The 57,671-nt window shown below is 57.8% G+C and carries 42 protein-coding genes and 4 pseudogenes (1 of these 46 running past the window's edge); 25 read left to right on the forward strand and 21 right to left on the reverse strand.

The genetic code is table 11. The annotated features are described in order from the left end of the window. The first annotated feature begins 196 nt into the window (after positions 1–196). Positions 197–1,975 carry an ABC transporter transmembrane domain-containing protein gene (locus AWT75_RS01830; protein ID WP_045848415.1) on the forward strand — a complete coding sequence of 593 codons (1,779 nt, stop codon included), beginning with the start codon at positions 197–199 and terminating at the stop codon, positions 1,973–1,975. On the opposite strand, the pseudogene AWT75_RS23755 reads toward AWT75_RS01830, so the two are convergent. Next, positions 1,961–3,354, reverse strand: a pseudogene (locus AWT75_RS23755) (D-serine ammonia-lyase). The gene AWT75_RS01830 and the pseudogene AWT75_RS23755 sit on opposite strands and share 15 nt — an antisense overlap. Before the next feature lie 17 nt (positions 3,355–3,371). Between AWT75_RS23755 and AWT75_RS01840 the strand changes: the two are divergent. The 6 genes from AWT75_RS01840 (at position 3,372) to AWT75_RS01860 (ending at position 8,410) form a co-directional block, all read left to right on the forward strand. Then, the gene (locus AWT75_RS01840; protein WP_153013206.1) at positions 3,372–4,307 is read left to right on the forward strand and encodes a LysR family transcriptional regulator; all 936 of its coding nucleotides are present in this window, start codon (positions 3,372–3,374) and stop codon (positions 4,305–4,307) included. Between the two features lie 82 nt (positions 4,308–4,389). After that, a complete protein-coding gene (locus AWT75_RS01845; RefSeq protein WP_062786646.1) occupies positions 4,390–5,217 on the forward strand; it encodes an AraC family transcriptional regulator in 828 nt (275 codons plus the stop codon). Positions 5,218–5,249: 32 nt separating this feature from the next. Then, positions 5,250–6,428 carry an NAD(P)/FAD-dependent oxidoreductase gene (locus tag AWT75_RS01850; protein ID WP_204376849.1) on the forward strand — a complete coding sequence of 393 codons (1,179 nt, stop codon included), beginning with the start codon at positions 5,250–5,252 and terminating at the stop codon, positions 6,426–6,428. Then, on the forward strand, positions 6,428–6,646 hold the full coding sequence (locus tag AWT75_RS22010; protein WP_204376850.1) for a hypothetical protein: 219 nt from the start codon (positions 6,428–6,430) through the stop codon (positions 6,644–6,646). The genes AWT75_RS01850 and AWT75_RS22010 overlap by 1 nt, the downstream gene beginning before the upstream one ends. 81 nt (positions 6,647–6,727) lie before the next feature. Further along, positions 6,728–7,072, forward strand: a complete 345-nt coding sequence (locus AWT75_RS01855; protein WP_062786649.1) for a cupin domain-containing protein — start codon at positions 6,728–6,730, stop codon at positions 7,070–7,072. Between the two features lie 117 nt (positions 7,073–7,189). Beyond that, positions 7,190–8,410: a GGDEF domain-containing protein gene (locus tag AWT75_RS01860; RefSeq protein ID WP_062786918.1), complete on the forward strand. Its 1,221-nt coding sequence runs from the start codon at positions 7,190–7,192 to the stop codon at positions 8,408–8,410. Here AWT75_RS01860 and AWT75_RS01865 read toward each other — a convergent pair. After that, positions 8,396–9,616 (reverse strand): Zn-dependent hydrolase, encoded by a 1,221-nt coding sequence (locus tag AWT75_RS01865; RefSeq protein ID WP_062786652.1) that lies wholly within the window; start codon positions 9,614–9,616, stop codon positions 8,396–8,398. The genes AWT75_RS01860 and AWT75_RS01865 overlap by 15 nt on opposite strands. Before the next feature lie 420 nt (positions 9,617–10,036). On the opposite strand from AWT75_RS01865, the gene AWT75_RS21620 reads away from it, so the two are divergent. Beyond that, on the forward strand, positions 10,037–10,204 hold the full coding sequence (locus AWT75_RS21620) for a hypothetical protein (RefSeq protein WP_156157039.1): 168 nt from the start codon (positions 10,037–10,039) through the stop codon (positions 10,202–10,204). A 32-nt stretch (positions 10,205–10,236) separates the two neighbouring features. Here the strand turns inward: AWT75_RS21620 and AWT75_RS01870 are convergent, their stop codons facing one another. Both AWT75_RS01870 and AWT75_RS01875 read right to left on the reverse strand, forming a co-directional pair. Continuing rightward, positions 10,237–11,853, reverse strand: coding sequence for a methyl-accepting chemotaxis protein (locus tag AWT75_RS01870; RefSeq protein WP_062786655.1), 1,617 nt, complete (start codon positions 11,851–11,853; stop codon positions 10,237–10,239). A gap of 466 nt (positions 11,854–12,319) precedes the next feature. Further along, positions 12,320–13,321, reverse strand: a complete 1,002-nt coding sequence (locus AWT75_RS01875) for a cytochrome-c peroxidase (RefSeq protein ID WP_204376851.1) — start codon at positions 13,319–13,321, stop codon at positions 12,320–12,322. 480 nt (positions 13,322–13,801) lie between these two features. Between AWT75_RS01875 and AWT75_RS22015 the strand changes: the two genes are divergently transcribed. Next, positions 13,802–13,996 (forward strand): hypothetical protein, encoded by a 195-nt coding sequence (locus AWT75_RS22015; protein WP_204376852.1) that lies wholly within the window; start codon positions 13,802–13,804, stop codon positions 13,994–13,996. A gap of 321 nt (positions 13,997–14,317) precedes the next feature. On the opposite strand, the gene AWT75_RS01885 is transcribed toward AWT75_RS22015, so the two are convergent. Next, entirely contained in the window at positions 14,318–15,232 is a 915-nt protein-coding gene (locus AWT75_RS01885) for a glutaminase (protein WP_062786658.1), read from the reverse strand. Between the two features lie 282 nt (positions 15,233–15,514). After that, positions 15,515–17,161, reverse strand: coding sequence for an autotransporter outer membrane beta-barrel domain-containing protein (locus AWT75_RS01890; protein ID WP_161937713.1), 1,647 nt, complete (start codon positions 17,159–17,161; stop codon positions 15,515–15,517). 194 nt (positions 17,162–17,355) lie between these two features. Here AWT75_RS01890 and AWT75_RS21170 point away from each other — a divergent pair, with 194 nt between their 5' ends. Together AWT75_RS21170 and AWT75_RS01900 are read left to right on the forward strand one after the other, a co-directional pair. Further along, complete coding sequence (locus AWT75_RS21170) at positions 17,356–18,198, forward strand: alpha/beta fold hydrolase (protein ID WP_161937714.1); 843 nt, start codon at positions 17,356–17,358, stop codon at positions 18,196–18,198. A 623-nt stretch (positions 18,199–18,821) separates the two neighbouring features. Then, positions 18,822–20,468: a methyl-accepting chemotaxis protein gene (locus tag AWT75_RS01900; RefSeq protein WP_161937715.1), complete on the forward strand. Its 1,647-nt coding sequence runs from the start codon at positions 18,822–18,824 to the stop codon at positions 20,466–20,468. Positions 20,469–20,509: 41 nt separating this feature from the next. On the opposite strand, the gene AWT75_RS01905 is transcribed toward AWT75_RS01900, so the two are convergent. Beyond that, on the reverse strand, positions 20,510–20,908 hold the full coding sequence (locus AWT75_RS01905; protein ID WP_062786672.1) for a hypothetical protein: 399 nt from the start codon (positions 20,906–20,908) through the stop codon (positions 20,510–20,512). Positions 20,909–21,448: 540 nt separating this feature from the next. Further along, positions 21,449–22,348: a DUF5655 domain-containing protein gene (locus AWT75_RS01910; RefSeq protein ID WP_062786677.1), complete on the reverse strand. Its 900-nt coding sequence runs from the start codon at positions 22,346–22,348 to the stop codon at positions 21,449–21,451. 91 nt (positions 22,349–22,439) lie between these two features. Between AWT75_RS01910 and AWT75_RS01915 the strand changes: the two genes are divergently transcribed. From AWT75_RS01915 to AWT75_RS01935, 5 genes are all read left to right on the forward strand, one after another. Continuing rightward, positions 22,440–25,493, forward strand: a complete 3,054-nt coding sequence (locus tag AWT75_RS01915) for a type I restriction endonuclease subunit R (RefSeq protein ID WP_062786682.1) — start codon at positions 22,440–22,442, stop codon at positions 25,491–25,493. Further along, the gene (locus tag AWT75_RS01920) at positions 25,483–26,802 is read left to right on the forward strand and encodes a restriction endonuclease subunit S (protein ID WP_062786686.1); all 1,320 of its coding nucleotides are present in this window, start codon (positions 25,483–25,485) and stop codon (positions 26,800–26,802) included. Before AWT75_RS01915 ends, AWT75_RS01920 begins: the two co-directional genes overlap by 11 nt. Continuing rightward, positions 26,799–28,004 (forward strand): hypothetical protein, encoded by a 1,206-nt coding sequence (locus AWT75_RS01925; RefSeq protein WP_062786690.1) that lies wholly within the window; start codon positions 26,799–26,801, stop codon positions 28,002–28,004. Before AWT75_RS01920 ends, AWT75_RS01925 begins: the two co-directional genes overlap by 4 nt. Next, entirely contained in the window at positions 28,001–29,011 is a 1,011-nt protein-coding gene (locus tag AWT75_RS01930; protein WP_062786694.1) for a virulence RhuM family protein, read from the forward strand. The genes AWT75_RS01925 and AWT75_RS01930 overlap by 4 nt, the downstream gene beginning before the upstream one ends. Before the next feature lie 97 nt (positions 29,012–29,108). Further along, on the forward strand, positions 29,109–30,749 hold the full coding sequence (locus tag AWT75_RS01935) for a type I restriction-modification system subunit M (RefSeq protein WP_062786698.1): 1,641 nt from the start codon (positions 29,109–29,111) through the stop codon (positions 30,747–30,749). Positions 30,750–30,829: 80 nt separating this feature from the next. On the opposite strand, the gene AWT75_RS01940 is transcribed toward AWT75_RS01935, so the two are convergent. The 5 genes and pseudogenes from AWT75_RS01940 to dnaA form a co-directional block, all read right to left on the reverse strand. After that, complete coding sequence (locus AWT75_RS01940) at positions 30,830–31,147, reverse strand: type II toxin-antitoxin system RelE/ParE family toxin (RefSeq protein WP_062786701.1); 318 nt, start codon at positions 31,145–31,147, stop codon at positions 30,830–30,832. Next, positions 31,144–31,413: a ribbon-helix-helix domain-containing protein gene (locus AWT75_RS01945; protein ID WP_062786704.1), complete on the reverse strand. Its 270-nt coding sequence runs from the start codon at positions 31,411–31,413 to the stop codon at positions 31,144–31,146. Before AWT75_RS01945 ends, AWT75_RS01940 begins: the two co-directional genes overlap by 4 nt. A gap of 170 nt (positions 31,414–31,583) precedes the next feature. Next, a complete protein-coding gene (gyrB, locus tag AWT75_RS01950; protein WP_062786708.1) occupies positions 31,584–33,974 on the reverse strand; it encodes a DNA topoisomerase (ATP-hydrolyzing) subunit B in 2,391 nt (796 codons plus the stop codon). A gap of 135 nt (positions 33,975–34,109) precedes the next feature. After that, complete coding sequence (gene dnaN / locus AWT75_RS01955; protein WP_045848141.1) at positions 34,110–35,216, reverse strand: DNA polymerase III subunit beta; 1,107 nt, start codon at positions 35,214–35,216, stop codon at positions 34,110–34,112. Between the two features lie 52 nt (positions 35,217–35,268). Further along, positions 35,269–36,667 (reverse strand): annotated as a pseudogene (dnaA, locus tag AWT75_RS01960) (chromosomal replication initiator protein DnaA). A gap of 354 nt (positions 36,668–37,021) precedes the next feature. Between dnaA and rpmH the strand changes: the two are divergent. The 7 genes from rpmH (at position 37,022) to AWT75_RS01990 (ending at position 43,973) form a co-directional block, all read left to right on the forward strand. Further along, a complete protein-coding gene (gene rpmH, locus AWT75_RS20685) occupies positions 37,022–37,156 on the forward strand; it encodes a 50S ribosomal protein L34 (protein ID WP_011137953.1) in 135 nt (44 codons plus the stop codon). 8 nt (positions 37,157–37,164) lie between these two features. Further along, complete coding sequence (rnpA, locus tag AWT75_RS01965) at positions 37,165–37,527, forward strand: ribonuclease P protein component (RefSeq protein ID WP_045848139.1); 363 nt, start codon at positions 37,165–37,167, stop codon at positions 37,525–37,527. Then, complete coding sequence (gene yidD, locus AWT75_RS01970) at positions 37,503–37,712, forward strand: membrane protein insertion efficiency factor YidD (protein WP_045848138.1); 210 nt, start codon at positions 37,503–37,505, stop codon at positions 37,710–37,712. Before rnpA ends, yidD begins: the two co-directional genes overlap by 25 nt. 19 nt (positions 37,713–37,731) lie before the next feature. Next, positions 37,732–39,381, forward strand: coding sequence for a membrane protein insertase YidC (yidC, locus tag AWT75_RS01975; protein ID WP_062786711.1), 1,650 nt, complete (start codon positions 37,732–37,734; stop codon positions 39,379–39,381). A 151-nt stretch (positions 39,382–39,532) separates the two neighbouring features. Next, positions 39,533–40,885 carry a tRNA uridine-5-carboxymethylaminomethyl(34) synthesis GTPase MnmE gene (gene mnmE / locus AWT75_RS01980; protein ID WP_062786715.1) on the forward strand — a complete coding sequence of 451 codons (1,353 nt, stop codon included), beginning with the start codon at positions 39,533–39,535 and terminating at the stop codon, positions 40,883–40,885. Positions 40,886–41,032: 147 nt separating this feature from the next. After that, complete coding sequence (locus AWT75_RS01985) at positions 41,033–42,157, forward strand: sterol desaturase family protein (RefSeq protein ID WP_062786718.1); 1,125 nt, start codon at positions 41,033–41,035, stop codon at positions 42,155–42,157. Positions 42,158–42,851: 694 nt separating this feature from the next. Then, positions 42,852–43,973, forward strand: coding sequence for a Re/Si-specific NAD(P)(+) transhydrogenase subunit alpha (locus tag AWT75_RS01990; protein ID WP_062786722.1), 1,122 nt, complete (start codon positions 42,852–42,854; stop codon positions 43,971–43,973). A 1,419-nt stretch (positions 43,974–45,392) separates the two neighbouring features. Here AWT75_RS01990 and AWT75_RS02000 read toward each other — a convergent pair. The 7 genes and pseudogenes from AWT75_RS02000 to rluD all read right to left on the reverse strand — a co-directional run bounded on the left by AWT75_RS02000 (position 45,393) and on the right by rluD (position 54,305). Then, complete coding sequence (locus AWT75_RS02000; RefSeq protein ID WP_161937716.1) at positions 45,393–46,982, reverse strand: DUF6119 family protein; 1,590 nt, start codon at positions 46,980–46,982, stop codon at positions 45,393–45,395. 89 nt (positions 46,983–47,071) lie between these two features. Beyond that, a complete protein-coding gene (locus tag AWT75_RS02005; protein WP_045847002.1) occupies positions 47,072–48,151 on the reverse strand; it encodes a ribonucleotide-diphosphate reductase subunit beta in 1,080 nt (359 codons plus the stop codon). 18 nt (positions 48,152–48,169) lie between these two features. After that, complete coding sequence (locus AWT75_RS02010) at positions 48,170–48,442, reverse strand: hypothetical protein (RefSeq protein WP_062786734.1); 273 nt, start codon at positions 48,440–48,442, stop codon at positions 48,170–48,172. Positions 48,443–48,519: 77 nt separating this feature from the next. Further along, positions 48,520–48,912: a hypothetical protein gene (locus tag AWT75_RS02015; RefSeq protein ID WP_045847000.1), complete on the reverse strand. Its 393-nt coding sequence runs from the start codon at positions 48,910–48,912 to the stop codon at positions 48,520–48,522. A 199-nt stretch (positions 48,913–49,111) separates the two neighbouring features. Further along, on the reverse strand, positions 49,112–51,985 hold the full coding sequence (locus AWT75_RS02020; protein WP_062786737.1) for a ribonucleoside-diphosphate reductase subunit alpha: 2,874 nt from the start codon (positions 51,983–51,985) through the stop codon (positions 49,112–49,114). 473 nt (positions 51,986–52,458) lie between these two features. Continuing rightward, a pseudogene (pgeF, locus tag AWT75_RS02025) lies at positions 52,459–53,215 on the reverse strand (peptidoglycan editing factor PgeF). After that, positions 53,202–54,305 carry a 23S rRNA pseudouridine(1911/1915/1917) synthase RluD gene (rluD, locus tag AWT75_RS02030; RefSeq protein WP_045846997.1) on the reverse strand — a complete coding sequence of 368 codons (1,104 nt, stop codon included), beginning with the start codon at positions 54,303–54,305 and terminating at the stop codon, positions 53,202–53,204. Before rluD ends, pgeF begins: the two are co-directional and overlap by 14 nt. Here rluD and AWT75_RS02035 point away from each other — a divergent pair. Continuing rightward, the gene (locus AWT75_RS02035) at positions 54,304–55,095 is read left to right on the forward strand and encodes an outer membrane protein assembly factor BamD (protein WP_062786740.1); all 792 of its coding nucleotides are present in this window, start codon (positions 54,304–54,306) and stop codon (positions 55,093–55,095) included. The genes rluD and AWT75_RS02035 overlap by 2 nt on opposite strands. Before the next feature lie 87 nt (positions 55,096–55,182). Here the strand turns inward: AWT75_RS02035 and AWT75_RS02040 are convergent, their stop codons facing one another. After that, positions 55,183–55,521 carry a P-II family nitrogen regulator gene (locus tag AWT75_RS02040; protein WP_045846995.1) on the reverse strand — a complete coding sequence of 113 codons (339 nt, stop codon included), beginning with the start codon at positions 55,519–55,521 and terminating at the stop codon, positions 55,183–55,185. A 147-nt stretch (positions 55,522–55,668) separates the two neighbouring features. Here AWT75_RS02040 and purL point away from each other — a divergent pair. After that, a pseudogene (gene purL / locus AWT75_RS02045) lies at positions 55,669–57,671 on the forward strand (phosphoribosylformylglycinamidine synthase) (it continues 1,956 nt past the right edge of the window).

A 57,671-nucleotide genomic window follows, 5' to 3' on the forward strand; every position in this document is an offset into this window, starting at 1 on the left:
TCTGAAGTAAGCGGCGGCTGACAAAATCCCTGCTGCTGCGTTGCGCCTCCTTCGCCGTACCCTTGTACTGTCTGCGTCGGCGCGCCTTCGCCCCAGGGGTGCTGCGCCATTGTCAGCAGCAGGTGCAGACCTGCCCGAATGGCCGTAGCCGGTGGCATGGTGTAGCCTGACAGCCTTGTTTTCACCGGGTCTGCCCATGTCTGCCACACCACCTGCCCGTCCGCTATTGCAACGCATCAGCCCCTTGCTGGGGCTGCTGCCCTTTCTGCGTCCCTACCGCCATCGCGCCTGGCTGGCCCTGCTGGCGCTCACCGTGGCCGCCGTTTCCACGCTGGTGTTGCCGATGGCCTTCCGCGTGCTGATCGACCAGGGTTTTTCCAGCCGCAATGCCGGTCACATCAACCAGTATTTCCTGATGCTGTTTGGCGTGGCGGTGGTGCTGGCGCTGGCCACCGCCGGGCGTTTTTACCTGGTGTCCTGGCTGGGCGAGCGGGTGACGGCGGACGTGCGCAGCGCGGTGTACCGCCACGTCATCAGCATGAGCCCGCAGTATTTCGAAACCACCCAGACCGGCGAAGTGCTGTCGCGCCTCACCACCGACACCACGCTGGTGCAGACGGTAATCGGCACCAGCCTGTCCATGGGCCTGCGCAATGTGCTGCTGATGCTGGGCGGGCTGGTGATGCTGGCCATGACCAGCCCCAGCCTCACCGGCTACATTCTGGTGACGCTGTTGCTGGTGGTGCTGCCCATCGTGCTGTTTGGCCGCCGCGTGCGGGCGCTGTCCAAGTCCAGTCAGGACCGCATTGCCGATTCCAGCGCCATGGCTGGCGAGGTGCTGAACGCCATTCCCACCGTGCAGGCCTTCAACCAGCAGGCGGCGGAAGCCAGCCGCTTTGTCGGCTCGGTGGAGCTGAGCTTTGCCACCGCGCTGGCGCGCATCCGCGCCCGTTCGCTGCTGACGGTGGCGGTGATCATGCTGATCTTCGGTGCCATCGTGTTCGTGCTGTGGCTGGGTGCGCAGCAAGTGCTGGCCGGGCAGATGAGCGGCGGCCTGCTGGCGCAGTTCATCCTGTACGCGGTGGTGACGGCCGGGGCAATTGGCGCGGTGGCCGAGGTATGGGGCGATGTGCAACGCGCCGCCGGGGCTACCGAGCGGCTGATGGAGCTGCTGCAACTGGCCTCGCCGGTAACCGAGCCACAGCACCCGCACGCCTTGCCGACGGCAGGGCGGCTGCGTTTGCAGCAGGTCAGCTTTGCCTACCCCTCACGGCCGGAGCAGCCCTCGCTCAGCCAGATTGATCTGGAACTGGCTCCCGGCGAGCACGTGGCGCTGGTAGGGCCGTCCGGTGCGGGCAAGTCCACGCTGTTCCAGCTCTTGCTGCGTTTTTACGACCCGCAACAGGGGCAGATTTCCCTGGGCGGCATCGACATCCGCCAACTGGCGCTGGCCGATTTGCGCCAGCACATTGGTGTGGTGCTGCAGGATTCGGTGATTTTTGGCAGCAGCGCGCTGGAGAACATCCGCTACGGCAGGCCGGATGCCACGGATGAAGAAGTCTACGCTGCCGCCCGCGCGGCGGCGGCGCACGACTTCATCCAGGCCCTGCCGCAAGGCTATGCCACTTATCTGGGCGAGCGCGGCGTGCGCCTGTCCGGTGGCCAGCGCCAGCGCATTGCCATTGCCCGCGCCATCCTGAAAAACCCGCCCATCCTGCTGCTGGACGAAGCCACCAGCGCGCTGGATGCCGAATCCGAACAGCTGGTGCAAGGCGCGCTGGAGCGTGCCGCTGCCAACCGCACCACGCTGGTGATTGCCCACCGGCTGGCCACGGTGAAAGAGGCCGACCGCATCGTGGTGCTGGAAGGCGGGCGCATCGTGGCGCAGGGGCGGCATGAGGAACTGCTGCACAGCTCGCCCTTGTATGCGCGGCTGGCGGCCCTGCAGTTTGCTGCCGCTTCAGCCGGCGAGTGACAGGCCGCGCTGGCGGAAGCGCTGGTGTTCCTCTGGCGGAACCAGCGCGCCGCCAGTGGTCCACACCACATGATGGGCATCCGCCAGCTGCTGTTGCAGGCCGTGCGCTGCCAGATAAGCCTGCCCGGCCGTGCTATTGCATAGCCAGTCGGGGCCACGCACCGCCGCTGCAGCGGATGGCTCCAGCGCCAGCTGGCAGTTGTCCTCCACCTGCAAGCGCAGGCGGAACAGATCGTCATCACCAACGGTAAACACCCCGCTCAATTCGGCCCGCATCAGGGGTGCCACCAAGGGCGAAGCCAGGCCTACCGCCAGCCCATCGGCCTCGGTGCGGTTATCCAGGCCGATGTCGTACACCGAAAGCGGCGCATCGCCACCACTGGCCAGCTGCACCAGCATGCAGGGCGAGGCCACCGGTTCGGCAAAAAAACAATGTACATGCGGGCCGAACAACAGCTTCAGGCCATGGGCGATGCCGCCCGGCGCGCCACCCACCCCGCAAGGCAGGTAGACAAACAGGGGGTGGGCCGCATCCACCACTACGCCCTGCGCCGCCAGCTGTGCGGCCAGTGGAGCCGCCGCGGCGGCATAACCCAGCAGCAGCGGCAGCGAGTGTTCGTCATCAACAAAATAACTGTTGGGGTCGCCTCGGCAGTGGCACGGCCCGCCGCCACGGCGGCGGCATAGTCACCGGCATGTTCCACCACCGTCACGCCGCGCTGGCGCAGCCGCGCCTTTTTCCACTCCTTGGCCTCCACCGACATATGCACCACGGCCTGAAAGCCCAGCACCGCTGCCATGATGCCGATGCTCAGGCCCAGATTGCCGGTGCTGCCCACCACCACCCGGTGGCTGGCAAACAAGCTGCGTGCCGCCGCACCTGCCAGCAGGCGGCGGTCGTCCTCCGGCTGTATTACGCCGTGCTGCAAGGCCAGCGCCTCGGCATGGGCCAGCACCTCGTGAAAACCGCCACGCGCCTTGATGGAACCGGCCACCGGCAGCGCATGGTCACCCTTCAGCCAGCACCGCCCCTGCACGCCGCGGTATTCCGGCAGGGCGTACAGCGCGCTGGCATCGTGCAAGGCGGATTCGATCTTCCCCTGCGTGGCGGCCAGCTCGGGAAACAGCATGGCCAGCAGACCGGCACAGCGCTGCAACCGCGCCGCCGCCGCGCCCACCTGTTCCGCCGTGGGGGCGTTGGCAGGCAGGGTGCTGCCCAAGCGGGGGTTCAGCCACAGCAGGGCTTGCTTTGACTGTAGGACAGCTAATAGGCTGGCAGGCAGGGTGGCGGGCATGGCGTGTCTTCCGGGTGAATGTATAGCAGGCATTCTAGAGCGCCACTGCTGCCAAAAAACAGCGATACTTGCTGCTGAATCCATTAGTGGAGCTTATGCCAATGCTGGATGCTTCCATCCTGGCCCACCTGCGTTGTTTTGACGTGGCTGCGCGCCTGCTCAGCTTCACCGCCGCTGCCGGTCAGCTGCACCTGACCCAGAGCGCGGTCAGCCAGCAAATCCGCCAGCTGGAACAACGGCTGGGCTACCCGCTGTTCGTGCGTCAGCACCGCCGCCTGCAACTCACCGCCCAGGGCCAGACGCTCCACCGCACGGTCAGCACTGCCTTGCAAGACATCGACACCACTTTGCAGCAGCTGGCCCAGCAGGACAGCGTAGTGCAAATCAGCTGTGCACCGTCCTTTGCGCTGGACTGGCTGATGCCACGCCTGAGCGCCTTCCAGCAGCAATACCCGGCCATCCAGGTTAGGCTGCGTGCCGAATTCCAGCGCATGAGCCGGCAGGACATGCTGGCTGGCGGAGTGGATATCAGCATCCGCTACGACCCGGACGAGATGGCCGATCTGCCCGGTATTCCCCTGCTGGATGAAGTGCTGCTGCCGGTGGCCAGCCCGGACTGGCTCTCTGCCCATCCCGACCCGGCCCACACCGGCAGCTCACTGACGCGCCTGCATGACAGCGCCGCCTGGGACGGTGCACCGCCATTTGCCGAGTGGGACTGCTGGCAGCAAGGCGCGGCAGAGGAATTCCGCTTTGCCCCCGCGCCATGGCAGGAGCGGGAATACAATCTGGCCAGCCTGTCGCTGGCGGCAGCCTGTCAGGGGCAGGGCGTGGCCATGGCGCGTGCTGCCCAGGTGCTGGAACTGCTGCAGCAAGGGCGCTTGCAACAGGTGTTTCCTGCCACGGTGGCCGCACCCGCCCGTTATGTGTTGCGCTGCCTGCACCCGGAAGACCGCCGGGTACAGCTGTTCAGCCAGTGGCTGCAGCAGGCCTGCCAGCAGTTTGTGCGCCAGCGCCAGCGGCTGCTGGGGGTGTGAACGGGGAGACGGGCAGGGTAAAACTGGCCCGTCATCGTGCTTTGCACTACATTGATTTTTCCTGTTTTCACCGCCCGCCATCATGAAGCAGCCATCAACACCGGACAGCCAGGGTTTTCTGCCCGCCACCCATCAGGTGGTGCTGCGCTATCACCTGGCGTGGAAGCAGCGGCAGCTGGAGGACATCCTGGCGCTGTACCACCCCGACATTGCCTATCACGACTTCCTGCAAAACCGGGTATTCCACCACGGCCAGCTGCGCGATTACGTGCTGTCCTCCCTGCCGCAGGGCGAGGCGGAGCGGCTGGAACACATCGACCGCATCCGGGTGGATGGCGATACCGCCTTCATCCAGTACCAGCTGGTATTGCAAGGCGGCAAGGGGCTGGTGTGCTTTCACAGCAGCGAGGCCATCACCGTGCGCGACGGGCTGATCTGGCAGGTACGCGAATACGCCACCCTGCAACAAGGGCCGCAGGGACAAGGCCGCCCGGCCAGCCAGCAGCCCTTGCAAAAGCTGGGCCTGTCGGCACGGCAACTGGGACGCATGGCGGATGAACTGCACGGCTATTTCCGGCAGGCCCGGCCCTATCTGCAGGCCGACTGCAATCTGGCCGCCGTGGCGGCGGCCACCGGTTACAGCCGCAACCAGCTGTCCTACCTGCTCAACCAGGTGCTGGGGCAAAGCTTTTACGGCTATGTGAACCAGGCGCGGCTACAGCATGTGCTGGACCACCTGCCCGCCAGCGGCAAGATACGCATGGACGAACTGGCCTTTGCCGCCGGTTTCAACTCGCTGTCGGTGTTCTACCGCTGCTTCCGCCAGCATACCGGCCTGTCTCCCGCGGCCTGGCTGCGCCGTTTTCCGCGCGGGCACGCAGCGACGACAGGGGCCGACCCAGCTGCATAAGCTTGGGGCCATCAATAACGGGAGAACCGACGATGGCCGCCAGCCCCCCTATCAGCCTGTGGATGGAACAACTGGGTGACAGCCTGTCACCGCGCCCGCCGCTTGCTGGCGATATCGAAGCCGATGTGGCCATTGTCGGGGCCGGTTATACCGGGCTGTGGACCGCCTATTACCTGAAGCAGCAACTGCCGGCGCTGCGCGTGGTGGTGCTGGAAGCCGAGATTGCCGGCTTTGGCGCCTCCGGCCGCAATGGTGGCTGGGTGATTGGCGAAGTGCTGGGCGAGGACCGCTTGCTGGCCGGGCTGAACCCGGAAGCACGCGCCCACAGCCGTGCCCTGCTGCACGACATTCCGGATGAAGTGGGCCGGGTGATCGCCCGCGAAGGCATTGATTGCCACTACCGCAAGGGCGGCGTGCTGTATTGCGCCGCGCGCTACCCGGAGCAGGAAGCCCGGCTGCGCCAGCAACTGGCAGACTGGCGCGCCCACGGCCATGGCGAGGACGATTACCGCTGGCTGGATGTCGCCCAACTGAACCAGCAACTGCGGCTGGCCACCCCGTATGGTGCTGTGTATTCGCCGCATGTGGCCACCATTCAGCCCGCCCGGCTGGTACGCGGCCTGGCGGACTGTGTCGCGCGGCTGGGCGTGCAGATTTACGAGCAATCCCGCGTCAACCACTGGCAGCCCGGCGTGCTGCACACCGCGCAAGGCCGGGTGCAGGCGCGCTGGCTGGTACCGGCGGTGGAAGGCTATGCCGCCACCCTGCCACCTTTCGGCCAATACCAGCTGCCGGTACAAAGCCTGATCATCGCCACCGAACCCTTGTCCGACGCGCTGTGGGAGGAAATTGGCCTGCGTCACGGCGAAGCCTTTAGCGAAAACAGCCGCCAGGTCAGCTATGGCCAGCGCACCCGCGACAACCGGCTGGTATTCGGTGCCCGTGGTGGTTACCGCTTTGGTGGCAAGCTGCGCCAGGACTTTACCCTGACTGCAGACGAAATCGCCCTGCGCCGCCAGCTGATGGTGGAGCTGTTCCCCATGCTGGACAAGGTGGGCATCAGCCATGGCTGGGGTGGCAATCTGGGCGTGGCGCGGCGCTTTCAGCCGCATATGGTGTGCGATGCCAGCCAGGGCCTGGCCTGGGCCGGTGGCTATGGTGGCGAGGGCGTGGGGGCAGCAATCTGGCGGGCCGCACCCTGGCCGACCTGATGCTGGGGCGCGACAGCCTGCTCACCCGCCAGCCCTGGGTGCGCCAGCCCGGCAGCCTTAGCCGCTGGGAGCCGGAACCACTGCGCTGGCTGGGCTACAACGCCATCATCAACAGCTTTGTGCGTGAAGACCGCACGCTGAACAATCCGTCCAGTGCACCGTGGCGACGCCGCCTGGCCATGCGCGTGGCCAGCTGTATGGAAGGGCTGATGCAGTAAGCGCCGCAGGGACGCCAGGCTATTTTGTCAGCCGCGCTAAGCCTGTTTTATCGATTTCCCTATCCATCACCGGAGCACACCATGTCGATCACCCATTTGCCGGACAGCCAGCACACCATTTTATCCACCCCCACCCCGGTGGCCGTACCGCTGGGCGAGCCGCTGTCCACCGTGGCGGTGCATGCCGTGGAACGGCCGGACGGGGTGGAAACAGGGGTGTGGGAGTGCACGCCGGGGCGCTGGCGGCGGCAGATCATGCAGGCCGAGTTCTGCCATTTTGTGCAGGGGCGCTGCCGCTTCATTCCGGATGAGGGCAGCCCGATTGACATTGCCGCTGGCGATGCCCTGTACTTCCCGGCCAATAGCAGCGGGGTGTGGGAAGTCAGCGAAACGGTGCGCAAAACCTATGTACTGTTACCGGACTGACGGCTAGGGCTGCGCACCTTTCAGCCGTCATGACGACTGCCTAGACGGGGCAGGAGGCTTGTCCTAAACTGGGTGCTGTCTTTTGCTGGCTGCCGCCTGGCAGCACAAGTTGCCGCCATGAGTGTCGTTGCCAACCTGCTTGCCGCCATGCGCATCCGCTGGCGGGTGCGTATTCCCGCCGCCCTGTGGCCGGAGTTCGAGCATTACATCCAGCGTCAGCACCGCCCCTTTTTGCTGCTGACCAATATTGTTGCGGCCTTCGCTTTCTTTTCCTATGTGCTGGCCGATGCGCTGCTGATTCCGGACATGGCGTCCGCGTCCCTGCTGGTGCGCAGCGTGCTGCTGCTGATTGCGCTGTTCAATATCTGGCTGGTGTTCGGCCGTAGCCGCAATGTGCTGCTGATGGACCAGCTGATGCCGGTGCACGACCTGATTGCCACCCTGGCCTGGTTCGAGCTGCTCAAGCGCAGCCACTCGCCGGATGTGCCCACCTTTCTGTATGCCTCGCTCATTTTCATCGTGTTTGCCAACCTGGGCGTACGGGTGTCGTTCAAGGGCGCGGTGGTCAGCTCGCTGGCCATTTCGCTGGCCATCATCAGTAATGTGGCGCTGATGAATCCACACAACAGCAAGCCGCTGCTGGTGTTCTCGCTGGTGTATCTGCCGGTGCTGCTGTTTTGCCTGTTCATGAGCTGGAACACCACCACCAGCGTGCGGCTGGCGTTTTATGCCGCGCAGGAACAGCGGCGGCGCAAGCACGAACTGTCCTTGCTCAACCAGCGCTTGCACACGCTGGCCTCCACCGATGCGCTCACCCGGGTGGGCAATCGCCGTGCCTTTGATGTGCAGCTGGAGGAGTTCTGGCTGCAAATGCGCCAGCATGGCCGCCCCTTTGCCCTGCTGCTGGTGGATATTGATTATTTCAAACCGTATAACGACCACTACGGCCACCAGGCGGGCGACCATATCCTGGCCGATGTCGCCAGCGCCATGGTCAGCTGCCTGCGTAGCGGTCAGGCCCGCGCCTTCCGCTATGGCGGCGAGGAGTTTGCCATCCTGCTGCAAAGCGGTAGCCAGGAAGAGCTACAGCACATTGCCCAGCGTCTGCTGCAACAGGTCGCGGCACTGGAAGTGACCCACCAGTACCGCCCGGATGGTATGCAGCATCTCACCATCAGCCTGGGCGCGGCCTTGTCCAGCATTGCCGGCTTGCAACAGGCGAGCGACCTGCTGGCCTGCTGCGACCGCATGCTGTACCGCGCCAAGCAGCTGGGGCGCAATCAGGCCCAACTGGCCGACACCTCCGTGGCCTGGCAGGCCGAATCAATCCCGGTTTGAACGCTGCAACACGGCGTGCAGCAGCACATTGGCCCCCTTGTTGACTGCTTCCGGGCTGACGTTTTCCGCTTCGTGATGGCTGATGCCCTGATGGCAGGGAATGAACAGCATGGCGCTGGGACATTGCGCAGCCAGATGAATGGCATCGTGACCGGCACCGCTCACCATGTCCTGCTGGCGGTAGCCCCACTGCCTGCCAGCCTCACGCAAGGCTGCCACACAGCTGTCATCAAAATGCACCGCCGGGCTGTACCAGCGCTGGCGCAGGGTAAGCCCGATACCGCGCGCCCGGGCAATGGCATGCAGGCTGTCGCTACAGCAGCTGCGCAGCGCATGCATGCTGTCTTCGTCCGGGTGACGCAGGTCGATGCTGAAGCTTAACTGGCCGGGTACGCTGTTGCGCGCCGCCCGCGCAATCTGCAATTGCCCCACCGTCACCATGCCGCCGGGTTGAAAGTCGGCCGCCAGCCGCTCCAGCTGGCACACCATGGACGCCGCGGCAAACAGGGCATCCTTGCGCAAGGCCATGGGGGTGGTGCCCGCGTGGGCGGCCTGCCCCTCCAGCGTGGCATCCAGCCAGCAAATGGCCTGGCTGCCGGTGACCACGCCAATGTCCAGCCCGGCTCGTTCCAGAATGGGCCCTTGCTCGATATGCAGTTCGAAATAGGCATCCAGCGCCCGCCCCAGCGGCAGGCTGCCACTGTGGCCGGACAGGGCGGTACCCAGGCTGACGCCGTACATGTCCTCCACCACCTGGGCGCTGGCCAGTGGCAGCAGACCGGCAAACACGGCGGAACCCAGCATGGCCGGTGCAAAGCGGCTGCCTTGCTGATTGGTCCACACCACAATCTCCAGCGGCCTGGCGGTGGTGATGCCGGCATCGTTCAGGCTGCGGACCACCTCCAGCGCGGCCAGTACGCCCACGCTGCCATCAAACCGCCCACCATCAGGCGGGCTGTCCAGATGGCTGCCCATCACCACCGATGCCGCCTGCGGATTCCGCCCCTCGCGGCGGGCAAACAGATTGCCGATGGCATCGCTATCCACGCTCATTCCCGCCTGATGACACCAGTCGGCAAGCTGGGCACGCGCGGCAAAGTCCTCTGCCGACAAGGCCAGCCGCTGCACACCGCCATTGGCAGTGGCACCTATCGTTGCCATGGTCATCAGGCTGTCCCATAAGCGCGGGCCGTTGACATGCAGCATGACGGATCTCCTGTGGAAAGCGGGCAAGGTTCTGTGCGCGTCTTGCCACTGCGGCCGTTGGCGTGCTGCCGATGGACAGCGGCTAACTAACTACAGCAACAGGCAGGACGCGCTTCAGGGTAGAGCCTGCTATCACAGCAGGGTGGCAGGGACAGTTCCATCACTGATGCTGGAATGTATTGCGGACTTGTCTGGTTATGCTGCCGGAAGCTTGCGGCGGACGCAGGCCTGCTGCGTGCTCGGCACTGGTTTGGCAAGGACATGCCGCCGGGCGGCAAAGATTGCCAGCAGGCGGAAAAAATGGGCGTAAAGAAATGTAAAGAACTGATTATAAAGAACAAATTTGCATAAATAGCGCTGGCATCAAAATTGCAAAGGCAGCAGCCATCGCCACCATTTACCGTTCATCAGGAGCACACCATGGCCATGCCGATTTCCCCGGTCAGCAATTACAACAGCTATGCCCCCAAAACCAATAGCACCAATCGCCAGACCCCGCCTGCCACTCCGGCCGCCACCAGCCCGGAAACCGACCCGCCGGTCAACCAGGGCGGCACCCTGGGTTCGATGATCAATACCAAGGCCTGACTCCCTGCGGTGCCAGGCCTGCGTCAGGCACCCTATACCTGATAACGCGCCAGGATATCCGCCTGCATGCGGGCCAGCTGGTCCAGCTGTGCCGCACTTTGCGCGGTGTTCTGCGCGGCGGCGCTGGCCTCTTCCGATGCCTGGGCTGTGCGCTCCACCATGGCGGCAATATTATTGCTGGCCTCGCCCTGCTGCTGAATGGCAGCGGCTACTGCATCGCTGCCCTGCACGGCGGACCCTGCCAGCTGGCCGATACGGCGCATCGCATCCGCTGCCTGGTCGGCACGGGTGACGCCCACCTTCACCAGCTCCTCTGCCTTTTGCATTTGCATGGTGGCATGGCTGGCATTACCCAGCATGGCTTCAATTGTCGAGGAAATTTCCTGGGTGGATTTGGTGGTGCGCTCCGCCAGCTTGCGCACTTCGTCGGCCACCACGGCAAAGCCACGCCCCTGTTCGCCAGCGCGTGCGGCCTCGATGGCGGCGTTGAGCGCCAGCAGATTGGTCTGGTCGGCGATGTCGCGAATCACGTTGATGACCGTGGCCACCTCGCCGCTATGGGTTTCCATTTCATGAATGCTGCCGGCGGACACCGTCACCACCTGCGAAATCTGGTGAATGTCGCGGATGGTCTGTTCGATGATGCCGCTGCTTTCCAATACCAGCGACTGGGCCGACTTGGCACCGTCGCTTTGCTCCACCGACTGCGCGGCAACGTGGTTGATGCTGACTGTCATCTGCTCGATGGTGGCGGCAATATTGGCCGATGCCTCGCTTTGCGCACCGGCAGCCATGGACACCTCACCCGCAGTTTGTGACAGCTCCTGCGCCGCATGCTTTACCTGGCGCGAACCATCACCCAGCTGGCGCATGGCCCCTTGCAGGCTTTCCAGCAGACGGTTGAAGGCACTGGCGGCACGGCCGATTTCATCCTGGCTGTCCGCCTTGGCGCGCAGGCGGAAATCCTGCTGGCGACTGACCTGCTCGATGGTGTTTTCAATATTGCTCAGCCCGTTGCGGATATTGCGGTACAGCAAGGTGGCCAGCACGCTGGTGAGCACCACGGCCAGCACCATCAGGGTGATGGCCACGGTCAGCACCTGATTGAAGGTGTGGTCGTTGTCCGCCGCCAGCTGGTCCGCCTGCTGGTAATTGAACCTGGAATGGGCTTGCACCGCTTCCATCAGCTGCACGGCGGTGCGGGAAAAATCACCGTTGATGAGGGCGGAAGCCTGCTCGGTCTGGTTGCTGCGCGACAGCGCCAGGATGCGGCTGCGCCCCTCGCGGTACTGCGTCATCATGGCTTTTTCCGCCTCCAGCAACTGGCGGTCTTCGGCGCTGGCCCTGTCATTGATGTGGTAATCGTCCATCTGCTTGTCAAAGCGCTGGTCGGCATCTGCCAGGTTCTTTTCCGCCGTTGCCTTCTGTTCGGCGTTATTGGCCAGCACATGGCGCAGGGTATTGGCCCGGATGTCGGCCACGGCACGCAAGGTGCTTTGCATCACGCGCAGATTGGGCAGCGTTTCGCTCTGTACATAGGCAAAGCGCTGCTGGGCGGCATGCAGTTCCTTGATGGCATAGCCCCCCACCAGCAACATGCAGGCCAGGGCAATGGCCAAGGTCAGCAACAATTTTTTGGTAATCGTCATGGTGAACCCCGAAAAGAATGATGTTTCACTGCCGCTTCAGATAGTGCACAGCTCGACACGCAATACTAAAAGGTTTTAGCGTCGTTACTTGTAGCCAGAAAATCTTACTTTATGCCATGTGCGTTGCAGATAAAATTAATGCAAGCAGCATGGCAGGCAGCTGTGGCATGCATGCCAAAGCGGTAGAACTGTCCGCCGTGACTATAACAGAACGCTTATTCTGCACAGCCGGTTTACTACTGCAATTGTTTAATATCAGGTTTATTAAATATTTACCTGCCGCAGCCGGTACGGCTACCACCTCATGTCTTGGGAAGGCCTGCTTGCTGCATGAACAGGATGTGCTGACGTGGAAGACAGCAAGCCACTGGCATCACCAGCCTATGCACGCTGCAACTGGCAGACAGCGCCAATGAACAAGCCCGCATCAAGCGGGCTTTTTTCACTACTACAGCAACAAGCGGCTTCAGTTGAAGGGCGTGGGGCGCGGCGTGTTATTGCTGGAAGCGGGCAGGATGGGTAGCACAAGCTGCGGCTGCTTGCCGGTCAGCGTATGCAGGAAGGCCACGATATCGCTGACTTCCTGCGGGCTGAACTGCCGCCCCAGTTGCAGCTGGCCCATGGTGGACACCGCCGCCTCCAGCGTGGGCGCACCGGCATCGTGGAAGTAAGGTGCGCGCAAGGCCACGTTACGCAGCGAGGGCACCTTGAACAGCATGCGGTCGGCATCCTTGCCGGTTACCCCGGCCCGGCCCTGCGCCGGGTTGCTGGTTTGGTACGGCGACACCAGGCCCATCTTCTGGAAGGAATTGCCGCCCACTGCCGGGCCGTTGTGGCAGGCCACGCAGCCAGCGGTCTTGAAGGTTTGATAGCCGCGCAGCTCCTGCGAGTTCAGCGCCTTCTTGTTGCCCTTCAGCCACTGGTCAAAGCGCGAATCCGGCGTCACCAGGGTTTCTTCAAATGCGGCAATCGCCTGCGTCACCTCCTGCATGGTGATTTGCTTGCGGCCAAACACCTGCTTGAACTCATTCACATAAGCCGGCATGGAACGCAGCACATCCAGCGCCAGCACATGGTTGGAGGCCATTTCCTTGGGGTTGGCAATCGGGCCGCTGGCCTGCTCCTGCAAGGACTTGGCGCGGCCATCCCAGAACTGCGCCACATTCATGCTGGAATTCAGCACCGAAGGGGAACGGATAGGCCCTTGCTGCCAATGGTCGCCAATCGACGAACTAAGATTGTCACTGCCGCCGGTGGACAGGTTGTGACAGGAATTACAAGAAATAAAACCAGACTTGGACAGGCGCGGTTCAAAAAACAGTTTCTTTCCCAATTCCACCATGGCCGGGTTTTTAATCACGGCTTTGGGAATGGCTTGAATCGGCTCGCTTTGAATTGCTGCAGCGGCATGAACTGCTGTGGCGGTGAATAGCGGCAGCAGCATGCTGAAATAACGGAGAGATTTCATGGTTTGCTCCATCTGCGTTAAAAATGCTTTTTTAATCAGCCCTGAATGGCGTTAAACCTGAATGCAAGCCAGCGCCACTGCGCAAAGCCTTTTCTGGCAAGGGATTTTTACTGAATAAAATGCCTGCGCAAAATAACAGGCAATATTTCCCCCTGGCTGCGTGGCCATAAAAATTCAATAAACAAAAGGTGGAATTAAAACCTTGTAATGAATAATGTTTTTAATGGCAGATACAATGCGGTAGATTGAAACCGGCAGATTTGTCGCAGATCAAACAGCGCAATTGAAAACCATGCTGAACGAATTGATATTTTAAATGCCCTTGATAGCCAAAAAATATCAGTAGGCGAATGGGAGATTAAGACGCAGGGAAAAAGACAATGCACAAACCGCAGCTGGCTTGCTGTGTAGCGTTGTCGCGGGCAGGTCTGGCGCTGGTGGAGGGCCAGCAGGGCGGATGCATGACGGAGTGTTTGAGGTGTGGCCCAGAGTGGCCGCGTGTGCAGGGCTGGTCAGCCTTTATTTCGCAAAGAAGATAAAACCCAGCGCCAGGCCAATCAGCAGGCACAAACCGCTGATGCAGCAGATTTTTTCGATGATGGCATCAAGGCAATGCAAGACGTACTGGCCAGCTTTTTTCAGCATGGTTTCCCCAACCATAGAACGTGGCAGTAATTTGGACATGGCACCTTGCCTGGAAAAATACATGGTTTGACAACTCTTGACATAAATTGCCAGCAGACAATAAATGTTAAATCCGGCCACTACAAGCTATTGAACGGGGGAATGGCTGTTAAATTATGAAAATAATCGTATGGCATCGTTGGTGAAGTCTGAATCGCTCAATTGAGATAGCTGCCGGGTCAAGGCCATTTGACCAAGCCATCCGCGGGCAGGTGCTCATGGCAGATTAAACCCGGCGGAAGTGTAGTGGCATGAGCCAGAAAACAGTGCAATGCGGCCAGGTGAGTCCGCGCAAGATGGCAAGTGCTTGCGCTAAAACAACGATCGCCCGGTATAAGTGGTAAACAACTCCAGCGCCTGCACCCCGGCCAGCGAGTTGCCGTTGGCATCCAGCCCCGGCGACCACACGCACAGCGCCAGCTCGCCCGGCAGCACCGCCACAATGCCGCCGCCCACCCCGCTTTTGGCGGGCAGGCCCACGCGGAAGACAAAATCCCCGGCGGCATCGTAAGTGCCGCAGGTCAGCATCAGCGCGGACAGCCGCTTGTTGGCGCTGACATCCAGAATGCGCTCGCCGGTCAGCGGGGCCACCCCGCCATTGGCCAGAAACAAGGCCGCCTGCGCCAGTTCCACACAGCTCATGGTGATGGCGCACTGGCGGCAATAGGCTTCCACCACCTGTTCCGGGTTCATCTGCATATTGCCGAAGCTGGCCATGAAATGGGCTATCGCCCGGTTGCGGTTGGCATGCGCCATTTCCGACTGCGCCACCCGCGAGTCGTAGTTGAGGTCCGCCTGGCCGATCAGCCGCCGGATAAACTCCAGCACCGCCGTGTCGGCCCGCACAAAACGCTGCGCCAGCACGTCGGTTACCACCAGCGCCCCGGCATTGATAAACGGGTTACGCGGCTTGCCCTGTTCGGTTTCCAGCTGCACCAGCGAATTGAACGCCGTGCCGGACGGCTCGCGCCCCACCCGTTGCCACAAATCATCGCCCAGCAGGCGAAACGCCATCACGCAGGCAAACAGCTTGGAAATGCTTTGAATGGAAAAGCGCTCCCCGGCGTCGCCCACGGTAAAGCAGCGGCCATCCACCGTCACCACCGCCATGCCGAACTTGTCCACCGGCACCCGCGCCAGCTCCGGAATATAGCCCGCCACCGTACCGCTCCCGCGCCAGGGGGTAATGTCGCGGTAAATATCATCCAGAACTGTTTGGTAATCCATCCGGCAGCATCCTGTGTGGGGTCAAAGCAGGGGCAGTTAATGTACTGGAAAGCCAGCTGTCAGCTCCAGTATTTTGAATGCTGCGCTGCGGCGGTGGGGAGGCAGAATGGCTGTGCGCGTACAGGCTGCCGTAGGCAAGGAAAAGGGCTGTGTGGCAGGCGGAATGGTGGACGACTACATAAACAAAGCCAGCCTTGGCGGCTGGCTTTTCATGCGGGGGTATATCAGCGCACTATGGGGATGCGTTCCCCAGAGCAGTGTTCACCCCCTGCAGCAGACAAATCAGAACGGCATATTGAGTTTGACAGATGCCGTCTGGCTGAAATAGGTACGACGTACTTCAGCATCATAACGACCGGTAATTTCCATGCCATTGCGCAGCTTGTAACTTACACCCAATGCGCCACGACCCAGCCATGGGCCTTGATTGATACCCTTGGTCACAAAAGAAGCCGAGGGTGCACCAGCAAAAGAGGAGTTAACCGCATCTTGCTTGTTCATTGCATCGTAACCGGCACCGATATTGGCAAACAGATTGACATGGTCGTTCAGTTGATATGCCACTTTCTGGTCCAGGCCAAATACGAGCGATTCAGCATTGTGGCGGTTCACATTCAGATTGAGCAGCCCGGCACCGGATTCGCTGTATCCGCTTTCACTGATACGGGTGTAGTCCACACGTGCAGACGGTGTCATGGTGATACGCTCACCCACATTGTAGCTGTGGCTAAAGCTGGTACCGAAATGGGCGGACCAGGAGTTGAAGCTGGAATCAGCCACGCTATTGGTTGTAATGATCTCGCGCGTGCCGGTGTTGTTGTTCAGGCCGGCATCAACCTGGAAATTGATGCTGTCCTTGGCATTCAGGTCGTAAGAGCCATATCCGATCAGCTGATAGGATTTGACATTCATGCCCTGCACACCACCACCGCTGATGTCGCTATGGACATTACTATTAGAGAAGGCGGTCGCAACACCCAGGGTCAATGCCGGGCTGATTTTTCTGTCCGCACCAATGGCCACGCCAGCAGTATTCACCTTGTAACCATTCACGCCATCGGAATCGGCCTGGTTGGCAATGGTGCCAAAAGGTTTCATCCAGAACTCATTGCTTACCTGGAAATCGTCACCGGAAGAACCACCATGGTTGGCATACTGGCGGGAGTCGACAATATTGTTCACCGAGGTCAGTACGGTTTTTGCCGTATTGGTAGTGGACCCCGTGAGCAGCGGCAGTGTTTGGCTTGCCGCATTGGAGCGCTGCTGATCAGTGGTCAGACCGGAAAACAGATTGGACAGCGCGCTGTTGTTATCAATGACTTTGGCGGCAGACAATGCCGGGCTATTGCGTTCACCATAGGCAGAGTCATAAATATTGCCAGAATTGAACAGGCTGGCGCTCAGTGTCACGGTGCTGGACAGAATGACTGAGTTGGTAGGTTGCCAAGTAGAAGTCGGGTTTGCAATCGGAAGATAAGTAAAGGTATAGGTGCCGGTAGTCAGGCCGGTAAAAGTTGCACCTTGCCAGTAGCGAATGGTGGTATTCGGCGTTCCGACAAGCGACGTGCCGTTGGAGTAGAAGTTGTTGGTGCCATCTACCAGGCCGGTGGGACGGGTGCTCACCAGCAGGTTGAAGGCGGAAGTCGTTGTGGTCGAATTCGAGCTCACGACTTGCATGCTGCCTTCGGTGTAGTTAACACCGCTATGATATGTACCAAACCAGAAGGTAACAGAGCCATTACCGGTATTGGTAAAACCGATGGACGAGGTATGGGCCAATGCCGGGGTGGCGAGTGCAGCCAGGACAAAGGCGGCAATTGGTGCCAACAACGGTTTTACCGATTTGTTTGCAATCGATTTCATGACGGAAACTCCCTGAAGTTTTTGTAAATTCTTGTTTGTTTTGATGGTGTTGCCATTACATTTCATGACAGATGCTAACACCTGCATAGCTCAAAATCATTAATTTCGGGTAAGGAAAGCAAATAAATTACAACTATTTTAAATCATCTTTTAATAAAGAATTTACTTAACAATGCAACGTAAAGATTTGGTTTAAAAAAAATTACAAATTGCAAACATTAATTTACTAACAAAAATTCCATATGGTTATGAACCACTTCTTGCAACACGTATCTGCACTATTGCGCCTTCTCTGCGTTAGCTCGCTGCTGGTCGCGTGCACAAATATTCCGTCTTTTAATACGCGCGTAGAGAGTGCAAACGCATTGGCCGGCACCCATGGCTGGGTACCTACCGTGTTGGAAACAAAGACATTTACTTTAGCCTCGTTTTCCTCTTCAGTGAAGCAGCCTACGGAAGTCATCACTATCTATCTGGAAGGTGATGGTATGGCCTGGATCGGCCCTGATACTCCTTCTTTTGATCCAACCCCATTGAATGCAGTAGGACTGAAACTGGCGCTGGCACAACCGGAAGGCACCGCTATTTATTTGGCCAGACCATGTCAGTTCATTAATACGGAAATAAACCGGTGTGACAATCGCTACTGGTTAAATCAAAGATTCTCATTGCCAGTGATAAATGCAATGAATAATGCAATTGACCAGATCAAAAAAATGCATGGGGCCACCCATATTCAGTTAGTGGGATATTCTGGTGGTGGCGCACTCGCGATGTTGCTTGCGGTAAAACGCAACGACGTTAAAAAGATAGCCACCGTTGCCGGTAATGTAGACCCGGATGCCTGGACCAAGCTGCATGGCTACTCTGCGCTGGAAGAGTCATTGAACCCAATTGAATACATCAAGGAATTGGCTGGCCTGAAAATAATATTATTTGCCGGAGAAAAAGACAGAAATATCCCTCCGGAAATTAGCCGTCATTTCATTTCCTACTTTCCCGGGGAGAAAGCGCCGATACTGCACGTCATACCAGACCTCGATCATAGCTGTTGCTGGGATAAGTTATGGCCGTCGCTTTGGAAGCAGTTTGCCGCATATTGAATGGTTAACCAGATTTGTCCGTTAAACCAGCAGGTGGATCATGTAGCGTGCCACTCACAATGTTCACCGTGGACAGGCACATGGCAGCATTGAGAGGCCACACTTCCGTACCTGAGATGGAGGAGAATCACCTGCCATGCCAGCCGTCAAATTTCACTCTGCTCAGGAAGTGCTTGCACGCACTCCCTGCAAGCCAAAAGACAGCATACTGGCTAGCGCTACATGGCGATTGGCAGCGACACCGGGCTGAGTCCTACGCTGATGTAGCATAAGGCCTGACCATGGGCAGAATGCACCTGGCCGGCCGCTTTACCCTCAGCCCGTGGTCCTTGTTTGATAAAACACCTTGTATTGCCACAATGGCGTGATAGTCTTCAAAGGATGCATTTCGGGTATTAATGCGGGTGGCAAGGCTCTGACATGTATTTACACATGTTATTGCCGCGTATGCCGTTTGGGGCGGCATGTATTGATATCTGTCAGGCATTCAATTTACAGAAAATGCCAAAATAAATTTTCTGTCATAAACAACCATAAAAATAATCCGGGACAGCCGCAGCATGCATCACCAGTTGATGGACTGCCGCCTGCACCTGGCATTGATTCCACCGTTTGGAGGCACCATGTCAATTTCTCAGCGTATATCGCTTCTGCTGGCTGTATTGTTCGCGGCCATTGTTTCTCTCAGTTTTGTTGGCATTTATGGCTTGAATGGTGCGCAAGACCGCTTTGAGTACTATCAGGACAACACCGCACCCAGCGTAAAGGCGCTGAGTGAGGTCAATATCCTGACCCAGAAAATCCGCGTGCAGGCACGTGACTACCTGATTTTCACCACCCCGGAAGGCCGGGCGCAGGCAGAAAGCAAGCTGAACGACGATGTGACACGGGTGACATCGCTGTTGAATGACTACGAAAAAAACGACATTTCCGACGACACCGACCTGGCCATGGTGAAGCAGGACCGGCAAATGTTTGAGACCTACATCAGCAGCACCCGCAAGCTGCTGAGCGCTGCCGCCGCCGGCAATAACGCCGCCGTACAAGCCAGCTTTGCCGATGGCGGCGATTTCCGCCAAAGCGCTACCACGCTGGAAAACCAGTTGCTAAAGCATCTGGACTACAACTGGAAGCTGGGCGATGGGCTGCGTGAAAAAAACAAGCAAGCCTACCAGAGCCTGCTGATCGTCCTGATTGCCATCAGCGCGCTGGCCATTGTGTTCAGCCTGGTGTTTGGCAGCATCACCATCCGCAACCTGCGTAACCGTCTGAACCGGCTGGGCGACTTTATCGACCACGTCACTGGCAAGCTGGACTTCACCCCGCGCATCAAGGTCACCCGCGATGACGAGCTGGGCAAGGTGGCCGACGCCATGAACAAACTGCTGACCCGCCTGCAAGACAGCCTGAACGAAATCAACCGTGGCGCACTGTCCATTGCCAGCGTGTCCGACTCCCTGTCGCAAAACGCCAGCCAGGTAGCCAGCGCCGCCAGCCAGCAAAGCAGCGCCTCGGCCAATGTCGCTGCCACGGTAGAGCAGATGACCGTCAGCGTGAATCACGTGGCCGACCGCGCCTCCGAAGCCAACAGCATGACCGTGGAATCCGGCAAGCTGGCCAGCGACGGCGTTACCGTCATCAACGACGCCGCCACTGGCATCCGCAATATCGCCGCCAACATCCACAATGCCGAAACCCTGATCCACGACCTGGAAACCAGAACGCAAGACATCGAAAGCGTGATTCAGGTGATCAAGGACGTGGCCGACCAGACCAACCTGCTGGCGCTCAACGCCGCTATCGAAGCCGCCCGCGCCGGCGAACAAGGCCGCGGCTTTGCCGTGGTGGCCGACGAAGTACGCAAGCTGGCAGAACGCACCGCCAGCTCCACCCAGGAAATCACCTCCACCATCGTCAACATGCGGCAAAGCGCCGAATCCGCCGTGCGCGGCATGCAGGACGTAGTAGGCCTGGTGGAACACAGCGTCAGCAACACCACCACCGCCAACGACGCCATCAACCGCATCCAGCACAGCAGCCAGCAAGCCAGCCATGTGGTGGGCGAAATCACCAGCGCCATCCAGGAACAAAGCGTCGCCACCAACAATATTGCCCAGCAAGTGGAAAGCATTGCGCAAATGGCCGAGCGCAGCAGCATCTCCGCCACCGACACCGCCAAGCTGGCGCAAGACCTGGACCAGCTCTCCCGCGCGCTCAAGGGCATTGTCGATACCTACACCCTAAGCTCCGCCCACACCACGCTGATGTAAGGCAAGGGCAGCCAGGGCACCCCGCCTTGGCTGCCTGGGCGCTAGCGCATGTACAAATCGGTACTGGCGCGGCGCAGCTGCTGATGGGTGAGCGACAGAATGCGGTACATATCCTCGCGCGACAGGTCGTCGCCGCGCTCATCTCCCAGCATTTCCAGCAAGTACGTCAATGGCTTCAGGCTGCCGTTAAGGTCGGCTTCCACCTTGTCTAGCCGCGCCTGCAACTGCAGGCACACCCGCCACACCCGCTGCATGCAGGCATCGGCCAAGGGGTCCGGCTCTGGCCCCAGCGCCTGCTGCAAGCTTTCCAGACATGCATGCAAACGGCCCAGCGGCAGGCTGATCTGGCTCATGAAAGAAGCAAACTGCGGGTCGGACTGGGACGGGAAATCAGCAGGCAGGGACGACGGGAACGGCGGTGGTTGCGGAGTACGGCTCATGGCAAATCCTCCAAGGTGATGACCATCATCGCCACCTCCGACGCCAATCGGGGGTGGCAGGCACATGGCAGGATTGGCGTTACCGGTCACCTTGAACCCGGCGCTCGTAAGAGCTCCCACCAAGGCCTGCCATGGAAAAAGGCAAAGCAATGGTGCGAGGACTGGTACGTGTGCACGTAGCAGTCCGCCAAAGTGGGGTCGGGACGCCAATCCCGGTGCCGCTATTGAACGGCACCGGGCGATTATCAGCCGGGAAGGGGGCCAGAAGCAAGGCAGGCAGCCAGCCAGACGCGAACACCCGACCAGACGACACGGCGTGAATGAGCAAGGCGATGGATTCGCGGATTAATGCCCCGCGCAGTCTGGCAAGGCAGAGAAAGAATGTGACGTAAAAGCGGCTGACAAACCCATACCAGCCACCCAAGATGGCAAAGGCGTTACCAACAACAGGAAACCGGTGCCAAAGCGGCTCCCACCAAGGACTGCAAAAGTATGAACAAGCCCACCATGTGCAGACGTGGTGGGCTTTTTTGCGGTCGCTTACCGCTCGTAGGCTTTGATAATCAGCGCCTTGGCCAAATCAAATTCGGACTGATTGCTGATGCTCAGCTCGATGTCACCGGTTCCCCAGTGCCCCACTTGCGATACATCACGGCCATTGGCAGGCAGCACCTCGCTGGCTGGTGACAGGTGCAAATACAGCAACAGGCGGCTTTTCTGCAGTACCAGCGTGGCAAAGTTCTTCAGGCGACGGTAGGCGTAATACAGCTTCAGTTCCTTGCGCTGTACGTCATCACCCAAAGACAGGATGTAAGCCTCCACGGTTTCCAGTAGTGCCAGCATGGCTGGGTTCAGCTCGGCATAAATCTCCGCCACGCTTTTGTCGCCACTGCGGGTTTTACCGTTTTGCGGGCCAGGTGCCGCAGTAGAATTTGGCGAGGTGTTGGGTGTATTCGCCGCCTCCAATAACAGCAGTTCCTCGCCAAACAAGCGGTAGCGCACCAACTCGATTTGGCGGTTGATCTGCTGCACGGCATGCGCGTCGTACTTGGTGAAGTTGGCCGCAATGCAAATCAGCCGTGGGCCGCTCCAGTCGATGGCATCTGCCGTGGTTTTATCAAAGCGCTCCAGCACCAGTAGCTTGAACTCGGCTTGATGGTCCATCAGCCAATCCAGATAAAACAGCCCCTGATTGATGACGTTTTCCGACTGCGAACGCTTGTACTCGATGATGACCGGGCAGTGGTTTTCGTCCAGCCCCAGGGTATCGATACGCCCGCCGTGGGTTTTACCGGTGGTGTACTCCGACGCCACAAAACGGATGCCCAGCAGCGTGTCGAGATTCCGCTCAATCAGCGTTTGCAGCGGCTTTTCCAGGTCGGAAGCGGTGCCAGGTAGCTCGGTAGCTTGGGCGTACTGAAAAAGACGTAAATCGGCCATATTGAGATGCCTGTATCGATATGCCCATTAGCACGCAAGCGCGTGCTTAGGTTGTATCATTCCGGGATTGTGAGTAAACAGAGTCAGACCAATGATAATCAATGAACGCCAGATCGAAGACGATCTTATCGCGAAGCTGACCGACCTCAAGTATACCTGCCCTGACATTCGCGACCGCGCTGCGCTGGAAAAGAACTTTCGCGAGAAGTTCGAGGCCCTCAACCGGGTCAAGCTGACAGACACCGAATTTGCCAGGTTGTTGGATGAAATTGTCACCCCGGATGTCTTCGCCGCGGCCAAAACCTTACGCGGCATCAATGCCTTCACCCGCGACGACGGCACTCCGCTGAATTACACGCTGGTGAACATCAAGGACTGGTGCAAAAACGACTTCGAAGTCATTCGCCAGCTCAGTATCAACACCGACAACAGTCACCATCGCTACGACGTTATCCTGCTCATCAACGGTGTACCCGTGGTGCAGATCGAACTGAAAACCCTGGGCGTGAATCCACGCCGTGCCATGGAGCAGATCGTCGAGTACAAGGCCGACCCCGGCAACGGCTATGGCAAGACGCTGCTGTGCTTCATGCAGCTGTTCATTGTCAGCAACCGTGACCGGACTTATTACTTTGCCAACAACAACGCGCGCCACTTTGCATTTAATGCCGACGAGCGTTTTCTGCCCATTTATGAGTTTGCTGATGCAAACAACCGCAAAATCAGCCAACTCGATGAGTTTGCCGAGCACTTCCTGAAAAAATGCGACCTGGGCCGTACCATCAGCCGTTATATGGTGCTGCTGGCCAGCGAACAAAAACTGATGGTGATGCGACCGTATCAGGTGTATGCCGTGCAGAAAATCATCCAGTGCATTGATGAAAATAATGGCAATGGCTACATCTGGCACACCACGGGCAGTGGCAAGACACTCACCTCCTTCAAGGCTTCAACCCTGCTGAAGGAAAACGAGCATATCTATAAGTGTGTGTTCGTGGTGGACCGCAAAGACCTCGACCGCCAGACGCGGGAGGAATTCAACCGCTTCCAGGAAGGCTGCGTCGAAGAAAACACCAACACCGCAGCCCTGGTGCGTCGCCTGCTGTCAGACGACTATGCTGACAAGGTTATCGTTACCACCATCCAGAAGCTGGGCCTGGCACTGGATGAAAACAGCAAGCGCAACAAGCAGCGCAGCAAAAAAGGGCAGGCCACCTACAAGGAACAGCTAGAAGTACTGCAAGACAAACGTATCGTCTTCATCTTTGACGAATGCCACCGCTCACAGTTTGGTGATAACCACAAAGCCATTAAAACGTTTTTCCCCAAGGCGCAGCTGTTTGGCTTCACCGGCACGCCCATTTTCAAGGACAACGCGACAGTCCCCAGAATTAGCTCCAAAGATGGTATGCAGGATGCGGAAAAAACGCTGGTCACCACCGAGGACCTGTTTCAGAAAGAGCTGCACGCTTACACCATCACCCACGCTATTGAAGACGGTAATGTGCTGCGCTTTCACATCGATTACTACAAGCCCGAAGGCAAAAAGCCGCCCAAACCCGGCGAGCCCATTGCCAAGAAAGCTGTTGTCGATGCCATTCTGGCCAAACATGATGCCGCCACCGGCGGACGGCGCTTTAACGCCATCCTGGCTACCGCGTCCATCAACGACGCCATCGAATACCATGCGTTGTTCAAGACCATGCAGGCAGAAAAGCGCGAGGCCGACCCTGATTTTCAGCCACTAAACATTGCCTGTGTCTTTTCCCCGCCCGCTGAGGGCAACCCGGATGTGAAGCAGATTCAGGAAGACCTGCCGCAAGAACAGGCGGATAACGAAGAAGACCCGGAAGGCAAGAAAGCCGCGCTCAAGAGCATTCTGGAAGACTACAACGCGCGCTACGGCACCAACCACCGTTTGAGTGAGTTCGACCTTTACTATCAGGACGTGCAAAAGCGCATCAAAGACCAGCAGTGGCCAAATAGCGACTATCCGGCCAAGCAGAAGATAGACATCACCATTGTGGTGGACATGCTGCTGACAGGCTTTGATTCCAAATTCCTGAACACGCTATATGTGGACAAGAACCTTAAATATCACGGTTTGATTCAGGCTTTTTCGCGTACCAATCGGGTGTTGACCAGTATCCAAGCCGATGACAAAAAGCCCAATGGCAGCAAACCATTCGGCAATATCCTGGATTTCCGCCAGCAATTGGATTCCGTCAATGCTGCCATTGCGCTTTTCAGCGGCGAAAAAACCGCTGAGCAGGCGCGGGAAATCTGGCTGGTGGACAAGGCACCGGCAGTGATTCAGCGGCTGGAAACAGCAGTGCAAAAGCTGGACGATTTCATGAAAGCGCAAGGCTTGGCCTGCACACCTTCCGAGGTGGCCAACCTGAAAGGAGACACCGCCCGTGCCGCCTTCATCACTCACTTCAAGGAAGTACAGCGCCTCAAAACACAGCTGGACCAATACACCGACCTCACCGACGAGCACAAAGCGGCTATCGAGCAGCTGTTACCTAATGAGGCTCTGCGTGGCTTTAAAGGCCAGTACCTGGCAACTGCCAAGGAACTTAGAGAGAGACAAGGCAAGACCGGCAGCAAGAATGATACCGGCGCTGCCGACCAACTCGATTTCGAGTTCGTACTCTTCGCCTCTGCGGTGATCGACTACGACTACATCATGGGGCTACTCGCCAAGTATTCAGCCAGAGCACCGGGCAAGGCCACCATGAGCCGCGATGAACTGATCAGCCTGATCAGCGCCGATGCCAAGTTCATCAACGAGCGCGAAGACATTGCCGCTTACATCGCTACGCTCAAGGCCGGCGAAGGCTTGTCGGAGGATGCTATCCGTGAGGGCTATGTCCGCTTCAAGGCCGAGCAGAACGCCAAAGAGCTTTCTGCTATTGCCGCCAAGCACGGCCTGGCTACTGCTGCGCTGCAAGCCTTTGTCGACAACATTCTGGACCGCATGATTTTTGATGGCGAGCTGTTGGGCGACCTGATGGCCCCGCTGGAGCTGGGCTGGAAAGCCCGCACCCAAGCCGAACTGGCACTAATGGAAGACCTGTACCCTCTTCTCACCCAACGCGCCGCTGGCCGCGATATTTCAGGACTGAGTGCGTATGAGCAGTAAGAACAAAACCACCGCTACAACGGATGAAGCAAAGCATACGCTGGTGCCGAAGCTGCGGTTTCCGGAGTTTCGGGGGGGCGAGGGATGGGAATATGCGCCTCTTGGCAAACTACTGATGAAAAGCCCTGACTACGGCGTGAACGCTGCCGCAGTGCCCTTTACTGAACGGCTACCACAATACTTGCGAATCACCGACATCTCGGAAGATGGCACATATCTCAGCGCCAAAAAGGTTTCAGTTGATCTCGAACCGAAAGATGAAATCTATTTGGAAGAAGGGGATATCGTTCTGGCGCGCACAGGAGCAAGCGTCGGAAAGTCATACAGATACCGCAAAGCGGACGGTCGATTGGTCTTCGCGGGCTTTTTAATTCGAGTTAAGCCGAATCCAAAACGGTTGGTTTCCACGTACCTCGCCAACTTTTTGACGACAGAGCAGTATTGGAAATGGGTCGCTGCTACTTCTGCGCGAAGTGGGCAACCCGGCATCAATAGCGTCGAATACAGTGCGCTACCTATTCCTTTGCCAACCGAGTTCCCCGAACAACAAAAAATCGCCGACTGTCTGAGTTCAGTAGATGAGCTGATCGCCGTGCAAGCGCAGAAAGTGGACGCGCTTAAGACCCATAAGAAAGGGCTGATGCAGCAGCTTTTCCCCCGCGAAGGTGAGACCCAGCCTCGTCTCCGCTTCCCCGAATTTCAAAATGCCGGGAAGTGGGAAGAGCAGCATCTTGGCGATTATTTCGATCCTATTCGGAATGGCTTTGTCGGCACGGCAACACCCTATTACACAACGAGCGATGGTATTCGATACCTTCAGGGCCGAAACATTAAGCAAGGACGTATCGAAGCCGACAACCTAATTTTCATTACTAGTGAATTTCATAATAGGCAGCGCAAATCTCACCTCAAGACAGGTGACATTTTGATGGTCCAATCAGGGCATGTAGGAGAGTGTGCAGTTATTGGCCCCGATTTCGTTGGGGCCAATTGTCACGCGTTAGTCATTCTCACCCCAAAGCGGAAGCTCAGCTCTGACTTCTTTGCTCACTACTTCTATTCGCCAATCGGTAAACTTGCAATCTTCCAGATTACGACTGGCAATACAATCAAACACATTTTAGCTAGCGAGTTAAAGACGTTGCCGGTACTTGTTCCTGACTTGTCTGAACAACAACGCATAGCCTCGTGCCTGAGCAGTCTTGATACCCTGATCACCGCCGAGGACCAAAAGCTCGAAGCCCTCAAGACCCACAAAAAGGGCCTGATGCAGCAGTTATTCCCCTCAACAGACGAGGTGAGGGCATGAGCGACCAACCCACGATCAGGCACTATGCCAACTTGCAAACGATGGCGCGCAAACTGCGCTCAGACCTGCCCGACATTGATCTCATCCTGCTCTACGCCTACAACCGTACCGGAAAGACGCGGTTGTCGATGGCGTTCAAGGATGAGAAAAAGCGTAAGATCGGCGTCGCGGACACGCTTTATTTCAATGCCTACACCGAGGATTTGTTCACCTGGGATAATGATCTGGACGGTGATGAGGTCCGGCAATTGCAGCTTAATCAGCGCTCTACCTTCTTCAATGGGCTGAGAGACCTGGCGCTGGACGAAACCATTGCGGGCTATCTCAATCGCTACGCAGACTTTGATTTTGATATTGATTACACCAACTGGAAGATCAGTTTTTCCAAAGAAGTTTTTCGGCAAAGGCGGGGTGCAGAGCCTGAGCGAATCACCGAGACGAATATCAAGATTTCCCGTGGAGAGCAGAACATTTTCATCTGGTGCCTGTTTATGGCCATTTGCGAACGGATGCTAGACGGTCATGAATCTTATCAATGGGTGAAATATCTTTACATTGACGACCCTATCTCCTCACTGGACGATAACAACGCGATTGCTGTGGCCTGCGACCTGGCCAAGTTGTTGCGCAGGGCGGCCAGCCGCCAAGACGAGAATGGTGCACCGGCACCCATCAAGGTGGTGTTTTCTTCGCATCACTCCCTGTTCTTCAATGTGATGTGCAATGAGCTTGGCCGGACAAAAGAAGGCGAGCCGAAAGTCAGCCACAAGCGTTACTTTCTGCACCGCCCGAATGGCGATGGCAAATATACTTTGCGGGCCACTGAGGACACACCGTTTTTCCATCACGTCGCATCCCTCGCCGAACTGCAATTGGCGGCCGCTCCCGACACGGGCAAGCTCTATACCTTTCATTTCAACGCGCTGCGCAGCATCATGGAAAAAACCGCGTCTTTCTTCGGCCATGCAGATATTTCCTTCTGTCTCAAAGCGCTGAATCAGGAAGATGTGGCACTCTACAACCGTGCCTTGAACCTGCTCAGCCATGGCAAATACGCCATCCACGAACCCACTGAAATGGGCGAAGATAACCAAAACCTCTTCCGGCGTATTTTTAGAGACTTCACCACGCAGTTTCAGTTTGACCTGCCACAAATCTTGGCGGCAGAGCCGGCTGGGGCTGAGCGGAACCCAGCTGCATGAGCGACCTCATTCTTTACACCACCGAAGATGGCCGCAGCCAGATCAAGCTGCGGGCAAAAGACCAGACGGTCTGGCTGACGCAGCGTGAAATGGCTCAGCTGTTTGATGTGAGCACGGACAATGTGGGGCTGCATCTCAAGAACATCTTTGAGGATGGCGAGTTGCTGCGGGAGGCAACTACCGAGGAATCCTCGGTAGTTCAAACCGAAGGGGAGCGGGAAGTAAACCGTCCCGTCACACTGTACAAGCTCGATGCCATCCTGGCCGTCGGCTACCGCGTGCGCTCGCCGCGCGGCGTCCAGTTTCGCCGCTGGGCCTCCACCGTGCTGAAAGAGTACCTGGTCAAGGGCTTTGTCATGGATGACGAGCGGCTGAAAAACCCGGATGGTCGCCCGGATTACTTCGATGAGATGCTGGCACGCATCCGCGACATCCGGGCCTCGGAAAAGCGCTTTTATCAGAAGGTGCGCGACCTGTTTGCCCTCTGCAGCGACTACGACAAGACCGACAAGGCCACCCAGCTTTTCTTTGCCACGGTGCAGAACCTGTTGATCTATGCCGTGACGCAAAAGACCGCAGCCGAACTGATTACCGCCCGTGCCAACCCAGCCGACCTAAATTTCGGTCTACTGTCCTGGAAGGGAAATAAAGTGCGTAAGGCCGATATTTTGGTGGCCAAAAACTACCTGACTGAGGATGAGGTCGACACCCTGAACCGGCTGGTGGTGATCTTTCTGGAAACCGCCGAATTGCGGGCCAAGAGCAAGCAAGAAACGCGCATGGCTTTCTGGAAGCAGAATGTGGACCAGATCATCACTCTCAACGGTTTCCCGCTGCTGAGCCACGCTGGCAGCATCAGCCACGCGCAAATGGAAATGAACATGGGCGAGCTGTACGTGCAATTTGATCAGGACCGCAAACGACAGGAAGCCATAGCCGCTGACTTGCAGGATGAGGCCGAGTTGCAGGCGCTGGAGAACACCCTGAAACAGCGGGCAAAGAAATGAGCAAATCGTTTTATTGCCACACGGCAATCAATACCATCCGGGAATAGGTACGCAGCCAAGTTGCGCGCCTGTCCAACACACCCGACAGAAACACACCATGACCGAACAAAATCAAAAACAACTGGGTAATACCCTGTGGAGCATCGCCGACCAACTGCGTGGGGCGATGGATGCAGACGATTTCCGCGATTACATGCTGTCCTTCCTCTTCCTGCGCTATCTGTCTGACAACTACGAGACAGCAGCCAAAAAGGAACTGGGGCGTGACTACCCGGAAGTGGAAGCAGATGCACGCGAGGTGCCTCTCGCGCTTTGGTATGCTGCTAACGAGAGCGATGTGCCCGAGTTTGAGAAGCAGATGCGGCGCAAGGTGCATTACGTTATCAAGCCTGGACATTTGTGGAGCAGTATCGCCAATCAGGCCCGTACTCAGGACGCGTTTTTGTTGAGTACGCTGCAACTGGGTTTCAAATACATCGAGACTGAGTCATTCGAAAGTACTTTTCAGGGCCTGTTCTCCGAAATCGACCTGAGTTCTCCCAAGTTGGGCAAGAGCTATCCCGACCGCAACGCCAAGCTTTGCACCATCATCCAGAAAATTGCCGAAGGGCTGGCAGAGTTTTCCACCAGTATTGATGCGCTCGGGGATGCATATGAATACCTGATTGGCCAGTTTGCTGCTGGGTCTGGCAAGAAAGCGGGTGAGTTTTATACCCCGCAGCAGGTTTCCGACATCCTCTCCGCCATCGTCTCGCTGGACAGCCAAGAGCCGAAAACCGGCATCAAAAAGCGGCTGGAAAGTGTGATGGACTTTGCCTGTGGTTCTGGCTCGCTGCTGCTTAATGTGCGCAAGCAGGTGGCCAACGCAGGTGGAACCATTGGCAAAATTTACGGCCAGGAAAAAAACATCACCACCTATAACCTGGCGCGCATGAATATGCTGCTGCATGGGGTAAAAGATACTGAGTTCGAGATTTTCCACGGCGACACCCTGCTCAACGAATGGGACATGATGCGCGAGCAGAACCCGGCCAAGCGGCCTAGTTTTGATGCCATTGTGGCCAACCCGCCCTTTAGCTATCGCTGGGAGCCGACCGACGCGCTGGCCGACGATGTGCGATTCAAAAGTCATGGCCTTGCGCCAAAGTCTGCTGCCGACTTTGCCTTCCTGCTGCATGGCTTCCACTACCTCAAAGACGATGGCGTGATGGCCATCATCCTGCCGCACGGTGTGCTATTCCGTGGTGGCGCGGAAGAACGCATCCGTACCAAATTGCTGAAAGATGGGCACATCGACACGGTGATTGGCCTGCCTGCCAATCTGTTCTATTCCACCGGTATTCCCGTGTGCATTCTGGTGCTGAAAAAGTGTAAAAAGCCTGACGATGTATTGTTTATCAATGCAGCTGAGCATTTCGTGAAAGGAAAGCGACAAAACCAACTGTTGCATACCAAAGATATGCCCGGCGATGAAATCGGGCACATTGAAAAGATCATCGATACCTACCAGTATCGCAAGGAAGAGCCGCGCTACTCACGGCGCGTGAGTATGGCGGAGATTGAGAAGAATGATTTCAATCTGAACATCTCGCGCTATGTCAGTACGATAGTGGCTGAGGAGGAAATTGATATTGCCAAAGTACATGAGGATTTGATTGGTTTAGAAAAGAAAATCCAAGAAGCTAAAGACAAGCACAATGGTTTCCTGAAAGAGCTAGGCCTTCCACTACTACCTTGATAAGTAAGCGCAAGCCCCCGTTTTCGGGGGCTTGGCGTTTTGGACTAACGGCGGGCTGGACAATTCGCCTGCCGTTAGGCTTACGTATCGGTGTCGATGTCCTGCAAACTGGCCGCGTAGTCTTGCCCGCCGTAGAAAATGCCAATGATGGATACCGTGTCGGCGTCCACGGTGAAGGCAATGACAGTTCGTTTCTTGTAATGGGTAATGCGGAGTCCTGGCCGCACCTCGTCGCGGTTGGTCCCGCGCAGTGGAAAAGTGTGCAGGTTTTCGCAGTAGCTTACGATTGCCTCGGTGTATTGCGCTGCGGTATGTGGCGATGCTGCCTCTGCAATATAGCGGTAAAGCTCGGCAAGCTGCTCCATGGCTTCCGGGCTGAACACTACCTGATGGCTCATGCTTTCTTGGCGTGTTCGGCGGCCAGACGGGCGCGCACCTGGTCTATGGTGACGGCGCGGGACGGGTCGGCCTTCAGGGCATCATAGGCTGGGCCTACCTGATTGAGCAGCCAGCTTTCCACGGCACGGTCCCGTGCCATCAGTGCGCGTAGTCCATCTCGGATGACTTCGCTTTCACTGGCGTATTCTCCAGAGCGTACTTTTGCCTTCACCTCCTCTGCCATGTCATTGGGCAGGGTGATGCTCATTTGCTGGGTGGTCCGCATGGCAATCTCTTTTTAAATCAATAGGATTCAATCCTACTCACGACAATGCCCACTGTCCACCAAGCAATATGGCCGTGGTGAGCAGCGACAAGAAAAAAGCGACCAGAAAATCCGGTCGCTTTTTTTACCTTTGCGCATGCAGTTTTGCACGTGCTGCAGGAGCCTACCCCTTACACATCAATATTCCGCGCAATCAACGCATTGCCTTCGATAAAGGCGCGGCGGGGTTCCACTTCGTCGCCCATCAGGGTGGTGAACACGTCGTCCGCGCCCATCACGTCTTCAATGCGTACCTTCAGCAGGCGGCGCACATTGGGGTCCATGGTGGTTTCCCACAGCTGTTCCGGGTTCATCTCGCCCAGGCCTTTGTAGCGCTGGATGTTCATGCCCTTTTTCACTTCGGCCAGCAGCCAGTCCAGTGCCTGGCCGAATTCGCTGATCGGTTTCACCGTTTCGCCACGGCGTACGGTGGCGCCGTCACGCAGCAGGCCGCTCAGCAGGTCGCCGGTTTTGGCCAGTTCGGCGTAGTCGCCGCTTTCCAGGAAGTCCTGGTCCAGCACGGTAACCAGCACGTTGCCGTGCAGTTTGCGGGTGATCTTGATCAGGTGGCCGTCGTTCTTTTCGTCGTGCAGCAGGTCCAGCGTAATGGCTTCCGCTGGTACCAGTGCGCGCAGGCGGGCGATGGTGTCGTTGGAGGCGTGTTCGCTTTCCAGTGACAGGCGGCCGGATTTCAGCATGGCTTCCAGCACCAGCGGGTCGATGACGCGGCTTTCGCGTTCGATGACGGCGCGGGCCACCAGGAACTGGCGGGCCACTTCGGCCAGGGTGTCACCGGCCAGGGCCGGAGCGTCGGTGCCGGGGATGAGTTCGGCTTTTTCCAGTGCCAGTTGCAGCAGGTACTGGTTCAGCTCGTAGTCGTCCTTCAGGTAGCGCTCTTGCTTGCCGTGCTTGGCCTTGTACAGCGGCGGCTGGGCAATGTAGATGTGGCCGCGCTCTACCAGTTCGTGCATCTGGCGGTAGAAGAAGGTGAGCAGCAGGGTACGGATGTGCGCGCCGTCCACGTCGGCATCGGTCATGATGATGATGCGGTGGTAGCGCAGTTTGTCCGGGTTGTATTCGTCCTTGCCAATGCCGCAGCCCATGGCGGTAATCAGCGTGGCCACTTCCTGGCTTTGCAGCATCTTGTCGAAGCGGGCGCGTTCCACGTTGAGAATCTTGCCCTTCAAGGGCAGGATGGCCTGGAATTTGCGGTCGCGGCCTTGCTTGGCAGAGCCGCCGGCGGAGTCACCCTCGACCAGGTACAGTTCGCACAGCTTGGGGTCTTTTTCCTGGCAGTCGGCCAGTTTGCCGGGCAGGCCCAGGCCGTCCATCACGCCTTTGCGGCGGGTGATTTCGCGGGCCTTGCGCGCGGCTTCACGGGCGCGGGCGGCGTCGACAATCTTGCCGCAGATGGTTTTGGCGTCGTTGGGGTTTTCCAGCAAATAGCTTTTCAGCGCTTCGCTGATGACTTCGTTGACTACCGGGCCGATTTCGCTGGAGACCAGCTTGTCCTTGGTCTGGCTGGAGAACTTGGGGTCGGGCAGTTTGACGGACAGTACGCAGGTGAGGCCTTCGCGCATGTCGTCGCCGGTGGTGTCCACCTTGGCCTTTTTGGCGACTTCGTTTTCTTCGATGTACTGGTTGAGCGTGCGGGTCATCACCTGACGCAGGGCGGTCATGTGGGTGCCGCCGTCACGTTGCGGGATGTTGTTGGTGAAGCACTGGACGCTTTCCTGGTAGGAGTCGTTCCATTGCATGGCCACTTCCACGCTCATGCCGTCTTTTTCGCCAAAACCGTGGAACACCTTGGGGTGCAGCACGCTCTTGTTGCGGTTCATGTATTCCACGAAACCGGCCACGCCGCCGGAGAAGGCGAAGTTTTCTTCCTTGCCGGTGCGCTTGTCGATGAGGGTGATGCCCACGCCCTGGTTGAGGAAAGACAGTTCGCGGATGCGCTTGGCCAGGATGTCGAAGTGGTATTCCACCAGGCCGAAGGTTTCTTCGCTGGCGCGGAAGGTGACTTCGGTGCCGCGGTGGTTGCTGTGGCCGGTAACGGTGAGCGGGGCCACGGCGTCGCCACGGCGGAATTCCATTTCGTGCACCTTGCCGTCACGCCAGATTTTCAGCTTCAGCCAGTCGGACAGCGCATTCACCACGGAGACGCCCACGCCGTGCAGGCCGCCGGAAATCTTGTAGCTGTTGCTGTCGAATTTGCCGCCGGCGTGCAGGATGGTCATGATCACTTCGGCCGCCGAACGTCCTTCTTCCGGGTGGATGTCGGTGGGGATGCCCCGGCCGTTGTCCGATACGGTGATGGAGTTGTCAGGGTTGATGATGACCTTGATGGTGTCGGCATGGCCGGCCAGGGCTTCGTCAATGGCGTTGTCCAGCACTTCGAACACCATGTGGTGCAGACCGGTGCCGTCCGAGGTATCGCCAATGTACATGCCGGGGCGTTTGCGTACCGCATCCAGACCCTTGAGGACTTTAATGCTATCCGCGCCGTATTCCTGTTCGCTCATCCGCTTCTTTCCTGCGCTGGGGGAGGGGGCGGCGGGGAATATCCCGTCCGCTGTACCTCCCTTTGCTGCTCATGCTCAAAATCTCGAAAACTGCTGCCGGTGGCCGCAGTCACTGCCGACTGTGTTGCTGCTGTATCAGATGCGCATCGGCATCACGATGTACTTGAAGTTGCTGTAGTCCGGAATGGTGACCAGCGTGCTGCGGTTGGCATCGCCAAACGCCATTTGCAGGGTGTCGGCCGGCAGGTTGGTCAGCACGTCCAGCAGGTAGTTGATGTTGAAGCCGATTTCCAGCTCGCCGCCCTGGTAGGCGATTTCCAGTTCTTCTTCGGCTTCTTCCTGTTCGCTGTTGGTACACAGGATGGACATCTTGCCCGGTGCCAGTACCAGTCGCACGCCACGGAATTTTTCGTTGGCCAGAATGGCGGCACGTTGCAGCGCGTGCAGGAAGGACAGACGTTCGATCAGGAAGATCTTGTCGTTATCCAGCGGAATCACGCGGTTGTAGTCGGGGAACTTGCCGTCCACTACCTTGCTGATGATGACGGTGGAGCCAAAGCTGAAGCGCACCTGGTTGGCCAGCACTTCGATGTTGATCAGCTCGTCGCTGTCCTGCAGCAGCTTGTACAGTTCCAGGATGGTCTTGCGCGGCAGGATGACTTCGGCCTTGGGCAGGGTGGCTTCCACGTCGGCGCTGGCAAAGGCCAGGCGGTGGCCGTCGGTGGCAATCAGCTTTACCTGGTTGCCGTCGGTTTGCATCAGCAGGCCGTTGAGGTAGTAACGGATGTCCTGCACGGCCATGGCAAATTGCACCTGGGAGATCAGGCGCTTGAGTTCGCGCTGGCTCAGGCTGAAGCTGGATTCGCTGGCATTGCCAACCGACAGCAGCGGGAAGTCTTCCGCCGGCAGGGTTTGCAGGTTGAAGCGGCTTTTGCCGGCTTTCAGAGTGAGGCGGCCGTCCAGTTGTTCCAGCGTGACGGTGGTTTTGTCCGGGATGGCACGCAGGATGTCCTGCAGCTTCTTGGCCGATGTGGTCAGGCGGAAGTCTTCGCCCGGCAGTTCGTCGGCGCTGGCGGTGGTGATCTGGATTTCCAGATCAGTCGCCAGGAAGCCTACCTGTCCGCCTTTCTTTTCAATCAGTACATTGGAAAGAATCGGCAGGGTGTGGCGGCGTTCGACAATACCGGTCACGGCCAGCAGGGGCTTGAGAAGGGCATCGCGTTCGGCTTGCAGGATCAGCATGTTTCGGGCTCCCGAATGTGTCCAGAGTCAGTTATCGGTTGAATCAACATAATCAGTTACGCAGCATGGAGAGCAACGTATCGTAATCGTGCGCCATATCGGCGTCATTACCACGCATTTCGGCAATGGTCTTGCAGGCATGCAGCACGGTGGTGTGGTCGCGGCCGCCAAAGGCATCGCCGATATTGGGCAGCGAGAGCTGGGTCAGCTCCTTGGCCAGCGCCATGGCCACCTGACGCGGCCGGGCAATGTCACGGCTGCGCTTTTTGCTGTGCATGTCGGACAGCTTGATCTTGTAGTACTCGGCCACGGTTTTCTGGATGGCGTCCACGGTCACCTGACGGTTGCCGGCGGCCAGAATGTCCTTCAGTGCTTCTTTCACCAGGTCCAGCGAGATGCTCTGGTTGGTAAAGCGGGCATAGGCCACCACGCGTTTGAGCGCACCTTCCAGTTCGCGCACGTTGGAGCGCACGTTCTGGGCAATGAAAAACGCCACCGGGTGGTCCAGCTTGATGCTGTCTGCTTCGGCCTTCTTCATCAGAATGGCCACGCGCATTTCCAGCTCCGGCGGCTGGATTTCCACCGTCAGGCCCCAGGAGAAGCGCGAGATCAGCCGCTCTTCCATCCCTTCTATCTGCTTGGGGTAGGTGTCGCAGGTCATGATGACTTGCTTGCCGCCTTCAATCAGCGCGTTGAAAGCGTAGAAGAATTCTTCCTGCGTGCGGTTCTGCCGGCAAAAACTGGATGTCGTCAATCAGCAGCAAATCCAGCGAGTGATAGTAACGCTTGAATTCGTCAAACGCCTTGTGCTGGTAGGCGCGCATGATGTCGGCCACGTAGCGTTCGGCGTGGATGTAGCGGATTTTGGCTTGCGGGTTCTTCTGGAACACGTGGTTGCCAATGGCCTGAATCAAGTGGGTCTTACCCAGGCCCACGCCACCGTAGACAAACAGCGGGTTGTAAGCCTGGTCGCCTGGATTCTCGGCAATCTGCATGGCCGCGGCACGCGCCAGCTGGTTACCCTTACCGGTCACCAGTGTGTCAAAGGTAAACGAGGGGTTGAGCCGGGTGCTTTCGTGGCTGCCGCCAATGGCTTTCACCGCCGCCTGTTTGGCCGGGCTGGGGGTGTCGTTGCTGGTGGCGGGGGCCGGTGCGGGCTTGCGCGCACTGTTGCTGACCGCAGTAGGCACCGCCAGCGGTTTGCTGCTGGGCGCGCCCAGGCGCAGCTCGACCGGGGCTTCGCCCACCAGTTCTACCGCCAGTTCTTCAATGCGACCAAGGAAGCGATCCTTGATGAATTGCATGATGAAACGGTTGGGTGCAAACAGCGCAATGCCTTCTTCGTTGGCTTCGGCCGCCAGCGGCTTGATCCAGGTATTGAACTGCTGTGAAGACAGTTCGGCCTCGAGGCGTGCGAGGCAGGCAGGCCAGAATTGATCCAGTTCGGTCATTAAGTACACGCAAGTAAAAGCAAAAACCCGCCGTTGACGATATGCGTTGCGGCGGGAGGAGCCATGGTTGCCACCCTGTGGGATGGCCGGACGGCTATGTCCGGCGCGGGTGCAGCCCTGGCATGTGTTCATGCAAGGCAAGTGGCTTGCACCATCCCCCTGTCGTGCTGGCTGCCCTTGGGCGGGCGGCTGCGTTTAATAATTACGCAGGGGGTGGGGTGCGTTAAGTTTCGACATTCTAACGGTTTTCGGCAAAGTTATCCACAGGTGCGCTAAAAATTTGCCATTGACAAGCGGCGGTTTTTCTTGTGAAATCACGCGTTTATTTCCGTTTCGAAACAGGAATTCTTTATCATGAAGCGTACTTACCAGCCTTCCACTACCCGTCGCAAGCGCACTCACGGCTTCCTCGTTCGCATGAAGACCCGCGGTGGCCGCGCCGTTATCGCCGCCCGTCGCGCCAAGGGTCGCAAGCGCCTGGCCGTATAAGTTCAGTAATGACTTATCGCTTTCGCCGTGTGCACCGGCTATTAAAAACGGATGAATTTTCATCCGTTTTTAGTTTGCGGCAAGCGCGCAGCACGGCTTTGTTTCAGGTATATGCCCGTCCCAACGATCTGGGCCATGCCCGGGTTGGCCTGGTGGTGGGCAAAAAGGTCCACAAGCGGGCCGTACGCCGCAATTACATCAAGCGTACCGTGCGCGAGTGGTTCCGCCTGAATCAGGCTTCCTTGCCGGCACAGGACTACATTGTCCGTGCCAAACTTGCTTTTTCACGCGCTGACAGAGCAGAAGCTGTCATCGCCTTGTCTACACTCTTTGCTAAACTGGCACGATGTCGCGCCTCCTCATCCTCCTGATCCGCTTTTATCAACTGGCCATCAGCCCCTGGCTGGCACCACGGTGCCGCTATGTGCCGACCTGTTCCAGTTACGCGATCGAGGCGGTGAGAAAGCATGGCGCCTGCAAGGGCGGCTTTCTGGCGATGAAACGCATCGGGCGCTGTCACCCCTGGGGTGGCAGTGGTTATGACCCGGTTCCCTGAACTTTCCGGTATCGTAGAGATGGATTCCAAGCGACTCATAATCTTCATCGTTCTGTCCATGGGCATCCTGCTGCTGTGGCAGGAGTACTTTGCGCCCAAGCCTGCTCCGCAGCAGGTGGCACAGACACAAACGGCTTCGCAGCCGGACGCACCGGCCAGCCATACCGCCAGCGCCCAGCCTGTTGAGGCTGCCAAACTCACCGCCGGTCAGCGCATTCATGTGACGACCGACGTGATCAAGGCCGAAATTGATACCGTGGGTGGTGACCTGCGTCAGCTGGATTTGCTGAAGCACGATTCCGCCACGGACGCCAAAAAGCCGTTCGAGCTGCTGACCGACAAGAATGGCCGCGTGTACGTGGCGCAGACCGGTCTGGTGGCTGCCAGCAACCCGGCACTGCCTACCCACAAGTCGGTATACACCTCGGCACAATCCAGCTACACCCTGAGCGGCGACAGCCTGCAGGTGAAGCTGACCGCGCCGGCCGCCAATGGCGTGCAAGTGGTGAAAACCTATACCTTCAAGAAGGGTAGCTACGATATCGCGGTGCGTTTTGACATCACCAACGGCGGCACCACCCCGCTGGCCCCGACTGCCTACTACCGCATCCTGCGTGATGGCCAGGCACCGGAAGGTGAAGGCCGCTTTGCCCACACCTTTACCGGCCCGGCTGTGTACACCGCCGACAACAAGTTCCAGAAGGTTTCCTTCGAAGACCTGGCCAAGGGCAAGGGTGATTACGCCAAGTCGGCCACCGACGGCTGGGTGGGCATGCTGCAGCATTACTTCATGACCGCCTGGATCCTGAAGCCGCTGGATTCGGCCAGCGTGTGCAAGGACGACAAGTCCTGCCACTTCGAGCTGAAAGACAGCAACGGCCTGTATTCCGCCGCTGCCACCGTGGACCTGAAAACCATCAATCCGGGCCAGACCGCTTCCATCACCGTGCCGCTGTATGCCGGCCCGGAAGACTACAGCGTGCTGACCAAGATTGCCGACGGCCTGGAATACTCCAAGGACTACGGCTGGGTACACATCTTCGCGTCTCCGCTGTTCTGGCTGCTGACCAAGCTGCACGGTCTGGTGCAGAACTGGGGCTGGGCGATTGTGCTGCTGACCCTCACCGTGAAGGCCATCTTCTATCCGCTGACTGCCGCTTCCTACCGCTCCATGGCCAAGATGAAGGCCCTGGCACCGCGCCTGGAACGCATGAAGGAACAATACGGCGACGACCGCATGAAGTTCCAGCAGGCCGTGATGGAAATGTACAAGAGCGAGAAGGTGAATCCGCTGGGTGGCTGTCTGCCCATGCTGATCCAGATTCCGGTGTTCATCGGCCTGTACTGGGCACTGCTGGCTTCGGTTGAGCTGCGTCAGGCTCCGTGGATCCTGTGGTACACCGACCTGGCCCGTCCGGATCCGTACTACGTGTTGCCGGTGATCATGGCTGCCACCATGTTCCTGCAAACCTTCCTGAACCCGCCGCCGACCGACCCGATGCAGGCGAAGATGATGAAGATCATGCCGGTTGCCTTCTCGGCCATGTTCTTCTTCTTCCCGGCTGGTCTGGTGCTGTACTACGCAGTCAACAACATCCTGTCGATTGCCCAGCAGTGGTACATCAACAAGAGCATTGAAAACAGCAAGAAAGTCGCCCTGCAGTCCTGATATGGACGGTAGTGACTGACAAAGCCCGGCCAGACAAAGGCCGGGCTTTCTTTCTGATACAGTAAAAAAATCAATGCAAGTTGACCCAAGCCGCTGTCGCCATCCATCTGGCGGCTGCTTCGGTCAGCCTGTCAGCAGCAAGGAAACCGCCATGCCTAGCCTCTACGCTCCCGTCACCATTTGTGCCATCGCCACCGCACCCGGTCGTGGCGGGGTAGGGGTCATCCGCGTGTCAGGGCGTGACTTGCTGCCCTTTGCCGCTGCGCTTACCGGCGGCAAACAGCCCAAGCCGCGCTACGCGACCTATACCGATTTCTACGCGGCAGATGGCGAGGCTATCGACAACGGCCTGCTGCTGTACTTCCCCGGCCCCAACAGCTTTACCGGCGAAGACGTGCTGGAGCTGCAAGGTCATGGCGGACCGGTGGTGCTCAACATGCTGCTGACCCGCTGCCTGCAGCTGGGTGCACGGCTGGCCGAGCCGGGCGAGTTTTCCAAGCGCGCCTTCCTGAACGACAAGATGGACCTGGCCCAGGCAGAGAGTGTGGCCGACCTGATTGATGCTTCCAGCGAAACCGCCGCCCGCAGCGCGCTCAAATCGCTGAAAGGCGCGTTTTCCAATGAAATCCACGTACTGGTGGACGAACTGATCACCCTGCGCATGCTGGTGGAAGCCACGCTGGACTTTCCGGAAGAAGAAATCGACTTCCTCAAGCAGGCTGATGCACTGGGCAAGCTGCAAACCCTGCGCCAGCGCCTGCAACAGGTGCAGGCCACCGCGCGGCAAGGTGCCATCCTGCGTGAAGGCATGCACGTGGTGCTGGTGGGCCAGCCCAATGTTGGTAAGTCCAGCCTGATGAATGCACTGGCGGGGGATGATATCGCCATCGTTACCGATATCGCCGGCACCACCCGCGACACGGTGCGGGAGGAAATCGTCATCGACGGCGTGCCGGTGCATATCATCGACACCGCCGGCCTGCGCGATACCGACGACGTGGTGGAGAAAATCGGCATCGAACGCACCTGGCAGGCGGTGGAACGCGCCGACGTGGCACTGGTGCTGGTGGACAGCCGTGAAGGCGTGACTGCCGAAGTGGAAGCCATTCTGGAACGCATTCCGCCGCAACTGCCGCGCCTGTTCATTTACAACAAGGCCGACCTGAGCGGCGAAACCATCGGCATGGCCGAGGAAGATGGCCGCAGCGTGCTGCGCCTGTCCGCCCGCACCCATGCCGGGGTGGATCTGCTGAAAGCCCGCCTGCTGGAGCTGATTGGCTACAGCGGGGCCAGTGAAGGCGTATTCCTGGCACGCGAGCGCCATCTGGACGCCATCCGTCGCGCGGCCGAACATATGGAACTGGCGCACACAGACTGGGAAATGGTGGAGATCTTCGCCGAAGAGCTGCGATTGGCGCAGAACGCGCTGTCGGAAATCACCGGCCAGTTCACCCCGGACGACCTGCTGGGGGTCATCTTCAGCCGCTTCTGCATCGGCAAGTAAGCCGCATCCGCGCCCTCACTCAGCCAGGCTGCCAGCAGCCTGGCGCGTGTCGCAACAAAATTCCAACAATCTTCCGCCGGGCTTTGCTGTACCGTTGGGTACAGGCACGTGTTGTGCCGTTTTGCCATGTCTTGCGGATCAAGTCTGATGGAACAAATCACCGTATACGCCTTTCCGGTTTTCCTGCTGCTGATGCTGGTGGAAATCGGCTACGGCCTGGCCGTTGGCCGGAATACCTATCGCCTGAGCGATGCGCTGGCCAGCCTGAGCCAGGGGCTGCAGAGCCAGCTGGTGGCCAGTGTCAGCATGCTGTTCCAGCTTGGCCTGTATGCGCTCACCTGGCAGCACCTGGCCATCTTTCCCCATGCCGCCTTGTGGGCCACGCCCTGGGGCTGGCTGCTGGCCATTGTCATGTTCGACTTCTGCGATTACTGGCTGCACCGCGTGGGGCATGAAAGCGCGGTGTTCTGGGCGGCACATGCCGTGCATCACCAGAGCCAGCATTTCAATCTGTCCACCGCCTTGCGCCAGGAAAGCACGGTGGCGTTTCTGGGTTGGCCCTTCTATCTGCCCATGGCCCTGCTTGGCGTTCCGCCGGCCCAGTTTGCCCTGGCCGGGCTGATTGTGTTGCTGTACCAGTTCTGGATTCATACCGAACACATCGGCAAGCTGGGCTGGTTCGACCGGGTGTTTTCCTCGCCCTCCAACCACCGGGTGCATCATGCGGTGAACGACCAGTATCTGGACAAGAATTACGGCGGAATGCTGATTATCTGGGACCGGCTGTTCGGCACTTTCATCGAAGAGGATGAGGCCCCGGTGTACGGCACCCGCACGCCGCTCAATAGCTGGAATCCCTTGTGGGCGGTGGCATCCGGCTATGTGCCGCTGTGGCAGCTGGCGCGCCGTGCGCCACGCTGGCAGGACAAGTTGAAGGTGTGGTTCAAGGCGCCGGGCTGGCTGCCGCCCGGCGTGCGCGATGACAGCCCGACTTTTGACCTGCAAGCCGCCCGACAGCGTTATGACCCGCCGCTGACGCGTGCGGCCATGCTGATGGCCGTGGTGCAGTTTGTCTTGCAGACGGCCGCTGCCGCGGCCTATCTGTGGCAGAGCGATGTGCTGGCCACGCCCGCCTTGTGGGGTTTTGCCCTGCTGCAGCTGGCTGGACTGTTCGGCCTTGGCCGTTTGTTGCAGGGTGTGTGCTCGCCCTGGCGTCTGCTGGCGCTGGATGTACTGTTGATGTTGCTGGCGGCTGCTGGCAGCCTGTTGTGAGTCCCAGGCCGGCTGTCGCATTTATGCGGCAGTTGCGCGTCTTTCATCTCTGCTGCGCGGTGTGGCGGGCCGGCGTTCTGGCCTGCTTGCCCTGCCTATCCTGCTGGCATCTGAAATCATAAAACGCTGATACTGGCGGTTCCGGACTTGTGTTGCGGACATTTCCTGTACGGTATTCCGTGCGCGCCGACGGGCAGTGACAAGCAAGTTTGCAGGATGGTGCAATGCACGATAAGCCGGTTGTCACCGTGCTTCTTCTGTTGCTTACACGGATAATTCATTTTTGTTTACAGCACCTTGGTGTTAATGGTTAACCCTGCTTTACAAGCTGGAGGGCGAACCGTTAGTGTCTTTCGACGAGGTGTTTTCCCATGCGCGGCACTGCTCTTGCCCGGATTTTTCCCCGCCTGCCCATGGCAGGCCGGATGGTTCGGGGTGAGGGATGGTGATGCCGCCGCCCTTGCTGCTACCTGCTCCTGTCTTGCAGTGATCCTGCCTGGAGACCCTGCCGTGTTGACCGGATTGTCAGACGGTATATGGTAGGCAAATGTCGCAATTGTGTAAAAGTATTGCGCAAAATCAACATTCGTGTTTTTAATAGAATTCAAACGCTCGTTCGAAATTGGCCTCGCACGGGCGTTCGCTATCTTTGGTTTTTGTTTTTTGTCATTTCACATTGCAGGAGATTCACACCATGCAGATCGCTATTCCGGCTGAAAAGCTGGCTGGTGAAAAACGCGTGGCCGCAACACCGGAAACGGTGAAAAAGCTGGTTGCCATGGGTCACTCCGTGGTGGTCGAGCAGGGAGCCGGGCAGTTTGCCGCCGCTCCCGATGCGGCTTACGTTGATGTCGGGGCCAGCATTGCCCCGGATCGTGCCCAGGCGCTGGCCCAGGCCGATATCGTGCTGACCGTGCGTCCGCTGGACGAAGCCGGCATTGCCGAGCTGAAAACCGGCGCGGTGCTGATCGGCCAGCTGGCCCCCTACCAGAACAGCACTTTCCCGCAGCTCGCGGCCAGGAAGGTTTCCGCCTTTGCCATGGAGCTGCTGCCGCGTACCACGCGCGCGCAGAGCATGGACGTGCTGTCCAGCCAGAACAACATTGCCGGTTACAAGGCGGTGCTGCTGGCCACCCATTACTACCCGCGCTTCATGCCCATGCTGATGACGGCTGCCGGTACGGTAAAGCCGGCCAAGGTGCTGATCATGGGTGTGGGTGTGGCCGGTTTGCAGGCCATTGCCACCGCCAAGCGTCTGGGTGCGGTGGTGGAGGCCACCGACGTGCGCCCGTCCACCAAGGAGCAGGTGGAATCGCTGGGCGGCAAGTTCATCGAAGTACCGATGACCGATGAAGAAAAGGCTGCCAGCGACGGTGTGTACGCCAAGGAAATGTCCGACGACTACAAGCGTCGCCAGGCGGAACTGGTGAGCAAGCACGCCCGTGCTGCCGACATCATCATCACCACTGCGCTGATTCCGGGCAAGAAAGCGCCGACGCTGATCAGCACCGACATCGTGGCCGCGATGAAGCCGGGTTCGGTCATCATCGACATCGCCGCCGAAGCCGGTGGCAACTGTGAACTGACCCAGCCGGGCGAAGTGGTGGTGACTGACAACCACGTCACCGTGGTGGGCCAGTTCAACCTGCCGGGCGAACTGGCGGCGGATGCCTCCAGCCTGTATGCCAAGAACCTGCTGACTTTCCTGTCGCTGATGCTCAGCAAGGAAGGTTTCACCCTCAATCTGGAAGACGACCTGCTGGCGGCCACCCTGGTGACCCACGACGGCCAGGTGCGTTTCCCGGCGGCCAACTAAGGAGAACAGAGATGGTCGATCCCTTTATCGCCAGCCTTACCCGTCGGTGCGGGTGTTTTGATGAATTTTCGCGGCAAGCAGGAACGGAATCTTTGCCTGGCCAAAGATCCCCACTACGGGAAAAGCTTAGCCGCATCGTATGGCCTGCGGCTGCCCGACAGGCTCCGTCGTCCGGGGCGAGGCGCGCCTGAACTCGCGATTTGCTAACGTCAAATCGCTCAGACACGGCAGGCGCTTAAAACCTCGCCCCGGCCACCCGTCGGCATGCTTGACGGGGCCAAGGGTGGCGTCGGTGCGGTGGTTTTTCGATGGGGGAAATGGATTTATTAGGTAGCGTTGCGCGGTGGATCGCCCCTCTGGGGCATCCACCGTACGGGGTCGGCGTGTAGGGCGGAAGCCCCTGCGTTATCGGTGCGTTCCGCCGTGAGATATGCCCGTTTCGCTATCTGCTAACGTCAAATCGCTCCAACAGTGCAGGCGATTACATACATCGCCCGGTCACCCGTCGGCATGCTTGACAGGGCCAAGGGTGGCGTCGGTGCGGTGATTTCAGATGAGAAAGGACTTTTTGGCACGCTGACTATGTCATTGAAATATTGCGACCAAGCGAGCAAGCTGTAAGCAGCCTGCAAACAGGCAGGAAATGCATGTTGGAAGGAAGATGGAAGCGGGATGAGATTGATGCCGGAGATGTTGCGCAGATATCGGAAAGCGTGGTTCAGGCTGTCAGATCGAGATTGCTACGGTAATCGTCCGCACATCATGATGGGTATTGTTTAAGGCGGCAAACTGATATTTAGAGGCGTCAGATGGTATTTTTCGGCAAGAATCAGTCCACTTTGGAAAAAGTAAACAAGGTGCTGTTTGTAATTATTTTGGCAGAAATTCTTGCGTCCTTCGTGTTCGATTGGATGCAAAAATATTCATCGGTAACTATTGGTATTTTAGGTGTGATTAATGTTTTAAATAGTATGATTACTAAAGAAGTAATTTATATTCGTGGTGGTGAAATTCTCTATGAGAAAAACAAAAAAACTTATATTTTTTTCATGTTTATGTATGGTGCTTTTGCATTAATGTTTCTTTATAAAGGCCTGTCGAAATTTTAGGCGCATTATCGAATCGTTCCTCCTCTTATTTTTATAATCTGTGCCGACAGTAACCGGTCCCGTCAGCGCGAGCCGACTCAGTCGTATCGCGCAGGGTTTTAAGCGGTCGGCTGTCCGAAGCGGCGCGACGTTAGCGCGCCGCAAGTTCCGGCCGCGCCCTGGGCGGTGCGGCTGGGGCGGGAATTCGACGCGCTGCGGGTCGCCTTTTCTTTGGGTACTTTCTTTTGGCGAAGCAAAAGTAAAGGACCTCGCCGGCGGGGCGAGACCCGCGAAGTTAAAGAGTATATCTAAATTTTATTGCGATATTTTCTTATTTAACATGCTTCGATATGTATATTTTTGTTTCTAAACCATATGAAGCAGCTTTTTGCCTCCAATTCTCAATTGCCAATAGAAGTTGAATTGAGTTTAGATCAAAAATTGATCCTATGTCGTCTGGATGAACTATCCAAATTGAGGCTATTTTAATATTGTATGTTGTTTTGATTGTTTCTTGGCAATATAGCTCTAGTGCAGTTATTGATTGTGTTATATTGTAAATAAGATGCATTTTATCATCGGATATTTTTAAAGAAATAATTTCATTGTTGTGGTAGAGGTCTGCCATTTCTACGCGGTAATTATTTCCAATCGCTGCCATGGTTTTAACAGTGTGTGTTGCTCTATCGAATAGTTGATAGCCTGTTTTGGCCATTTCCTCATTAAAATAATATTCTCTGTACGTAATTTTATCTTTTGCTGTTCCTGCTGCTATCTCGTTTTCTTTTTTTATTTTCCATTTGACATACTGTTTTTCGTAAAGATTTTTCTTTTTTACAAGTGGAATTTTTGCTAATGATTTCTTGAGAAAGTCAAGGAATTTTTCGTTGAAATAATACCAGTCGCCATTTTTTGTTATGTACTGATCATTTCCAAGTGTCATCCGAAAATCAAGTGCTTCCTTTATTGATTTTTTGAATTTATCACCATTTGAATCCGTCATTTTTACTTTTATATTATCAATATCGATAATATTTTCTGAGGATATAAAATCAGAAATACTACCTATCGTTAGATTATTCCCGATTGTTTTTGATTTAAGAATTTTGTTTTTATTTGAATGTATTAGTTCATAATCAAGTATGTCGCTTGAGATGTAGATGTGGGGTCCGAATATATTAAATTCGGTGATTGAAACTGATGCGGATTTATCTTTTATGCATTTGAGCAGGTTTTCGTTAAGGTCTTTGATGGTTGTTGGGTTGTTTTCTTTTTCAAGCTTTGGAATTTCCATTGTAATTTTTGATTGTAATTCTTTTTTGATGCAATCAATTATTTCATCGAACTGATCTGGATTTTTTGTTAGGCTTATTTGTATTGAATCAGAGCAAATTATTGACCCTTCCCCCCATGTTTTTTTGTTTTTCAATGTTAGTTTTAAGTGATCTACGGATTCGCCAGCAATGAAGTCGGTTTGATTGAATTTCTGATATGACGCAATGTCGCCTTTCTTGATTCCGGTGAAGTATCGACTTTTTTTGAGTAAGATGGAGTCATTTTTTGCAGCGCGAATTGCAAATGAGATGCCAAAATCTCTATCTATTAATTTATTTAAATAAAAATGTGATTTGCCAAAGCTTGCAATAAATATGTAATTTTCACTTTTATCTTTGGGGGTTGCGATAAGCAATCCATAATGAAATACATTTTCCGGTATGTAATTTTTGGTTTTTGTGAATGAACTAAAGGAGTTCCACCATGGGACCGGAGTTCCTTTTGGTTTCTCTGAGAAATAAAAGCGGAGGTTGTAATTGTTCTTTCTAATGACTCCTAATATAACTAGTTCAGATGATTTTATTTTTAACAATAATTGTTTTATTTTATTTTTTTCAATTCTGTAAATATTGTATTGATTTTTCAAAATTGCACCATTTATTCATTAAAAAATGACTTTGTCATTTGTATTGGATAAAAAAAGAGGGAGAGCAACTCTCCCTCTTGCAAGGTATTTTAATCCCAGCTCAATGCCCCGCCAGTCTGATACTCGGTAACTCGCGTCTCAAAGAAGTTCTTCTCCTTCTTCAAGTCAATCATCTCGCTCATCCACGGGAAGGGGTTGTTCACACCCGGGAACAACTGGTCCAGGCCAATCTGCTGCATGCGACGGTTGGCAATAAAGCGCAGGTATTCCTTGAACATGCTGGCGTTCAGGCCCAGCACGCCACGCGGCATGGTGTCTTCGGCGTAGGCGTATTCCAGTTCCACGGCTTTCTTGAACAGCTCGACGATTTCGGCCTTGAAGCTTTCGGTCCACAACTGCGGGTTTTCCAGCTTGATGGTGTTGATCAGGTCGATACCGAAATTGCAGTGGCTGGATTCGTCACGCAGGATGTACTGGTATTGCTCGGCTGCGCCGGTCATCTTGTTCTGACGGCCCAGTGCCAGGATTTGCACGAAGCCGACGTAGAAGAACAGGCCTTCCATGATGCAGGCAAACACGATCAGCGAGCGCAGCAGTTTCTGGTCGTTTTCCAGGGTGCCGGTCTTGAAGGCCGGGTCGCACAGTACGTCGATAAACGGAATCAGGAACTCGTCCTTGTCACGGATGGACTTGATTTCGTTGTAGGCGTTGAACACTTCGCCTTCGTCCAGGCCCAGGCTTTCCACGATGTACTGGTAGGCGTGGGTGTGGATGGCTTCGTCAAAGGCCTGGCGCAGCAGGTACTGGCGGCATTCCGGGCTGGTGATCTGGCGGTAGGTACCCAGCACGATGTTGTTGGCAGCCAGGCTGTCGGCGGTAACGAAGAAGCCCAGGTTGCGCTTGACGATGCGCATTTCGTCTTCGGTCAGCTGGCCGGTTTTCCATTGTTCGATGTCGCGCTGCATGTTTACTTCTTGCGGCATCCAGTGGTTGGCACATTGGGCGAGGTATTTTTCCCAGGCCCATTTGTGCTTGAACGGTACCAGCTGGTTGACGTCGGTGGTGCCGTTGATGACTTTCTTGTCCACGGCGTTGACGCGGCCTGCGCTGTTGCTGTCGGTAGGGGCTACGGACGGTTTTTGTACCGGGGTGTCGTCAAAGCTCAACATGTATTGGATTCTCCGTGTTTATTTGCCGGCTACGCCTTGCGGGGCGGCTGGCTGGATCTGGTATTGCGCGCCGGGCAGGGCATGCGTGCTGGTGCTGCTGTCGGGCTGACAGGGTGCTTGTTCCAGCTGCATGGCGCTCTGGCGCATGATGCGGATGGCGGTGCGGGGGCCGGCTGGCGTTTCGCGCAGCGCTTCGGGCAGGTCTACCAGCACCAGGCCCAGCTTGCGGTAGCGGTCTTGTTCCGGGTGCTGTGCGGCGCGGCTGGCGCTGCAAAATAGGGTGGTGCTCATGCCTGTGTCCCCCGTGTGTGGTTTGCTTCCGAAGCCGGCTGGTGGGCCAACCGGCTTGAGAAGCCCGTCCGGCCTGATTAGTGGGCCGGGTGGCTGTGTTCTTCGTACTGGGCCACGCCGTAGATGCGCCATTGGCCGTCTTCCCGTTTCAGGTGGTAGGCGGTGGCAAATATCCACGGTTCGGCCTGGTTGCGCTTGGCGGTCCAGCGCACTTTCACACTGGCCAGGTCGCTGCCAAAGGGCAGTACTTCGGCCAGATAGCAGCTGGCGCTGGTGACGCCCTGGTCGCGGTAGTAGTCCAGGATGCCGACGGTGGCCTGGTACAGGGCGTCGGTATCGCGTTCTCCAAAAACCGCCGTCTGGCCATGGAATACCGCCACAAAAGGGCGGGTGAACATGGCGTAGACGGCTTTTGCATCCAGTGCCGAATAGGCCTGGCTGTATTGTTTGAAAAATTCCTGAAGTGTCATGGGCATCTCTGATTGTTAGCGCCTCGTGGGCGTTGTTCAGATGATGGCTGGCCGCGGGCTGGCTGCCATCTTGTTTGCTTTTACACTTCCCCATTCTTAAGCGGGCTGCATGGCAACGCGTTTAAGAATGGGTCAGCCTCGCGGGAGGCTGACCATGTGTCTAAATCAGCAATGCCTATTTAGATTTTTATCGACTTCCTTACTGGCAAGCTTCGCAGTCTGGATTGTCAATGCTGCAGAACTTGGCGTCGGTGGCCGGGGTGTTGTCCACTTCGGCGACCGGGGCGCTTTGTTCGGCGGCGGCGTTGTAGGCCGGGTTCAGGCCGCTGGCCACTGCGTTGAGTTCGCCACCGCGACCGGTGGATTTCTCGGCGCTGGAGGCTGCCAGGGTGCGCAGGTAGTAGGTGGTTTTCACGCCACGAATCCACGCCAGCTTGTACAGGTCGTCCAGTTTCTTGCCGGATGCACCAGCCATGTACAGGTTGAGCGACTGGGCCTGGTCAATCCATTTCTGACGGCGCGATGCCGCTTCCACCAGCCATTTCGGGTCGATTTCGAAGGCGGTGGCGTAAATGGCTTTCAGCTCGGCCGGAATGCGGTCGATGCGGCCCAGGCTACCGTCGAAGTACTTGAGGTCGGCAACCATCACTTCGTCCCACAGGCCGGCTTTTTTCAGGTCGCGCACCAGGTATTCGTTGGTGACGGTGAATTCGCCGGACAGGTTGGATTTCACGAACAGGTTCTGGTAGGTCGGCTCGATGCTGGCAGACACGCCAATGATGTTGGCGATGGTGGCAGTCGGGGCGATGGCCAGTGTGTTGGAGTTGCGCATGCCGTGTTGCTTGATGCGTTCACGCAGGGCGTTCCAGTCCAGGCGTTCGGTGCGGTCCATTTCCAGGTAGCCGCCGCGTTCGGCTGCCAGCAGGTTGATGCTGTCTTGCGGCAGCAGGCCGCGGTCCCACAGGCTGCCCTTGTACGACGGGTAGCGGCCACGTTCTTCGGCCAGTTCGGTGCCTGCCCAGTAGGCGTAGTAGGCCACCATTTCCATGGATTCGTCGGCAAATTCAACCGCTTCCTGCGAGGCGTACGGTACGCGCTTCATGTGCAGGCAGTCCTGGAAGCCCATGATGCCCATGCCCACCGGACGGTGCTTCAGGTTGGAGTTGCGTGCCTTCTTCACCGGGTAGAAGTTGATGTCGATCACGTTGTCCAGCATGCGCAGGGCGATGCGGATGGTGCGTTGCAGCTTCTCGGCGTCCAGCTTGCCGTCGGCACCCATGTGGGCGGCCAGGTTGACCGAGCCCAGGTTGCACACCGCGATTTCGTCGTCGTTGGTGTTCAGGGTGATTTCGGTGCACAGGTTGGAGCTGTGTACCACGCCCATGTGCTGCTGCGGGCTGCGGATGTTGCACGGGTCCTTGAAGGTAACCCACGGGTGACCGGTTTCAAACAGCATGGTCAGCATCTTGCGCCACAGGCTGAGGGCCGGAATGCGCTTGTACACTTTCAGCTCGCCACGTTCGCCCATGGCTTCGTAGTGCTGGTAGCGTTTTTCGAAGGCGGCACCGTACAGGTCGTGCAGGTCCGGGGTTTCGGACGGGGAGAACAGGCTCCATTCCGCACCTTCCATCACACGCTTCATGAACAGGTCCGGAATCCAGTTGGCGGTGTTCATGTCGTGGGTGCGGCGGCGGTCGTCACCGGTGTTCTTGCGCAGTTCCAGGAACTCTTCCACGTCGGCGTGCCAGGTTTCCAGGTAGGCACATACCGCGCCCTTGCGCTTGCCACCCTGGTTGACGGCCACGGCGGTGTCGTTCACCACTTTCAGGAAGGGAACAATACCTTGCGACTTGCCGTTGGTGCCCTTGATGTGGGAGCCCATGGCGCGTACCGGGGTCCAGTCGTTACCCAGGCCGCCGGCAAATTTGGACAGCAGGGCGTTTTCCTTCAGGCCTTCGTAAATGCCGTCCAGGTCGTCGGCAATGGTGGTCAGGTAGCAGCTGGACAGCTGGCTGCGACGGGTGCCGGAGTTGAACAGCGTCGGGGTGGACGACATGAAGTCGAAGCTGGACAGCACGTTGTAGAACTCGATGGCGCGGGCTTCGCGGTTCACTTCGTTCAGTGCCAGGCCCATGGCCACACGCATGTAGAAGGCCTGCGGCATTTCAATGCGGGTGCCGTCGATGTGCAGGAAGTAGCGGTCGAACAGGGTTTGCAGGCCCAGGTAGTCGAATTTCAGGTCGCGCTTGGCGTCCAGGGCAGCACCCAGTTTTTTCAGGTCGAACTCGGCCAGCTTTTCGTCCAGCAGTTCGGCCTGAATGCCTTTCTTGATGAATTGCGGGAAGTAGTCGGCATAGCGCTCGGCCATTTCTTCCTGGCTTACCGATTCATCCATGATTTCCAGACGGATGCTGTCCAGCAGCAGGCGGGCGGTGACGTAGTCGTAGGCCGGGTCCTGTTCGATCATGGAACGGGCGGCCAGAATGGCGGACTTGTTCACTTCGTCCAGCGATACGCCGTCGTAGATGTTCTTCAGGGTTTCGGACAGGATGGCATCGATGTCGATACCAGCCAGGCCCTGGGCGGCGGATTCGATGCCGGCGCGCAGGCGGGCGATGTCCAGCGGCTGCTTGCGGCCATCCTTGCGGATGACGTTGATCTGGATCTGGGTCAGCGCTTCGCCACGGGCGGCGCGCTCTTGCGAGCGTTGTTCGCGGTACAGCACGTAGGCGCGGGCCACGTCGTGTTCGCCAAAGCGCATCAGGCTCAGTTCCACCTGGTCCTGGATGTCTTCGATATGAATGGCACCGCCTTCGGGCTTGCGGCGCATCAGGGCGTTGACCACCAGTTCGGTCAGCTGGGCAACCTTGTCACGAATGCTGGCGGAGGTGGCGCCTTGATGCCCCATCACGGCCAGGAATGCCTTGGTCATGGCGATGGAGATCTTGACCGGCTCGAATGCCACCACGGCACCATTGCGGCGAATGGTCTTGTAGTGGCTGAAGTCGGCCTGGGGGGCGGCGGCACGGCCGAGTTCGGCGGCGGTTTGCCCTTCAAAGGTGGTCAGTTGCATGGAGCCCTCTTTGGGTGGTTTGCGTCCTTCGCGCTGCGGCTGCCGGGTAGGCCGGGCAGGGCTGTGGACAAGTCTGTTGAAAAGCTGTGTGTTCGTTGTGAATAAACACAATATGTATGTTTGTACTGCTAAGTTGGCCCAAATTCTAGTGGTCTGTTACGGTCTGGGCAAGTCTTGACAGCGCATCGGAAAATGTGAAATCCGCGCCAGATAAGGCTTGCAGCGGTATCGGAAATTTTTGGGCGTTAGCTGTCTGCTTTTGCCGTTGGCAAGAAACCCAGTAAAGACAAGCATCTGGGTGCTGCTGCGGATTTACCACAAGATATGGTGTCGGCCCTGTGTTGCGGGGGCGCTACGCCTTTGGCATGAAAAATTGATGACGTTTCATCTTTTTCTGCATTGCTTGCCAGCAGGACGGCATGAAAAAACGGCAGCCAGCGCGGGGCGGGCTGCCGTTCGGGGTGAGTCGCAGCTCAGTCTTGCGGCTGCAGCCAGATCAGGCTGGCCATGCGGCCGGTAATCTTGTCGCGGCGATAGGAGAAAAAACGCTCGCGGTCGATGACGGTGCAGAAATCTCCACCGTATACCCGGTCAATACCCAGCGCGGCCAGTCGCTGGCGTGCCAGCTGGTAGATGTCGGCCAGGTATTTGTCTTCGCCAATGGCGGTGAAGGCGTGCTCGGCTGCCGGGTCCTGCGCCATGAAGGCGGCGCGCACTTCGGCACCCACTTCGAAGGCATCCGGGCCGATGGCCGGGCCCAGCCAGGCCATCAGGCTGGAGGGCTTCCACACCGGGTGGCGGCCACGCTGGCTTCCAGCACGCCATCGCACAGGCCGCGCCAGCCGGCATGGGCTGCCGCCACCACACTGCCGGCGTCATTGCACAGCAATACCGGCAGCAGTCTGCCGTCATCACCACGCATACCTTGCCGGGTGTGGTGCTGTAGCTGGCGTCGGCATCCTGCAGGGTGTCGCCCGTTTCGGCGGCATTCACCACGTGGGTGCCGTGTACCTGGTTCAGCCAGGCCGGTTCGTCCGGCAGGTGGCTGCGCAGCAGTTCGCGGTTGGCGGCCACGGCGTCGGCATCATCCCCGACATGGCTGCCCAGATTGAAGCTGTTGAACGGCTGCAGGCTGTGGCCACCCTGACGGGTGGTGATGAGGGTGTGCACATTGGCCGGGGCGGGCCAGTCGGCCTTGATCCACTGGCTGGCAGCGTCAGTCACGGACATAAATCACCTCGATGTCGCCATCGTCGTCTTCATCATCCTCGTCGTCCCAGTCTTCTTCGTCGCCTTCTTCACCCAGAACGGCCTGTTCCAGCCGTTCGCCGCCTTCGCCGCGCAGGGTGTTGAGCAGGTGCATGAAGTCATCCGGGATGGGGGCCTGCCAGCTGCGCTCTTCGCCAGTGGCGGGGTGAACCAGCGCCAGCTTGTAGGCGTGCAGGGCCTGACGAGCCAGCAGCTTGACCGCGTCGGCCACGTAGTCGTCCATCTTGTGGCGCGGGTTGCCGTATACGGCGTCGCCGGCCAGCGGATGGCGGGCTTCACGCATGTGCACGCGAATCTGGTGGGTGCGGCCGGTTTCCAGCTTGCATTCGATATAGGAATGGCTGTCAAAGCGTTCCAGCACGCGCACATGGGTAATGGCCGGCTTGCCGCCAAACTTCAGCACCGCCATTTTCAGACGGTTGTGCGGGTCGCGGCCAATCTGGGTGCTGATGGTGCCGTCAAACGGCACCACGCCATCGGCAATGGCGCGGTAAATGCGTTTTACCGTGCGTGCTTGCAGCTGGCGTACCAGTTCGGTTTGTGCGGGTACGGTCTTGGCTACCACCATCAGGCCACTGGTGTCCTTGTCCAGCCGGTGCACAATACCGGCGCGCGGCACGTGGGCGAGCGCGGGGCAGTGGTGCAGCAGGCCGTTGAGCAGGGTGCCGGTCCAGTTGCCGCTGGCCGGGTGAACCACCAGGCCAGCCGGTTTGTTCACCACCAGAATGTGTTCATCTTCATAAATAATGGGCAAATCCATGGCTTCCGCCTGGTAAGCCATTTCTTCATTTGACTGAACAATGGTAACGTCCAGCTTTTCGCCACCCAGCAGCCTGGTTTTCGGGGGGACGACTTTGCCGTCCACCAGTACATGGCCATCCTTGATCCATTGGGTCAGGCGGCTGCGGGAGTAATCGGGGAGGAGTTTGGCAAGAGCTGCATCGAGGCGTTCGCTACCCATGGATAGCGGAACCTCCAGCTGTTGACTTGCAGATACCTCGTTTTCCGAGATATCGCTATAATCCTCCGAGTCATAGTAAGGATCGGTCATGAAAAGATACGTTGTAGCAGCAATGTTGGTGATGGGGCTTGCCGGTTGTGCAACCACGGAAACCTACGACGAAACGCGCGGCTGGACCGTGGAAAAGCTCTACTCGGAAGCTCGGGATGAACTGAACAGCGGTAATTATACCCGTGCTGTCAAGCTGTACGAAACGCTGGAAGCGCGCTACCCCTATGGTCGCTATGCCCAGCAGGCCGAAATGGACCTGGCCTACACCCATTACAAGGATAACGAACCCGAGCTGGCTGTCGCCGCTGCCGACCGATTCATCAAGCTGCACCCGGCCCACCCGAATGTGGACTACGTGTACTACCTGAAGGGTTTGGTCTACTACAACGACGATCAGGGCATGCTGTCGAAATGGGCTGGCCAGGACATGAGCGAGCGCGATCCGAAAGCCGCCCGCGAATCCTTCCTTGCCTTCCGCGAGCTGACCACGCGCTTCCCGAACAGCAAGTATAGTGCGGATGCGCTGGAAAAGATGAACCGTCTGGTGGATGCACTGGGTGGTGGCGAAATGCATGTGGCGCGTTACTACATGAAACGCGGCGCTTACCTGGCGGCTGCCAACCGTGCTCAGAACGTGGTGAAGGAGTATTCCAACACCAAGTATCCGGAAGAAGCACTGGCGCTGATGTCGGTGGCCTACGACAAGCTGGGCATGACCAAGCTGGGCGACGACGCCAAGCGCGTGCTGGCGCTGAACTACCCCAACAGCGCCTATCTGACCCAGCCGTGGCAGGTGCAGGAAATGCCGTGGTGGAAGGTGTGGAAGTAATTCATGCCTGATGCCGTATGAAAAAAGGCCGCGTTTGCGGCCTTTTTCTTTGCCTGCCAGTCGGGTGGGCCGAATGGCGCGGGTTGATCAAATCGCGTCTTCGTTGGTTTCGCCGGTACGGATACGCACCACCTGCTCAACTGCCGTGACAAAAATCTTGCCGTCGCCAATCTTGCCGGTGCGGGCGGCCGCCACGATGGCTTCGATGGCGCGGTCTACCAGATCATCGGCCAGAATCACTTCCACCTTGACCTTGGGCAGGAAATCCACCACGTATTCGGCACCGCGATACAGTTCGGTATGGCCTTTCTGGCGGCCAAAACCCTTGACTTCGGTGACGGTCAGGCCGTTGATGCCAAGGTCGGACAGGGCCTCACGCACTTCATCCAGTTTGAAGGGTTTGATCACGGCTTCGATTTTTTTCATGCTCAGGTGCTCCTTGCGGTGACTTTATTGTTCCGTAAATGCGCTGTGGACGATTGATAGCCCGACATTCGCCGCAGAATGGCCTTAATGTACGGCCTGTTTTGCTGTATTATGACGCGCTTTCCTGATACTTGTCGCGAGTGTTGCATGTCGACCATTCTCAAGCTGCGGGGCGGTGCTGCCCTGTCCCAGTTTCGTCTTGAAAAACTTCTCGCTGCCGCCCAAGAGGCCGGTTTGCCCGAGATCAGCCTGAAAGCCGAATTCTGGCATTTTGCCGAGAGCGAAAGCGAACTCTCGACCGAACAGCAAGGCATTCTGGGCAAGCTGCTCAACTACGGCGAGGCGCCTTACGCCGAAGCGCCGCAGGGCGAATTGTTCCTGGTGACGCCACGACTGGGTACGCTGTCCCCCTGGGCCTCCAAGGCTACCGATATTGCCCGCCATTGCGGGCTGGAACAAGTGCTGCGGATCGAGCGCGGCACCGCTTACTGGGTAAGCACCGCCGGTGTATCTTTAAGTGAAGAGGCTCGTCAGGTTCTGGCGGGCCTCTTGCACGATCGCATGACCGAAACCGTGCTGGGCTCGCTGGATGATGCCGACAAGCTGTTCGTCCACATGGACCCGCAGCCGCTGACCAGCGTGGATATCCTGGGTGGTGGCCGTGCGGCACTGGAAGCGGCCAACCGCTCGCTGGGCCTGGCGCTGTCCGAAGACGAAATCGTCTACCTGGTGGAAAACTTCACCCGCATGGGCCGCAATCCCACCGACGTTGAACTGATGATGTTTGCCCAGGCCAACTCGGAACATTGCCGTCACAAGATTTTCAATGCGCAGTTCGTGATCGACGGCGTAGAGCAGGGCAAGTCCTTGTTCCGCATGATTCGCGACACGCACGATGCACATCCGGAAGGCACGCTGGTGGCCTACAAGGATAATGCCTCGGTGATTGAAGGCGCGTTCATCGACCGCTTCTATCCGGCACCGGAAACGGCCGAGTACGGTTTCACCACCGAACCGACCGACATCCTGATGAAGGTGGAAACCCACAACCACCCGACCGCCATTTCCCCGTTTCCGGGTGCTTCCACCGGCTCCGGTGGTGAAATCCGTGACGAAGCGCCACCGGTCGTGGTTCGCGTCCCAAGGCTGGCCTGACCGGTTTTACCGTGTCGAACCTGAACATTCCGGGCTTTGTGCAGCCGTGGGAAGTGTACAGCGACAGCCAGGCCGAATACGGCCGTCCGGGTCGCATTGCTTCCGCCCTGCAAATCATGCTGGACGGCCCGATTGGCGGCGCTGCCTTCAATAACGAATTCGGCCGCCCCAACCTGACCGGCTACTTCCGTACCTTTGAAGAAGTTGTCGACGGCGAAATGCGCGGCTACCACAAGCCCATCATGATTGCCGGTGGCCTTGGCAGCATCCAGCAGCAACAGATCCACAAGAATGAAATTCCGGAAGGTGCCTTGCTGATCCAGCTGGGTGGCCCCAGCCTGCTGATTGGCCTGGGTGGTGGTGCGGCATCCTCCATGGATACCGGTGCCAACAGCGAAAACCTGGACTTCGACTCGGTACAGCGCGGCAACCCGGAAATCGAACGCCGCTGTCAGGAAGTGATTGACCGCTGCTGGCAGTACGGTGCCGACAACCCCATCGTGTCCATTCACGACGTGGGTGCCGGTGGCCTGTCCAATGCCTTCCCGGAACTGGTGAACGACGCCGGCCGCGGTGCCATCTTCCACCTGCGCAAGGTGCATCTGGAAGAAAAGGGCATGACCCCGATGCAGATCTGGTCCAACGAATCGCAAGAGCGTTACGTGCTGGCCATCCTGCCGCAGGACCTGGACCGCTTCACCGCCATTTGCGAACGCGAGCGCTGTCCGTTTGCCGTACTGGGCGTGGCTACCGATGATGGCCACCTGCAAGTACGCGACGACCACTTCAACAACAATCCGGTGGACATGCCGCTGGAGGTGCTGCTGGGCAAGCCGCCGCGCATGACCCGCGACGTGAAGACCGTAGCGCTGGAAACTCGCGTGTTCGACGCTTCGCGCTTCCCGCTGAAGGAAACTGCTTACCGCGTGTTGCGTAACCCGGCGGTGGCGGACAAGTCCTTCCTGATCACCATCGGCGACCGCTCGGTGGGCGGC

Origin of the sequence: Aquitalea pelogenes, assembly GCF_001515305.1 — a bacterium.
GTDB lineage: Bacteria > Pseudomonadota > Gammaproteobacteria > Burkholderiales > Chromobacteriaceae > Aquitalea > Aquitalea pelogenes.

Bases quoted from the DNA above. Each gene is read 5' to 3' on its own strand.
- AWT75_RS01830 (WP_045848415.1), top strand. From the start codon at position 197: ATGTCTGCCACACCACCTGCCCGTCCGCTATTGCAACGCATCAGCCCC.
- AWT75_RS01840 (WP_153013206.1), top strand. From the start codon at position 3,372: ATGCTGGATGCTTCCATCCTGGCCCACCTGCGTTGTTTTGACGTGGCT.
- AWT75_RS01845 (WP_062786646.1), top strand. From the start codon at position 4,390: ATGAAGCAGCCATCAACACCGGACAGCCAGGGTTTTCTGCCCGCCACC.
- AWT75_RS01850 (WP_204376849.1), top strand. From the start codon at position 5,250: ATGGCCGCCAGCCCCCCTATCAGCCTGTGGATGGAACAACTGGGTGAC.
- AWT75_RS22010 (WP_204376850.1), top strand. From the start codon at position 6,428: ATGCTGGGGCGCGACAGCCTGCTCACCCGCCAGCCCTGGGTGCGCCAG.
- AWT75_RS01855 (WP_062786649.1), top strand. From the start codon at position 6,728: ATGTCGATCACCCATTTGCCGGACAGCCAGCACACCATTTTATCCACC.
- AWT75_RS01860 (WP_062786918.1), top strand. From the start codon at position 7,190: ATGAGTGTCGTTGCCAACCTGCTTGCCGCCATGCGCATCCGCTGGCGG.
- AWT75_RS01865 (WP_062786652.1), bottom strand. From the start codon at position 9,616: ATGCTGCATGTCAACGGCCCGCGCTTATGGGACAGCCTGATGACCATG.
- AWT75_RS21620 (WP_156157039.1), top strand. From the start codon at position 10,037: ATGGCCATGCCGATTTCCCCGGTCAGCAATTACAACAGCTATGCCCCC.
- AWT75_RS01870 (WP_062786655.1), bottom strand. From the start codon at position 11,853: ATGACGATTACCAAAAAATTGTTGCTGACCTTGGCCATTGCCCTGGCC.
- AWT75_RS01875 (WP_204376851.1), bottom strand. From the start codon at position 13,321: ATGAAATCTCTCCGTTATTTCAGCATGCTGCTGCCGCTATTCACCGCC.
- AWT75_RS01885 (WP_062786658.1), bottom strand. From the start codon at position 15,232: ATGGATTACCAAACAGTTCTGGATGATATTTACCGCGACATTACCCCC.
- AWT75_RS01890 (WP_161937713.1), bottom strand. From the start codon at position 17,161: ATGAAATGTAATGGCAACACCATCAAAACAAACAAGAATTTACAAAAA.
- AWT75_RS01900 (WP_161937715.1), top strand. From the start codon at position 18,822: ATGTCAATTTCTCAGCGTATATCGCTTCTGCTGGCTGTATTGTTCGCG.
- AWT75_RS01905 (WP_062786672.1), bottom strand. From the start codon at position 20,908: ATGAGCCGTACTCCGCAACCACCGCCGTTCCCGTCGTCCCTGCCTGCT.
- AWT75_RS01910 (WP_062786677.1), bottom strand. From the start codon at position 22,348: ATGGCCGATTTACGTCTTTTTCAGTACGCCCAAGCTACCGAGCTACCT.
- AWT75_RS01915 (WP_062786682.1), top strand. From the start codon at position 22,440: ATGATAATCAATGAACGCCAGATCGAAGACGATCTTATCGCGAAGCTG.
- AWT75_RS01920 (WP_062786686.1), top strand. From the start codon at position 25,483: ATGAGCAGTAAGAACAAAACCACCGCTACAACGGATGAAGCAAAGCAT.
- AWT75_RS01925 (WP_062786690.1), top strand. From the start codon at position 26,799: ATGAGCGACCAACCCACGATCAGGCACTATGCCAACTTGCAAACGATG.
- AWT75_RS01930 (WP_062786694.1), top strand. From the start codon at position 28,001: ATGAGCGACCTCATTCTTTACACCACCGAAGATGGCCGCAGCCAGATC.
- AWT75_RS01935 (WP_062786698.1), top strand. From the start codon at position 29,109: ATGACCGAACAAAATCAAAAACAACTGGGTAATACCCTGTGGAGCATC.
- AWT75_RS01940 (WP_062786701.1), bottom strand. From the start codon at position 31,147: ATGAGCCATCAGGTAGTGTTCAGCCCGGAAGCCATGGAGCAGCTTGCC.
- AWT75_RS01945 (WP_062786704.1), bottom strand. From the start codon at position 31,413: ATGCGGACCACCCAGCAAATGAGCATCACCCTGCCCAATGACATGGCA.
- gyrB (WP_062786708.1), bottom strand. From the start codon at position 33,974: ATGAGCGAACAGGAATACGGCGCGGATAGCATTAAAGTCCTCAAGGGT.
- dnaN (WP_045848141.1), bottom strand. From the start codon at position 35,216: ATGCTGATCCTGCAAGCCGAACGCGATGCCCTTCTCAAGCCCCTGCTG.
- rpmH (WP_011137953.1), top strand. From the start codon at position 37,022: ATGAAGCGTACTTACCAGCCTTCCACTACCCGTCGCAAGCGCACTCAC.
- rnpA (WP_045848139.1), top strand. From the start codon at position 37,165: ATGACTTATCGCTTTCGCCGTGTGCACCGGCTATTAAAAACGGATGAA.
- yidD (WP_045848138.1), top strand. From the start codon at position 37,503: ATGTCGCGCCTCCTCATCCTCCTGATCCGCTTTTATCAACTGGCCATC.
- yidC (WP_062786711.1), top strand. From the start codon at position 37,732: ATGGATTCCAAGCGACTCATAATCTTCATCGTTCTGTCCATGGGCATC.
- mnmE (WP_062786715.1), top strand. From the start codon at position 39,533: ATGCCTAGCCTCTACGCTCCCGTCACCATTTGTGCCATCGCCACCGCA.
- AWT75_RS01985 (WP_062786718.1), top strand. From the start codon at position 41,033: ATGGAACAAATCACCGTATACGCCTTTCCGGTTTTCCTGCTGCTGATG.
- AWT75_RS01990 (WP_062786722.1), top strand. From the start codon at position 42,852: ATGCAGATCGCTATTCCGGCTGAAAAGCTGGCTGGTGAAAAACGCGTG.
- AWT75_RS02005 (WP_045847002.1), bottom strand. From the start codon at position 48,151: ATGTTGAGCTTTGACGACACCCCGGTACAAAAACCGTCCGTAGCCCCT.
- AWT75_RS02010 (WP_062786734.1), bottom strand. From the start codon at position 48,442: ATGAGCACCACCCTATTTTGCAGCGCCAGCCGCGCCGCACAGCACCCG.
- AWT75_RS02015 (WP_045847000.1), bottom strand. From the start codon at position 48,912: ATGACACTTCAGGAATTTTTCAAACAATACAGCCAGGCCTATTCGGCA.
- AWT75_RS02020 (WP_062786737.1), bottom strand. From the start codon at position 51,985: ATGCAACTGACCACCTTTGAAGGGCAAACCGCCGCCGAACTCGGCCGT.
- AWT75_RS02035 (WP_062786740.1), top strand. From the start codon at position 54,304: ATGAAAAGATACGTTGTAGCAGCAATGTTGGTGATGGGGCTTGCCGGT.
- rluD (WP_045846997.1), bottom strand. From the start codon at position 54,305: ATGACCGATCCTTACTATGACTCGGAGGATTATAGCGATATCTCGGAA.
- AWT75_RS02040 (WP_045846995.1), bottom strand. From the start codon at position 55,521: ATGAAAAAAATCGAAGCCGTGATCAAACCCTTCAAACTGGATGAAGTG.